Raw genomic sequence first — 57,402 nt, forward strand, 5'->3', positions numbered from 1 at the left:
GGGCAGATCACCCGACCAGACTTCATGGCCAATCGCGCCGATGATGCCGTCGCGATCCGCGCCGATGCGGATACGCTGGATGGTCGCGGCGCGATGGGTCGTATTGTTCGGGATTTGCGGGCGGGCCAGCGCCACCTTGACGGGTCGGCCCGCCGCGCGCGCGCCCAGGGCGGCGAGCAGGGCATCTGCCCGCAGGAACAGCTTTCCACCAAAGCCGCCGCCGATATAGGGGGTGACGACACGGATCTTGTCCTTGGGGATCTTTAGCGTGGCCGCCATGTCTTCTACTGCCCAGGCCACCATCTGATTGGATGTCCACAAGGTCAGGCGGTCACCATCCCAGGCCGCCGTCGTGGCATGCGGCTCCATCATCGCATGGCTCTGGTCTGGCGTCGTGTAGCTTTGGTCCACCTTCACCGCGGCCCTTGCGAAGCCCGCTTCGAAGTTTCCGGCGGCTGTGTCGGCAGGGCCGCCAAAGCCTTCCTTGGGAACGGTGGCATGGCCGCGTTCGGCGGCAAGGTCGTAGCGGCCCTTCTCCGGGCTGTAATCGATCCGCAAAAGGCGCGCCGCGTCTCGCGCATTTTCGAAACTGTCCGCGATCACCAGCGCGACCGCCTGATCATAATGTTCGATGATCGGGCCGCCCAGCAGATGGGCGGTGTTCCTGGCGCCCTTGCCCAGCGGTCCTGCATTCTGATGCGTGACGATGGCAAGCACCCCCGGCGCGGATTGCGCCGCTCGCAGGTCCATGGCGTCGATCTTACCCTTGGCGATCGCCGATCCGACGATCCAGCCATAGGCGGCCTGAGGCGCGGCGTCATGGCGCTCATAGGCGTAGGGCGCAGTTCCGGCGACCTTGGCAGGCCCGTCGATCCGGTCGTGCGCCACGCCGACAACCCGGCCGCGATCGATCGGGTTGGTGGTCGCAGGCGTGTCGAACTTCATGGCCGCGCCTCCTTTTGCCGGAAGAGAGATGTAAGGGTGCCGGCAACAAGCTGTTGCTTGAAGGCGTTTTGCGCCGTCGGCCGGGCATCGGCCAGCGCCGCCTGCGCGACCTCTCCCGGCCCTGCCGCGGCAGCTGCATCAGCCGCCGCAACCCGCCATGGCTTGGGCGCGATGCCGCCGAAGGCGAAGCGGGAGCCGCCCTGCGCGTCAAACACTGCCGCAACCGAGACGAGGGCGAAGGCATAGGAACTGCGATCCCGCACCTTGCGATAGACATGGGTCCCGTCAAGGGGCTTCGGTAAGGTCACCGACGTGATGAGCTCGCCCGGCTTCAGCTGGTTTTCAATGTGCGGCGTATCACCCGGCAGCAGGTGGAAGTCGGCAATGGGTATGGAACGACGCGTACCGTCCGCCGCCACCGTATCCACCGCTGCATCCAGCACCCGCATCGCCACGGCCATGTCGGACGGATGCTGCGCGATACAGGCGTCGCTCGTGCCGACGATCGCCAGGCTGCGGCTGACCCCCTTCAGCGCTCCGCACCCGCTGCCGGGCTTCCTCTTGTTGCAGGGCATGCGCGTGTCATAGAAATAGGGGCAACGGGTGCGCTGAAGCAGATTTCCCGCGGTCGTCGCCTTGTTGCGCAGCTGACCCGACGCTCCGGCAAGCAGCGCCCGGCTGAGCACCGCATAGTCGCGCCGGACATCCGGGTGCGCGGCCAGCGCGGTGTTGCGGACCATGGCGCCGATCCGCAAGCCGCCTTCGGGTGTGCGCTCGATCCGGTCCAGCCCCAGGTGGTTGACATCGATAAGGTGCGAAGGCGTTTCGATCTGGAGCTTCATAAGGTCCAGCAAATTGGTCCCGCCCGCGATGAAGCGCCCGCCGGAAGAAGCGGCAGCCACGGCATCCTCGACGCTGGCGGCGCGGCTGTAGGTGAAGGGCTTCATGCCTCGTCCCCCGTTGCGACGTCGCGGATCGCCGCGATGATGTTGGGATAGGCGGCGCAGCGGCAGATATTCCCGCTCATCCTTTCGCGCAATTCCGCGTCGGACAGGACGACTTGCTCCAGATCCTCCGTCGCGTGGCTGGGAATGCCTGCCTCGATCTCCCCCAGGACAGCGACAGCCGAACAGATCTGGCCGGGCGTGCAATAACCGCATTGATAGCCATCATGCGTGACGAAGGCTCGCTGCATCGGATGCAGCTTTTCCGGCGTTCCCAGCCCTTCTATCGTGGTAACGGAGTCGCCTTCATGCATGACGGCCAGCGTCAGGCAGCTGTTGATCCGCTGGCCCTCGACAAGGACCGTGCAAGCGCCGCATTGGCCGTGATCGCACCCCTTCTTCGTACCTGTGAGTTGCAGATGCTCACGCAGGGCGTCCAGCAATGTGGTGCGCGGATCCAGCTGGAGCTGAACGCGATCGCCGTTCACGGTGAACTCGACGGTGGACATGTCTTTTTCCCTGTTCGATTCCGGGGACAGCATTGCCCCCGTTTCAGCGCCCGCTACGCCCGGCAACGCCATGGCCGCTCCCCCGCCCTGCAAAACCGCACGGCGAGTCACATGATCTGGCGCCATAAGGTTGTTCCTCCTGCCATGCCCAATACGAAGCAGGATCATGGACGATCCCGCTGCGGACCAGAAAAGGTGCGGCAGCAGAGATAGGGCGAGAGCTTGCCCCAGCCAAGCCGCATTCCGGCGGCAGGGCCGCGCGCGGCCGCTGGCGGGATAAATTTCAGCCAAGGTCAAATTCTCCCTTGCCGACCTCCCCAACCGCTGCTAGTTGCCCGCCTCACCCGCCGAGAGGGACTTCCTCCGGCCGCCAGAGCGGGCGTAGCTCAGGGGTAGAGCACAACCTTGCCAAGGTTGGGGTCGAGGGTTCGAATCCCTTCGCCCGCTCCAGTTTTCTCAGATAAATTAAGGCGTTTACGACGGACCGCCTTGGGCGGACTTTTCGTTTTCGGCTTTCTGAGGCCGAATTGGGGTGCAGACTTCAGGATTGATGATTTGCCCTCCGCCGTCTCCGCACCCGTTGGGCGACGTCCGCTAGCTGGCGTACTCGCCACAAGCGACAGGCTGGGGTCGTCGCGAGCGTCTCCACAATTGCCTCTTCGATCGCGTCCAGCGCCGCGACGATGTCGGGAGACGGGCCGCCGATCTGGTCGGCCGCATCATCATCGTCGATCCTTCCGCCTCTCAGATCATCGGCATTCTGAGTCGGCAGGACGTGCTGAAGGTTCGCCATGTCCACCTGGGCTCTGAGCAGCTTAGGCACTGACCACGATCCTTGATGACGTTCGGCCTCTCAGGTCCGTTTTCCCAATCAGACCTGTTCTGCTTCATCGTTACTCGCCGTCCATTCGGCGATACTGTCCTGCTGGCCGATAAGCGCCAGGCCATGGGCGATGGAGGTCAACTCATCGCCGCTCGCAATATGGCTGGTGGGGAAGCGCGCCTCGAACAAGCGACGCACGGCAGGGATCAACGAAGAGCCGCCGGTCAGAAAGACATGATCTATCGCGTTCGCCCTGATCCCAGCCCGATCCAGCGCCACGTCCACCGTCGTCGCGATGCGTGCGAGGTCGGGGGCGATCCAGCTTTCGAAATCGGCGCGACTGACATCCGCCTCGACTTGCACCCCGGCGCTGTCGAAATGGAAATGCGCGTGCTCGTCGGTCGAAAGCGCCCGCTTCAACCGGCCGACCGCGTCATAGAGCGGATAGCCAAGCTCATTTTCCACCACGGCGATCATCCGGCCAATTGCCGCAGGATCGCCCGCCGCCCGCTTCAGCTTCTCCAGCTCGGCCAGGGTGCGCCGGTTGTGCATCAGCGCCAGCCGGGCCCAGTCGCCGAAATCGGCGAAATGGCCCGCCGGTATCTCCAGCACCTTGCCCATGGACGTATAGGTGCCGCCCTTGCCCAGCATCGGCAGGACCAGCTTATCCATGATGCGATAATCGAAGCGATCACCCGCTATGCCGATACCTGCGGAACCAAGCGGCGTGCAGCGTCGCGCGGCCCCCGGCGCTTCGATCCGCACGACGGAAAAATCGCTGGTGCCGCCGCCAAAATCAGCGACCAACAGGGTGGCGGGCTCGTCCAGCCGCGCGGCGAAACTGAAGGCGGCACCTAGGGGCTCATAGACATAATGGACTTCCCGTTCGAGGGCGGCGAACATGAGGTCGTATCGCTGGCGGGCAAGCGCGCGGTCCGGGCGCTGCCCCGCATAGCGCACCGGGCGGCCCACGACGACGCGCGACGGCAGATCCTTCAATGCGTCGGCGGCATGCGCCCGCAAGCGATCAAGAAACACATGACCCAGTTCCTCGAAACGCAGCCGCTTTTCAAAGATGGTGGCATGTTCGAACGCCTTGCTCGCCGCGACGGATTTGAAGGATTGCAGGAAGCGGCTGCCTTGGGGAAATTCCAGGAATTCGGCGATGGCCCACGGCCCGGCTTCCTTTGCGACGCCACCGGCCGCAGCATCATCCTCCCAGAAGCACAGGGCGGAGCGGAAGATGGAGCCGCTGTTGCCAGGCGCCGGATAGCCCACCATGGTCGCCTCGCCATCCACACCGCCCAGTGCAACGACCGAATTGGTGGTGCCGAAATCGATACCGGCCGACCGAGCGAGCGAAATCATGATTGCTGTCCATGTGATAGTAGGGATGAAGGCGGGCGGGCGGCTATTGCAGGCATGGGCGCGCGGCGCAACCAGCCGTCTGCACAGGCGCCTTCATCGGGCAGGATCATGTAGGCTCGGCAAAGTTTCAGACATTGTCGAAGGCTCTCCCCTTTTCAGACGATCGCCTCTACATCCGCTGGATGCCCCAAATCCTCATTGATGCTGATGCTTGTCCGGTAAAGGATGAGACCTACAAAGTCGCATGGCGATACGACGTGCCTGTCATCGTCGTCAGCAACAGTCCCATTCGCATACCGGCACATCCACTCATCTTGCGCGTGGTGGTGAGCGACGGATTTGATGCAGCGGACGATTGGATCGTGGAGCACGTGGATGCAGGCTCTGTCGTGATAACCGCAGACATATTGCTGGCCGACCGATGTCTGAAGGCCGGATGCGGGGCGGTGGTCGCGCCAACAGGAAGGCAATTCACCAGCGCTTCCATCGGCAATGCCGTTGCGACCCGGGCCATCATGGCGGATTTACGCGCGGGAGCGATGGGTGATGGTCTTGGTGGACCAGCGCCGTTCGCGAAGGCGGATCGGTCTCGCTTTCTCTCCATCCTGGATCAGACGGTGGTCCGGCTCAAGCGGTGAACCTAGGCGCTGACCAACAATTTATCGAACGCGAGCCGCGCACATCCATCGCGCTGGTTCACAGAGTTTGAACAAGTTCTACAGAGACGATCAGTTTCCGCTAGGCCAAGACGGAGGCGCGCTGAAGGTCGCCGAAAGCAACGGAGCGGTCGTGAATGAACAAGGCAAGAAAATTCCGGGCCTGTATGCCGCGGGCCGAACGGCTGTGGGCGTCTGTTCCAACATATGTCAGCGGATGTCGGTTGCAGACTGTTTCTGTTCCGGAAGGTACGCCGCGCGATCGATTGTTCAACTCGCGCGGCGCGCCAGCACCAAGATCTTCTTCGTCAGTTTTAGTTTAGCTACTGCTGCATCGCGTACGAGCGACGATCTGACGGCACACATCCCCTGGGGTAACCTCGTCGAGCCATTCCTGCAGCATGTTCTCGATCCAGACCACCGCACTATAAAAGCCGCTTTCCAGCAGGCGAGGATCAGTTCGGCATTCAAGTGATGCCAAATATTCCTCGGGAAAATAGTCCAGTGCATCCGAAAGGATGGTGACGAACATGAAAATAGCCGTTGAAAAAATCGACGCCTTATATTGAAAATATAGTTCTTCTTTGTCGATCGGCGGGCACCCTTGGGCGGCGCATTCCTCTATGAAGATTTCGATCACGCGCTTGACCAAGCCGAGATGCTTGTCAGGCTCTGGCATCATGAGCATGCCGCTCAGCGCTTGAGCGATGCTCGCCTGCCCTGCCCCGCCCCAATCGAGTATTCCTGCTTGAAGCAGGCCGTTCTCATCGCGCCAAAACCAAGCGTTATCGATGTTCAGGTTGATGTGACATAGACCGGTATAGTCGGGATTGGACAGCATATAGGCGAGCAGCTTGTCCTTATGCTCCAGTCCAAACAGCACGTCTTCGCGCCACTTCTTAAGGAATTCCGGCTGTGTCACCGCCGGTGAAAAGATCTGGGGGGCAACGCGTCCGATAAAGTCGATCAGTCGATCAAGCTGCGGTTCGGGATTCTCGATGCGCTGGAAATCCGGCGCGGCCTTGCCGAAGGGAAAGATGGCCTCGATATCATATCCCAGGCCGCCTCGTTTATGTGCGGCGACCAGACGGGCGAGGTTGCGCGTCAGAACTTCATAATGTTCCTCCACGCTGGGCACCTCATGGTCATACCCCTTGCGATAGGCGGGCTCCACAGGATCGATCCCGAAGGGAACCCGCTCGGTTATCAGAATATAGTTGCCGGTGTAGGAGCTGTAGTCGCCGAAATAATAACGGGTAACAGTAACGGGGAGCTGCCGTTCCCGGGAAAGGCGTCCTAATTCGATTTCGCCATTGGACAGCCGAAGCAATCCATATTTATGATGCACGTCACTTGGGGGAAATTTCACGAATAGTTCGGTCTGCAAGCCCGGCTCGTCGCGCGCATAGGACACGGTCAGGAGGCCGTTTTCCGAGGCGCCACGAATATCCAACTTGTCGAGAGCGACGATAGCGGTGACCTGATTGTCCCGCGACAAGACTTCGGCAGCGTGGAACGCGGCAGTCAGAAAAGCGGGGCCAGCCTTGCGCAGTCCCGCTAGATCAATGGGGAATTCCAAGCCATAATGGTCACCCGGCGTGATGCACAGATGCCGTTCAAGAAAGTCATCATAACTTAAGGCTGTCTTCGAAAAAGGCACGGCGGCACCAAGCGCCTCGGCATCCACCCAACCATTGGGGCTGGCGATGCGGACCCGCTCCCGTCCGCTATCATCTCTCGACTTCTCCGCGCAGACAACCATCGTTCCATGAGGCAGATGATGAAGCTGGGCGCTGTCATGCGCTGCATGTGCTGTGACTACTGCGCCGCCATTGGCCACGATCGGGCATCGCGCGCCAATCGACACTGCAATCTCGTCAACAGTCGGCACACTTCTCTCCAAGCTTCGTCCGCAGCCACCATGCGATGCTCACACAAGCCGCCATATTACAGTAAACCGTGCATTTAAGCAAAGTAGCCGATAAGGCAGATCAATTGCCCCCGCCGAGGCGCTCACCTTTGGCCACGAGAAATTGGCAATCACGACCTGACAAAACCCCTGAAGCCGTACGCGGTCGCTTCCTTGTTGAGCCAGGCGAACCGGGGAAGCCGCCCTCAGGCGGCTTCGTCCATGGCGTCAGCTGGGATGTTGGTAGGGCCGCCAATGTCATAGACGCGGGCGAGCAGGCCTACGAAGCTGTTGTCGTTCATCGGATCGGTCGGCACCTCGAACTGGACGCCACGCTTCTTCATGTCGTCCATCAGCATGTTGATCGCCAGTTCATGCGTGATGTCGTCACGATGATCATAGGTCAGCCGGAAATCATCCATGTCCTTGAACAGGCGTGCGCCCCAATGGACCAGGAAGCGCATTTCCTGCTCAGGCACCTTCTGGTTGACCTCTCCAAAGGTTTCGATCTGCCAGCCGGTCGGGTCCTGCGGATCGGCGCCAAAGGTCGAGCTGATGTCCATGCCTTGCGGCTTGCGCAGTGCGACGGGGCCCGTAGCCTGACCGTGGTGGAACATCATTTCGTTCTCCACGACCACCGCGCGGCCCCACATCGGCGCGTTGATCTGGAACGGCTCGCCGCTCGGACCATTGGGCCAGCAGTTGAAGCCGCCGCCAATCTTGCCATTATAATACCAGGCGATGACCTGGCCTTTCTTCGAACGCCAGCGATCGAACAGGCAGGACTTCGCCATGGTCAGCAGCAGCCACAGCGGGGTATTCTCCATCGTCAGGCCACGGAAAACCGTGCCGTCCAGATGCGGAGGGCCGCCGATTGGGGTCGGACCCTGAATATTGAAGAGGAAAGTTTCCGGCTCCGCATACTGGCAGTCCCAATAGTTGCGGACCAGCTCAAGGAAGCGGGAATTATAGTAGCAATCCTCGATCTCCGGGTAGAAACAAGTGCCGCCCTTGGCCAGATAGCCGCGAAATACCGGATTGAGGCCGATCATGTCCCAGGTCAGCTTGACACCTTCGGGAATGGTGCCGGATGTCGTCGCGATCACCTCTTCTGGCGTCTTGAAATTTTCGGCCATGATCAGCGGCCAGGGACCATTATCCCGCACGACCTGCAAAAGTCTTGCGTGCTGATCGTTGCTATAGGCGTCGTCGATCAGCTGGGGCGGAGCGACCGGACGGAAGTTTTCGGCGAGATGGCGAAGCATAATCTGTGTCTCCAATTTCTTGCAACTGTCATCGCATAGGAATGAGGGTGGCCGGCCTGTAGGCACCAAAGCCACCCTAAGCGGATCAAATCGTCAGCGTTTCCATTTCACGCTGTGTGGCCGGAGCGTCGCCGTCCTTGCGCGTCACGTTGAAATCCTCTTCACGTGGGCTACGCAGATCGTGCCAGATGCGCGAGTTATGGCGTGGGATCGCGAGGATGACCTTCTTTTGCCCGTCACCGCCCTTGTCCCGATAATAGCCATGGGCGCTGCCACATTGCACCCAAGCGGTTTTCGCCAAGTTCGTATCGACATCGTCTATGAAGGCGTCCGTTGCCTGCTGAGAAACGTCAAAGGACGACAGATGATCGTCCACCATCCATTGCAGCAGTTCGACGATGTAATGGACCTGCTGTTCACTGACGACCGCATGGTTGGCGACCAGATAGCTGTAGGGAGCGCCCATGAAGACGAAATTGGGAAAACCGGTGATCAACATGCCTTCATAGGAGAAGGGATGCGGATCGAACGCGTCCTTCAACGTCTTCCCGCCAGCGCCGCGAATGTCGAACTGCCGCCCGAAATGCAGGTTGTAGCCGGTCGAGAGCAGCAGCACGTCGCATTCGATCCGCGTACCATCCGCCAGGATGACCGCGTTCGCATCGGCCTCCGCCAATTCGCCGCGCACGATCGACACATTGGGCTTCTTCAGCGTATCGTAGAAGCCGCAATCGAGGATCGGACGCTTGGCGAAGACCGGGAAGTTGGGCGTCAGCAGTTCCACCATTTCCGGATCGTCGGGGAAATGGCTCTTCAGATAGCCTTCGCACATCATCCGCATGCCATCGTTGATCGGACCGAAGCCGCCGGTCTTCGCGGCATAGTCCTCGTCCTTCATGATCATGCCATGCATGTCGCGCATCTGACTGTGCAGGCTCTGCAACCGCTTCCACTGCGCCAGGAAGGGCACATGCTCCATGGCCCAGCGCTCCAGTTCCGCCACCGGCGCATGCGCCTGCGGATTAGGGATGATGTGTTCGGGCTGGCGCTGGACGATGATCAGCTCGCCGACCTTGTCGGCGATCGCGGTCGCCACCTGCACGCCGGAACAGCCGGTGCCGACCAGCACGACCTTCTTGCCGGCAAGGTCGACGCTATGATCCCAGGCGGCCGAATGGATCACGGGACCTTTGAACGAGTCCAGATTCTTGACCTTGGGATAGTTGGGATTGTTGTTCGGCCCCACCGCCATGATGAGGACGTTGCACTCATAAGTTTCGGGCTTGCCGTTCCGTACCGCCTTCACGGTCCAGATCTTGCGTGCCTCGTCCCACTCCGCGCCTTCGACCCAGGTTCCGAACTGGATACGATCACGCAGATTATATTTGTCGGTGACGCGGTCGAGGTAAGATAGGAATTCGGGGCCGCGCGGATAGAATTGGGTCCAGGACGCATTGGGTTCGAAGGAAAAGGAATAGATGCGGCTCGGTGTATCGACCGCAGCGCCCGGATAGGTGTTGGTCAACCAGTTGCCGCCAACCGTGTCCATCGCTTCCAGCACCGTGAAGTCGAAACCTGCCTGCTGCAGCTTGATCGCGGCGTTGATACCCATCATTCCCGCGCCGACCACGATCACCTTGAAATCGGCAGGCGGCACGTCCGCCGCCTTGCGCACGCGCGTGTCGGTGGTGAAGCCGGCATGCTGGAAAGCAACATCCACGGACATTTCCGGCAGGTCCTGACCCAGCAGCAGACGGCTCATCCGCTTGAACATCGGCCGGTCCAGCTGCGGCATGACCGGCGGCTTGCCCGACTTCACCGCGAGGCGCAGGCGATCGCGAATTTCGGCGGCGATCGCCGGATCAATGGTCGGCCGCTCTTCATGCGCGTGGATATCCACGAACGTCTCGATCAGCTCTTCCTGTCGTCCGTCGATCGCATCCCAATAATGATGCAGCAACGTACGGTCGCCGGTGATCTGGATCAGCGCCATCAGCGCCATGGTGGGGTCAAGCGCGTCGATCGCGGCATGTATCCGAGAATCATTATTAGTGGCCGGGGCGTGCATCCTGTCTCTCCTGAATGTCCTCGTTCGCAGAACTCAATTTAAATTGAATTACACTTCCATGTGTAAATCGTCAATGGTGGCAGGCTTGCTATTTGCGCCTTTGCTGCGCAACGAGGCTGGATATGGACGGACAGAGCATCAAGAGGCGGGCAGGCCGCCCAACGCCAGAGGTGGCCGAACAGAAGCGCAACAACCTGATCCTGGTTGCGCTCAATGAATTTGCACGGACTGGATTTCATGCTGCGTCGCTGCGCGACATTGCCGAAAAGGCTCAGGTGTCGAGCCGCACGCTCTACAATCACTTCCCTGACAAGCTCGCCCTGTTCGAAGCCTGCCTCGAACATTCTGGTGCGCAGATCCGGCCGGAACTCCCCGATCTGAAGGGCGACCTCCACACGCAGCTCATCACCTACGCCACCGAAATGCAGCGGCAGCTATTTTCGACGCAAAGCACTCAAATGGCACGGCTGATTTACCGGGAGAGCAGCGAATTCGACGAACTGCGCAAGATCGCTCGCCTGCAGTTTGAACGGCATCAGGTCAGCCCTGTCGCTCGACTCCTGGAGGCGGAAGGCGTCGATCCGGCAGAGAGCCACCCTTTGGCCAAGCAATTCGTCGTCATGGCTCTTGGCGAGTGGCAGAGGCGATTGCTGTTCGGGGGAGAGTTGATGACGGATGAAGAAATGGCTGGGCACGCAAAGCTCGTAACCAACATATTCTTAAACGGTATCACAAGTCGCATCTCGTAATTGGCTGGCGTCCGGCCTAGGCAGGCTTGGGAAAATTGACTGCTTCCGCTTCTATGCAGGCGCTGAACAAGCCAAGCTTATCTGTAAAATGATTATAGAGCGTCCCGACTTGTTGATATCGCCGCGGTCTTCCACTTCCTTGTTCTTGGTCGGTTGCATCTCCCCAAGCTGGTAATGGCGGACACATTCAAGGCACTGGCGCAGCGCCGATAGCGGCTTCAACAGAGCGAGATTTGCATTTTGAAGCGCCGCAATCTAACGCTCCTTGCCATAAAGAAACTCAAGACCGCCTTTTAGACGGTTTGCTGGCGTTTCAGGGCATTAGGAACAAATGGTGCCCGGGGACGGAGTCGAACCGCCGACACTGCGATTTTCAGCAGCTATATATCCTCCATAGCCTGTTGATTTAGAAATGCAATTTAAAAGTCGTGCTAATACCGTGCTAATACACCAATTCACACGATCTTCGATGCATTGCGCAGCTCGCGAACTCGCTCGACCAGACGTTCCAGTTCCTGCTCGATTTCAGACAGGTCCAGGGCAACCGCCAGATGATCGTGCCCTGCCATACCGAGCAGTGCCGTCATGACCGCACGCGATCTTGAGGCGAGCAACACGAGATGGCAGGAGCTGGGACAGGATTCCCCGTTGATCCACGCTCGCGCCGATCGGTCGCTAACATGAGCCCATTTCATTACCGTCTTGGTTGCCCTGCGTGAACCGCCGAGTTCGGCGACAAGCGCGCGGCTGATGATGGCAGCAATCTCCGCATCTGAATATGGGAGCCTTTTCGGAACCCGACTTCCGCTTTTAGGAACCATGCTGCGCGCCCTTCCATAGTAAGTCGGCAAGATGGCGCACCAGGCGCTCAGCGCGAGACTGGTATGGTTATCAACTGGAACCAACCCGGCGATACGAACGCCAACGATGATCAGTCGCGTATTCCAGCGGCAGAATATGTCCGCATGTCGACCGAGCATCAGAAATACTCAACAGACAACCAGGCGCGAGCCATCAGGGAATATGCCGAGCGACGTGGCTATGAAATCATAAAGACCTATGCCGACGAAGGGAAAAGCGGGCTGAACATCGAAGGACGACCGGGCCTCCAACGATTGCTGGATGACATCGAAACAGGCACCGCAGAGTACAAAGCCCTAATTGTGTATGACGTAGGACGCTTAGGCCGGTTCCAGGATACCGACGAGGCCGCCGTGTATGAGTTGCGCTGTAGGCGCGCTGGTATCTCGGTTCATTACTGTGCAGAACAGTTCGAAAATGACGGAAGCATCGGTTCGTCCATTATAAAAACCGTCAAACGCGCAATGGCTGGCGAATATAGTAGGGAACTGTCGGTCAAGGTTTTCGCGGGCCAAGCGAACCTGATCCGCCTCGGCTTTCGTCAGGGCGGCTCGGCAGGTTTTGGCTTACGCCGAGTACTAGTCGATCAGGAAGGCCGGATAAAAAATGAACTGGCGCGGGGCGAACATAAAAGCATCGCAACAGACCGGGTCATCCTTGTGCCGGGGCCGGCGAACGAGGTCGAGATCGTCCGCGAAGTCTACAGGCTCTTTGTCGAAAGTGGCCGGACGGAAGGGGAAATTGCTTCCTTATTAAACGATCGTGGTATTCCCACCGACCTGGGACGTCGCTGGACGAGGGGCGCGGTCCATCAACTTCTAATCAACGAGAAATATATCGGGAACAACGTCTGGGGCCGGACTTCCTTCAAGTTGAAGCAGGAGCATGTTCGGAACGTACCTGAGCAATGGATCAGGTCGGACGGCGCATTCGACGCGATAGTCGAGGAAGCCATGTTCAAAACGGCGCGGGCCATCATCGACGCGCGCTCCGAACGCCTTTCGGATGACGATATGCTCGTGACGCTCCGAGAAATTTATCGGCGCAACGGCCGCCTGTCCGGTATAATCATCGACGAGACGGAGGGTGCTCCCTCCAGCAGCGCTTTTCGAACTCGGTTTAGCAGCCTGCTTCGGGCTTACACCCTGGTCGGCTTCTCGCCGGATCACGATTATCGCTACCTCGAAACAAACAGGAAGCTCCGCCTCCTTTACCCCTCGGTCATGGCCGACGTTGTAGCAGGGATTAGAGCGATCGGGGGGTCGGTAGCCGTTGACGACGACACGGATCTTCTGACGATCAATCGTGAATTCACGGCATCCATCGTCATCGTTCGATGCTTCCATACTGGCGGAGGCTCACTCCGCTGGAAAGTTCGATTGGATACGGCATTAAAGCCCGACATTACAATTGCCGCCAGAATGGGCGCTGACAACGACGCCCCCAAAGATTTCTACCTGTTACCTCGCCTGGACATGCGAACGGCTCTGCTCCGTCTGGCAGAGTATAACGGCCTATCGCTCGACGCTTATCGCTTCGATGATCTTACAGCATTTTATCAAATGGCCGCGCGCCGATCATTGAGGAATGCAGCATGACCAAAGCTCTTCCTGCTCAACGAGTTGAACTCATTCCCATCGACCGGATTACCGTGGTAAACCCGCGCATCCGCAACAAGCGGGTTTTCAAGGAAATTGTGGACAACATTGCCAAGGTAGGCCTCAAGCGACCAATTACCGTCAGCAGGCGCGCTGAGGCCGGTGGCCCATATTACGATCTGGTTTGTGGTCAAGGGCGCTTGGAGGCTTATCGCACGCTAGGTCAGGTACAGGTTCCGGCGCTCGTTGTCACCGCAGATCCCGAAGACTGCCTTGTTGCCAGCCTTGTAGAGAACTGTGCCCGGCGCCAGCACAAAGCGATAGACTTGCTTCAAGACATAGGCGGGATGCGGCAGCGCGGGCATTCTGTTCCCGACATTGCGCGGCGCACGGGTCTGACAAGCGAGTATGTTGGCTGGGTCGCGCACCTGATCGAAACAGGGGAACAACGTCTTCTCCAGTCTGTCGAAAGCGGCACTATTCCGATCAACGTGGCGATTGAGATCGCCGATACGCCTGATCAAGATGTGCAGGCGGCTTTAGCCAGCGCCTATGAGCAGGGCCTGCTCAAGGGAAAAAAGCTTCTTGCAGCTAAGAGGCTAATAGAGATTCGGCGACGGCGCGGGAAAGGACTCGATTGGGGCAGAGAGAGAATACGGCCACAGGTATCGGCCGATGCGCTGGTGAAGGCCTACCAGGAGGAGACGGACCGCAAACGGGTGATGATCCGCCGAACCGAGATTACTCGCAGCCGCCTGGTCTTCATCACGGAAGCCCTTCGCAAGCTTAGCCGTGATGAGCAGTTTGTCGCGCTGGTCGAGGATGAGGATCTCGCGATGATGCCAGAGAACATAGCGTCTCGGCTTGGAATGCAGGGCGGCACACAATGACCCGGCCGCGGCTTCCCATCTGCCAAGCGTTCGAAGAAGCAACCCTTCGCATCAACATCTCGGGCATCCTGCCCTTGCGCGAAGTGTCGGCCCAAGTGAAAAAGTCCGTGAAATACGGACAGATCGCCGCTTCAATCAAGGAGGTGGGGATAATCGAACCGCCCGTGGTGATCCGTGACCGCAACGCGCCAGATCAGTACCACCTGCTCGATGGCCATCTCCGTATCGAAATCTTACGCGAGCAAGGAGTTGCGGAAGTCGTCTGCCTTATCGCCACAGAGGATGAGGCATTCACCTACAACAAACGCGTGAGCCGCATAGCTATCATCCAGGAACATAAGATGATACTCAACGCGGTACAAAAAGGCGTACCAGAAGAGCGCCTAGCACGCGCCTTGAACGTCAACATTTCCAACATCCGGGCGAAGCGGAATCTACTATCTGGCATATGTCCAGAAGCAGCAGACCTCCTTCGTGACAAGCATGTTCCGCTCGCCGCCTTCACAGAACTTCGGAAAATGAAGCCTCTGCGTCAGATTGAGGCCGCGGAGTTAATGATCGCGATGAACCGCTACTCTACAGGGTATGCTAAATCTCTCGTTGCAGCCACGCCCGAAGATCAACTGATTGCCGGGCGCCGGAAAATTATAAAAGGACTGACGACAGAGCAGATCGCACTGATGGAACGAGAATCGGCGAGCTTAGACCGGGAGTTTAAGGTGGTTGAGCAGACTTATGGTGCCGATCACCTCGACCTTGTTTTGGCGACCGGATACGTGAACCGGCTCCTGAGCAATGCGCGGGTGGTCCGATATCTTGCTCAGCGCCATCCGGAAATTTTAGAAGAATTTCAGAGGATCGTTGATATCCCAAAGGCCGCATAGTGTGGCTTCTAAATTAGGGGCGAGACAGTAGGAGGTAGATGTTCAGTCAATGTTTTGAGTAGGGTAAGATGGGAAACGTATTGCACCAACTGGCATCCGCAGCCAGCATGCTGGCGGGTGCTGTGTCAGCGTACTTATGGTGGCGGTCTGCGGCTGTTAAAATTCCGGGGCAGAACACCGACCCAGCCCCTTCGTCCGGAGACATGATGCGGCTGTTTCCAGTTCTGCGAGAAGCTGCCGCTCTAAATTCCAGGGCAGCGCTATTCACCGCTGTGTCGGTGCTCTTCAACATCATGTCGCAGGTCGTATGAGTTTCAGATGTAATGCGCGGCTAATCGGTCCAGCCATATTTCGCTTTGGCCTATGCGGCGGATCGGGTGTCAAAGGGACATAACCATCCCGGCCCGATGCGAGAAACACAAGAGCAGTGCGCACAAAGTTGCTTGGCTTGAATTGCGCCGGTATGTAAATCGGGACAATGCAGTTCAGGCTCCTTTCGGCGATCATGGTGTTTCTAGGGTCATATCTGCCGCTTGCTGTAATCCTGTTTTCTCAGAACATCGATTATAGCGCCTGGCGTAATTCGTTCTGCTGGCCGCTTGACCCGGGCTGGTGTGAAATTCCGGTGCATGATGCCGGATATTCCATAGGTCTGCTATTGGTTACACTCGCTTGTTTTTGCCTAACTGTATTCTCGCTGGCGCTCATTCACCCGGCTCAAGAAATTAATGTCTGTGAGGCTGAGTATGTGCCCACGGACCTAATGAACTATACCCTCCCCTATGTCGTATCGTTCATGGGGATCAATTATCATGAGACCGACAAGTTCGTGGGCTTCTGTGTTTTCCTGGCTTGGATGTTCTGGATTACGCATAAGTCGGGGCAAGTTTTCCTCAACCCCATTCTGATCGCGCTCAACTGGCGGCTCTACAACATCACCTACAACTTTGCGGGCAGTTCCGACATATTCAAAGGCCGCGCTCTGGTGAAGGGGCATTTGGAGCTGGGACGCTATCGCCAATCATCGGTCCAAGACATTCAAATCATTAAGCCGTAGGGTTCACGATGCCAATTCCAGCAGCTCTCAGTGACTTCGATATCCAGAATGCCGCCCTGACGGTGTGGCTTTTCAAAAAGTCAGGGGGGATTGCTGGAGCCGCTCCAACCTATGCGGGACGCTGGATCACTACAGACGATGACCTCAATGCAACGTTGAAGGCTTCTGTAATCGAGGCTCGGAGCCGGATTGAGGAGGTACACGAATATGGACTTCTGGCGCAGAACAATGAGGCGAGTGCCCTCATCATTGATACCGTCGAAACTCACGCTGGCCTGATCGTTGCTCAGTCAGCGAATGCTGCGCCGCAAAAGAAGGTAAGCGCCGAAGCCCACATCACAAATACAAGCTTTTTCGTTGTCCGGCTTACCAATGGGGACAGCGTCCTGCATGCCGTGCGGCGGACTGATAGCTCGTGGCGAACGAAAAAGCGCAGAGCGTTGATCGATATGGTTTACAGGGACAATGCGTTAGAACTCGATCAGTCTCCCAGCTTTTCCCTGTCCAAAAATGTCGATTTCTTCATTGCCGATGACAAGATCGTTATACCGCACAAGGCAAATTTCGAGTCCGTTCTTCATTACAGGCAGGCTCACGCAGACGAATTCGCAACGATGCAGGCAGAAGAAGATTTTTCTCAGCTTTTCTCGGCTCTAGGACCGCTGGTGGACTACGTTGGCACCAACAAAATTCAACTGCGTCGCATGTGTTCTATAAGGCAGAAGGGGCATTATAGAGATGCAAACTTCATGCAAAAACTGCGACAGCATCATGCAGCGCACGGCCTGACCCTCACCTTTGATCCGAACGGATTAATCGTTCCTACGGCGGAAACTTGCCGCGATATTATCACTGCGCTGTTGGATCACCGCCTCGCTTCTGCATTTTCCGAAAACATCTATGATGTGCCAGACGCGACCCGGGTGACTTAGAAGATAGCGGGCTAAACTAAATTCTTACCTTTCACCGCGATGGGCGGAAAGTTCCGTAACGGAACTTTGAAGCTTCGCTGAAAGGGAAAACATGGCCAAAGCGCCTGTCGTCAAGATTAGCACGTCACCGCGCCCGCCGCTCAGCGCGGGCATGGAAGCTCAATTCGAAAACTGCAAAAAGCTTGCTGCCTCGGTGGATCGGGCCGACGAGGGATCGCGCAAGGCGCTGCGGACGGCGCTGGCGGAGCTTTATGCCTTTGGCGAGACGCTGCGAACATCGCCGGATGACCTGGAAGCATTCATCCGTGGCGAGGGACGGAAATGGAACAAGCCAACCCGCGACAATCCATATACGGCGCTGACGCACATTATCTTTCCCAAACGCGCCAAGAGCCGACTTTCGACTTATGCGAAAGCTTTGGGCGCGGCCCACAAGCTGGGCCATGACGCGAAGATTTTATCCGCGTATATTGGGCCTAAGGGCCCCGGCGTGGAGAAGCTCGCTCGCTTTGCTGCTCAAACGGAAAAGGATCAGCGCGCACGCGCGTTGCGCGACGCCTTGCCATCGACAAAGGCACGCCTGGCCACATGGCCGGATTTGCGCGACGATCCTGCATTTAAGGGTATAGACGGCTTTGCCGAGGTGCTGGTCCATGTTGATGCAATGGGCGCGTTCAAGATCATCGACGTGGTGGCAAAGGATCAGGCGATGAACAGCCGCCTTCTGCAATACGCCAGGCCGATGAGCGGACCATTTCATGCATTATCCGAGGCGATGCAATTCATCCGACTTGTTCCGTCGAAGAACAGCGCGCCCCGGATCGTCAGCCTTCATTCCAAAGACGGGCGGATTGAACTGCGCGCCCAGGGCCATGGTGGCGTCCTTACGGTCGCACACTTCTCAGCTATCGACGGATTGCCGGACGGGCAATGGATGCATTTCACGGATGGGAAGGCCGATCTTGTTGCCTTTGTTGCAGATGCCGACGACGATGCCACATTGTCCGCCACGGACATGATCGATGCGAATGGCCGTCCTGTCGTCGAGCTGGCGCTAACGGCGGGTAGCAGTGTCACGAAGATTGTAACCGACGCGCATGAAGCAATTGCGCCCAGCGTTAGGACGCTCAAGCCCGAGGACGACCTTGGCATAGCCTTCGCACTCAATCTCACTTCGTCAATGCGGCGGGACGTCCTCCATCTTGGGGAGACGTTGTTGAGCGCGGGGCGCAGGATCGGGCTTGGGGACGGCAGACAGCTAAGTGAAAAGCGCAATGCCAGGATCACTTTCGATGCCGATGGCGACAGTCTCAGCCTGGATCTTGTGACAGTGGGTGGCAAGGCGATTTCCTATAGCATCCCGTTCAATGTGGTCGATGGCGTCGCCTTCGAACCACTCACACTGCCCGCAGCTCCTTTCTTTCAAGCACTCAAGCTGTTTGACCAGTTCGCGGGCAACACAAATATATTCATCCGGGGCGGAAGCACGCTCGTCGAACTGGCGGCGGACGTGGACGGTGTCGATGTATCGCTGGTCATACCTAATTCGCTAGAATTGCAGCGCGATACAACGCCTTTCACCAGGCTCTTTGTTGAGGCCGAGAATTCGCGCCAGCTGGAGGCGGCCGAATGAGCGGCCCAATACCACCGACCATGCATTATCCCGATCATTTTGCGCGCTTTCTGCCTGCAATATCGAATATGTATGCCGATGAATTGGAATCCACCACTCGCCGTCGCGTACCGGTATCGTTGACCGATCTCGATTTTCTCAATCCGGCTAGCGGCCTCTTCCATATAGACGCCGCCCTGTTCAGCGCAGGGCAGGCGGCCAAAACGAACGCCATCGCCAGACAGACTAATTTCGTAACCAAGCGCGGATCAGGTTGCACGATGGTCGGTGACAGCGGGGGCTATCAAATTCAGACCGGTAAAATCACATGGGAGGGAGACAAGACACGCAAGCGGCTGCTCGAATGGATGGAAGCCCATTGCGACTGGTCAATGGTGCTGGACGTGCCCACGGGCAGTATCGGTACCAGATCCATTGCGCAACATCGCGAGCGCATTGAGCGGCAGGGCAAATATTTCGATCAACTGACCATCGGCGGCGTCGACTATACGCTGAACGATCTGCATCGAGAAAACGGGCTTGGTCCCGACTTCAACGCCTGCCTCTACCAGACGCTCTATAATAATGACTGGTTCGTCCAACACCGCAGGGCTGGCGCGACCAAGCTCATCAACGTCCTGCAAGGGCGCGACGAACGGGAAAGCAAGGAATGGTATAATCGGGTCAAACATTATCCGTTCGAAGGCTGGTCTTTCGCAGGTGCGGGCCGCTTGCAATATGACATCGTGCTGCGGCGGCTGATCGACATGCGCGACGATGATCTACTCGATCGCGACTGGTGCCACTTTCTTGGCGTTGGCGGCCTGGAGCATGGCTGCATCCTGACCTCAATTCAGCAGGCGGTCAGAACCGTCAATCCACGCTTCCGCGTGTCGTTCGACGTGTCCAGTCCTTTCCTTACGGCCGGTTACGGTTCCATACTCGTAAGCTGCACGCTCAGTCCAGCGCGCTGGTCAACCCAGCATGTGCGAATTTCCGACCCGGCGCACGTAGGTTCCACTCTTTTGCTGAACGAAGCGCTGGAGAAGGCTTGGAAAGCAAAGTTGTTCGAGGGTGACGTGCAAGGGGGGATTCTGGATGGAGGCCTGTTTGAAGGCATGGGCTGGCCCGAACCGCGCAAGTTCATCGGCAGCCAAATTGGTCAACGGGTAAAACTGGGGGACATCATGCTTCCGCCTACTGACAAGCCCGATCGGGCAAGTTGGGACACCACATCTTATCTGGTCGTCATGAACCACAATGTGGAAATTTTTCTGCGTACGATGCTAACCGGCTTGGACGCTTATGAAGTCGGGGACAGAATGCACGTTCCGGCGCGGCTGCTGGAACTCAAGGGATTGATCCCCGAGATATTCGCTTCCGATAGGCCAGACGAGTTGATCCGCACAAACCGGACCTTGCTCAACGGCTTGGCCTGATCGGCTCGTGTTGGATCAGCCCACTAGCCGTCGCGGCACAGGCCGTAATAAGAATGGCATGTGGAAGATGTGATGGATGTTGGGGTTATTTCGACGGTTCTTCTTACGAATATCTGGCACTATCATCTCCCCAATTTTTCAATGAAAATTCCCATCACATCCATCACATCTACCACAGCCAAAAAAACCCGCGCAGAACTGCGGATAACGACACAGCCAGGCCGTGGTGGACCCGCGAAAGACGCGGTGGATAGGCCCTATAATGTGACGGAATAACGATTAATATTGCGATCTGAAGGGCAGCGGCTGCATAATTAAATACGAAGCGCAGGCTGGTAGCTGTCGCTTCGGCAGCAGGCCTGCGCTCCTTGTCCAACGTGATGATAGCCGACCCGCTGCGTGTACCAGTCCGCGCAGCGGGCTTATCATTTACGAAGGAAAAAATATGAAAAAACAAGAAGGCGTGAAGCCTCAACTATCGCTCGTGCCCCACGAAATCCCGGCGGCCGAAATCTCCTATCCCGAACAGCTCATCGCCATCGTGAACAAGTTAGCGGCGCAAAAGGTCAGAGGCGACCGGATCAACATGGGCGAGGTGATAGCCCTGCTTGATCCCTTGGAGAACAATGCAATCGTTAGGGATTGGGTATCCGACAACGGCGTGATGCCAAAATCGCAGTTCGATAAGGCCATTGCCAAGGCAGCGCGCGACCTGCGCATCGAAGCCGCGTTGGGATTCCTACCGACAAGTGCGGCGGACTTCGTCCGATTATACACAGAACAGCACCGCATCGCGGTTTCACCGAGAGGCATAATCAAGCGCACACGTTCCTTTCGATGGGGTAACGCGGTGATTGACGATGACAATGCCATTCAGTGCGATCAAACCAGGCAAATCCATGAGCTGGCGAACGCCGATGGTAACGATATTGGTGACTTGGCCCGCGAACTGCGGATTGCGAACGATGACCTGCATCTTGGTTATAGGGACAGTTCCATCGGCGATGCTATCGCCGAATGGAAAAAGGAAATGGCTCGCATCCGCAAAGTCGAAGCGTTTATCGATATCGCGTATGAGAAGGGCCGCGCTACCGGACCTTGCGGTGAACAGATGTGGAAAGACATGGAAGCGGCCTGCTTCGATGTCGCGGCCACCTGCCCTGGCTTCGCTATCTCTGTCATTCGCAAGTTCATGTGGCAGGTGAAGCGGAAGGCGCACAATCTTCCCGTAACCAATCATCTAATGCCAGTCATTACAGGTGCGCAGGGGAAGGGCAAAACTCAGTTTGTCGAGCGCATGACCGCCCCGCTAGAAGACTTCAAGAGCGGCACCGATTTCGGGGTTATCACAGATAACAAGACCATTGATATTTGGAGTTCCTATATCCTGTTCCTGGACGAGATGGGTCTGCTGGCTAGGGCTGACGTATCCCATGTGAAGAATTTGATTACCCGAGAATATGCGCCGATCCGGTTGATGAAGCAAAATGACACCGCACAAGTACGCAACTGCGCAACCTTCATCGGATGCTCGAACAAGAGCCTGGGGCAGTTGGTGTATGACGACACCGGCGTGCGCCGCTTTGCAGAACTGCAATTCACTCCGAATCCGGACTACGACGCGATCAATGCCATCGATTGGATCATGCTGTGGAAAAGCGTTGATGAACGCGCATTCGATCCGATGGTCGCCATGAATATGATGCATCTGCTGCGCGCCCAGCAAGAGGAAAACCGCACCCAGCATCCAGTCGAAGTATGGGTCCGTCATTATGGACAGAATTATCGAAGCTGGACCAGCGCATCGACCCTTCATTCCGCTTACCGCGTGTGGGAAGCGGAAGCCTATCCCCGAGACCAGACAAGCCTGGGGGCGTTCGGGCGAGTGCTGACAAACATCCCCGTGGCAGCTCCCGACCTGAATGTGGAGAAGAAATCTGACCGAAACGGCGCACAGTATCGCATCCTGTGAGCCGGGCGACATAACAGGCGGTATGCCGTCTAAATCGACTATAGCCTGCCAAGACATCGTTCCGCCTGCGGAAAGGCGTCTTGGCAGGCTTGCTCTTCCGTCCAAAAGACACAATCGCAGCAGGGTCTTGAACCGCCCAAAGGAGGAGCCATGCTTGTCGGCTATGCCCGCGTATCGACCACCCACCAATCGCTCGACGTGCAGATGGAGCAGCTTGCTGCCCACGCCGCCGAGAAAATCTTTCAGGAGCAGGTCAGCGGTAAATCGGCATCGAACCGGCCGCAGCTACAGGCCGCACTCGATTTCTGCCGGGAGGGCGACACGTTCCTCGTAACCCGGCTCGACCGCTTCGCCCGGTCGGCGCAAGACCTACATAATATAGTATCGGCCCTGACGGCCAAGGGCGTGGGTTTCCGCTGTCTGCAACAAGGCGGCCTCGATACCACAACCAGCCACGGGAAGCTCATGCTGGGCATATTGGCCGCTGTCGCGGAATTTGAACTCGACATCAGGCAGGAGCGCCAGCGCGAAGGGATCGAGAAAGCCAAGGCGCGTGGCGTATATCAGGGCGGCAAGCAACGCTTCGACCCCGTGGTTGTTCAGAAGCTGCGCGACGATGGTATGAAACCCCGCGCAATTGCCCGTGAACTTAAATGCAGCCCGGCGACGGTTTATCGCTTGCTTGGGTGATTCGGGCGGCAGCGGCGAATAACATAGGCGAAGGCGCGCTTACCCAGGCCGGAGGCGCGGCGGTTTTGATCTGGTGTCAGATCGCTGTCCAATGCCATGTCCAGCAGCGTCAGAGCGAGGCGCAGGACCGCCCGAACATTGGGCTGGGCGCGAGAACAGCGCAGATAATCATAATAGCGCCGACTATGACCCATATGTTGGACCGAGAACTGAGCATGGGAGCTGGTCGCACCGACTGCTCGAAAAAATGTGTAGATGTCGTCCACGATCATAGCAAAAAATCCTCGAAATACGATTCTGCTCGTATTTATGGCTGCGCGGCCGCGCGATCCTTGATCGTGGCGGATGAATTATTTTCTATTATTTTTCTGATCGTTAAGGCCAATCTTCGGTCGCTCTCATGAACGACGACGTTACGGCTCGCCTTGTCCGAAACGAACAAGGAGATGCCGATGTCGATCCTCAAGTCCCTCAAGCTTACCGCTGCCAGCCCGGTCAATCCCGGCTCCTCGCAGCATGGTTTCCGGGCGAAGCTGCTGCGCTATCTGGAAGAGCAGAAGGCGCTGGCCGAAGCCGAGATCGCCGGAACGACCTTCAGCGCGACCAAGAAGGTCACGCGCACCAATATGGAGGGCGAGAAAATCCGGGTCGATGCCCCTCGCACCGTCCGAAAGGGCTGGTTCACCGACGCCAGCGGTAAGCTGTTCTTCCAGCTGCGCTACGGCAGCAAGCCGCTGGAATTCGCCAAGGGCATGAACGCGGTCGCTGTCGAAAATCTGGCGGAAATGCCCGGCATTATCGCATCGATCATCGAAGCGATCAACTCGGGCGAGCTCGATCCACAGCTGACCACCGCCATTGCGGAGCGCAAGGCCAACTTCAAGCCCAAGGCCAAGAAGGCAGGCGCGTGACCCAGGACGCCGAGAGGCGGGCGACTATTGCCCGCCTCAATGAACACTTCCGGTTCACGGTAATGACCATCATGCTGGCGGATGAATATTGATGCGACGTTACAATGTCAGCGACATAACGGAACAACATTACCGGACGCTTCGCCTACTGCTCCAACTCAACCTGGCTGAAGCGCACATTGTGGTTCGGAGCCAGCGCCCTTGGCCGCCTTCCATCTTATTTTCTTCCCAACAACGGGCAGCCGTAATCAGCGGGGATGCGATCAACTGAGATTTTCGTCCAGCGCGCCATGGAGCGCCACTAGAATGCCAGTTCAGTTTGCACCATCGCGCCTGCGCGTTCGTGCGGAGGATAGATAACGCTGACGATCAGCCACTGGTCCGGGAAACGGTGGATCGTACCCATCAAAAACATGAGGTCTTTACTGGGCAGACTTTGTTCGACCTTCTCGCGGAAGGGGCTCTCCCAAGCGTCGCCGTAACGCTGATGACAGTTCCAGTAGAGTGCGCCTATCTCCCAATCGGCAATTTTGTGGCGATAGTTCCGCATTTTTCCTTCAATTTCGCATTCATAGCGGTAGTGAAATGCAAAGGGCAGTTTGCGTAAAGTCCGAATGGCACCGGCATCTTTTTCGTCAAACAATCCGGCCTGCTGCTCGTGCTGCAAGAGCTTCTTGAGTTCCTCGTCCGTCCAATTTGGGTCATCAACGGGAGTGATATCAAGACCCAAAACGTTGGTTGGCCGTAGTAAGCCGAGCGTTATCCCCTCAGCCTCTCGCGCATAATCAAGTTCGCGAAAATCCGTGAACAGCTGGAGCTTGCTAAGCTCGCGCCGACGTGCATCCCAGGCATTGTTACTCGAAATTGGCGCGCCATCCACATTGATGGTGTCCACATAGATTTTATAGCTCTCAGGTCGCCGGTCGTCGTTCGCTTTGTAAATTTGAGCCGAAATCCACTGCCATTTCTTGAACTGCTGCTCATCTCGGATGAGCCGAAAAGGCACTGGAAAAAGTCTTATGAGCGCGCCATCGGTAGTCATACCCGCGACACAGGACGTCTCAGCATGCTTTCCGCTGGGCGACGGATAGGTCTTGCAGAGTATCAATATACGTTCGCGCCGTACACCCGCCAAACTATCGTCTCCTGCCGTTGCATATGCTCCAGCGGAAAATAACATTACAATGAAACGGCGGCCATACCTTTCAAGTTTGCGCTCATATGATTCCCCCGCTGATTTTCTTTGTTCACGCCCAAGTTGCGTACATCGAACTCGACGTATTTGCACATCTCAATCGCCACAATGGTACGATGGCATTCCTTCGGGCTCCGCTCGAAGCAAAGTAGCGCCGAACTTTGGCGGCTAGCCAGTTCAATTGCTTCCTTCAGAGCGCGCTGCCCCGTTTCTAACGCGAGATGCGCATTGTAGATTTTCGAGAATGCCTCATAGTCACCACGGCGCATGGCATCGCGTCCTGCTTTGGGATCGCCCAGCGGCTTAAAATGAGAATAGCTGATGCCTTGTTTTTCAAGCGCCGCGCAGAGTGCCCGTTTTGAGAACCCAGGCTTTCGGGACACCGGTACATCACGGATATCGATTACACGCTGGATACCACAATCCCGCAAAGTCTCCAAAAAGTGCGAGATTTCCGCGCCCTCATAGCCAATAGTATATAAATTTCGGCGCATTGTGTCTCCTTGGTTTGCTGCCCGATACAATAAAATCGAGTCTAGAGTGAGGCAGATTTGCCGGGTGGCGAAAGACGGGACTTGGCCTTCTGAGAAGGCCCAGGTGCAGCCAGGGCAATACAACGCTCGATAGCGAAGTGCCCGATCCTAATCGGATGGCTCGCGGCATCGAAACCGCCTTCATGTGCTCGCTTGCCCGCCCCTTCAGAGTGCAGTAGCTAACCATTCGGGGGAAAGATATGACTTTCGTTGATTTAGCAGTGGCTTATCAGGCAGCTGTGCATGCGGCAGCAACCGCATCGGTTGATGGCGAAGAAGAGGCGCAGCTTACTACTCCCGTTAGCAATTTATTTTCCGGGGTGGCGGCGGAAGCCGGGTTGGGCGCGCTTACATTGATCCGGGAGACACGTCTCGACAGGACTCGTCCTGATTTCGCTGCGGTACTTACGCAAGGCGGTACAAGCCGCCAGAAGGGTTTTGTGGAACTCAAAGCCCCTAACGTCTCCGTCGATGTTTCACAGTGGAGAGGACGCAACGCTACGCAATGGGAGCGGATGCGTTCTGAAGCTGAAATTTTAGTGATTTGTAATGGTATCGAGGCCCAACTCTATAGAGACGGCGAACCAATCGGAGACCCCGCCCGACTTCCTTACACTGAAGCTGCCACCTGGGATGAAACACCATTGGTTCGGCTGCTTGGACGTTTCTTCGAGCTTACTCCGACTCCAATAACCGATGTAGCTGCGCTTTCGCGTCGTCTCGCTGTACGTACCGCTGATCTCCGGGATCGCTTGCTCTGGCTTCTCGACCAACCTGGAGATGCCGGCACCCTCGCACAAGGCAGTCTGCGCGCCTGGCAGCAACACGTGTATGCCCATGCCAGTCCGAAAGACTTTGCTGACGGAATATCGCAAGTAATAGCTTACGGCATGGTGTTGGCGGTATTGACCGTGCCCACAGCCGATGCTGATCACGACGGCTTTATAACCGTGGGTGAAGCCCGAGCGGCAATTCGACAATCCAGCCCAGTTCTCGCTGCGGCGTTCGCTCCTTTGATCGATCGCGCGCCTTTGGCAGAGGCGGTGCGTGTCGAGCTGGGAGCGTTGGAAACGTTAATCAGTGCAGTCAATCCGGCTCGGGTAAATGCGAGCGGCGATCGGCGGGGCGATCCATGGCTGTACTTCTATGAAGATTTTCTCGCCACCTACGATCCAGTGGAACGCCGCCAGGCGGGAGTTTATTATACGCCGATCGCCATCGTTCAGGCGATGACCTCAATGACTGAAAGCCTGCTCATAGAACGTTTTGGTCGAAGGTTGGGTTTCGCTGATAATCAGGTTGTCACACTTGATCCCGCCACTGGCACCGGCACGTTCCCATTGACGGTAATCGACAGAGCGGTTCAACGCGCAATACTCGTCAGAGGCGCAGCCGGTGAAAGGCAGGCCGCGGCCGTTTTGGCCGAGAATCTGTATGCCTTTGAATTGCTACCTGGGCCGTACTCCGTAGCGCACCTGCGGCTCACGCAACGGTTGTCTCACCTTTCGGAGGGGCGCGTCGGCACTGCACGTGTAATCCTAACTGACACTCTCGAGTCACCCCTCACGGCAGGGGACCAATATGCCCTTTTCGGCGATGCGGAAACGCTGGCTGCGGAACAAGATCGTGCTCGCCAAATCAAACTGGCTCAACGCGTAACCGTCGTGATCGGAAATCCACCATATCGAAGAGTTGAACGTGCAGCGGAGGGGCGCGGTTCAGGAGGATGGATTATTGATGGGAGAGTTCCTGATCGAAACGATACAGGAAGTCTTTTTGATGATATTTACAATGTAGCGAACGAGAACACAAACTTTGCTCATATAGCTAACCTATACAACCTATATGTTTATTTCTGGCGCTGGAGTATTTGGAAGGCGTTTGAAGCCCATGGAGACGGGCCTGGAGTAGTGGCACTCATTACGGGGGCTAGTTGGCTAACGGGTCCTGGCTTTATGGGTTTAAGGCAACTTGTCCGCGAAATATGCGATGAAGTATGGGTTATTGACTTGGGAGGCGACAATCGTGGCGCTAATCCCGAGGAAAACGTATTCGCGATAGAAACGCCCGTCGCGATTGTAGTTTTGGTCAGGGACGGTGCAACCGACCGTACCCAGCCTGCCACTGTTAACTACCGAAGGATACGGGGGACTGCCGAGCAAAAGCTCGCGGCCATGAGGGTAATGGCTGAGCTTGGCACTCCCTTTCAAGGCGAATGGCTTGAAGGTCCTACCGGCTGGCGTGACCCGCTTGTTCCTTCCACGGGCGGAGCAGAATGGGCAGAAATACCTCTAATCACTCAAATTTTCCCTTGGCAGCAGCCTGGCTGTAAATTCGGTAGAACTTGGCCTATTGCTCCAACACCGCAGGTACTCGAACGTCGTTGGCAACGCTTCGCTTCGGCATCCCGTGAAGAAAAACCGCAGCTGTTCATGACTGCAAGCTCTGGCCGTACCGTCGAGACGAGGGTGTCGGGGCTTCAACCGTTGGCAACGGTAAACGTAGACACTCCTCATGAGCCAATTACCCGTTACGGTTATCGTAGCTTTGACCGTCAATGGGCATTCAATGACGCGAGAATGGCTAAAACCGAAAGCCCTTCCCTATGGCAAAGTGCATCAAATTCGCAGATTTATTTGGCGTCCTTACTTACCGGCCACATATCCAGCGGACCCAGCCTGACGGTCACTGCTCACGTACCGGACCTGCACTTTTTTCGCGGTAGCTATGGCGGCAAGGATATAATTCCGCTCTATCGAGATGCCGCCGCACGCGAGCCGAACATTACTGCCGGTTTTCGTCAAACGATCGCGAACCGATTGCTAATCGACCTCCCCTCGCCGGAAGAGGTTGCTGCCTATGTCTATGCTATTTTGAGTGCTAACGGTTATCAGCAACGATTTGAAGAAGAGCTTCGTACACCAGGATTACGTGTACCTCTTACTGCCGATCAAACGCTTTGGCATGAGTGCGTCGCAGCAGGCCGAGAGTTGCTATGGCTCCATACGTATGCTGAACGTTTTCAGAATCTTGAGGCCGACCGAGGTCAGCACGTTCCCTTCGTCGAGGGGGTCGGGTGGATTGAACCGGTTAACAACATCCCGGTCGACAGCTCTGCCATTCGGTATGATGAGGCGACCGAAATATTGAGGATAGGAGATGGCCAAATATCGGGCGTCAGACCCGCCGTTTGGGCATATCAAGTGAGTGGAATGCCCGTCATTTCGAAATGGCTGGGTTATCGCACAGCACGAGCACCAGGACGGGCAGCTTCATCCTCCACTCCTCTCGATCAAATCCGGCCCACAGAATGGCCGGACGAGTGGAATGACGAGTTGCTGGACTTGGTCCGGGTTCTCACAATAACATGTGATCGGCAGGAACAGCTAACCAATCTGCTCGAACGCGTCTGTGAAGGCCCACAGATATCTTCGGGAGACCTTCCTGTCCCTACACAGGAAGAGACTCAGCCTCCGGCTACCATCCGGGCACCTACATTTGATTTCGGTTAAACTCCCCTCCGGTGCGCCTCAGACGCCTCCTCGACTTGTGGACAAGTCAACGTAGCCCCACGTTGCTCCGATGCCCACAAGCCCTTCATAGAGCAAATAGAGGGGCTATGCGATCCAATCGGGGCGCAGGGCGTCCTTGAACTGCTCGACGCTGACCTGGCCATAAAATTTGTCGATCATGTCGGGGCTGGTGCCGGTGTTGCGCGCCAGCACGAATACATCGACGCCCGCGCGAAGCTGCTGGGATATGTAGAAATGCCGGAAGCTGTAGGCATCGCGCTTCTTACCGCGATGATCTTCCTTTAGCCCAGCCGCCTCCAACAGCGAATTCAGACTGTTGTTGAGTGAGGTCAGCCGCCGGCCATCCGGTGCCGCGAATATCGGGTCTTGATCTGTAGGCCACTTGCCATCGTGATTGGCTTCCCACATGCGCCAGAGCCGGTCGAACTCGCCCAAAGCAAATTCGAGCGGTATGAATTCGCGAGATTTGCCCTTCCCTCGCGCCCTGATCCGGATGTCCCGGTCGCCCAGACGTTTGTTGAAGCCTTCGCGATAACCGAGCAGATCACCCCAGTTGAGGTTTCGCAATTCGGTCGGCCGCATCCCGGTGCAGCAGGCGATGGTGATATAGGCATAGAGAATCGTCCGGTCGCGTCGGACTTCCTCGTTCACCTTCTTGTCCTCCATCCGCTTCAGGGCAAGCCTTTGCAGCTTGGTCATCTCCCCCGTCGAATAGCTGGGCCTGGGTGACGGTGGCACGCGCGGCGTATCAACGTCCGGTATCTGGCTCTGATTGATGTAGCCCCATTTCGCCGCCTGCCGGAAAAGTTGCCGCAACACGACAGCTTCGCCGCGCTGGCTGCTCAGGCTGGGGACGCGGCGCATTTCCGTTGCTGGCCGTCTCACCCGCTTCCCAGCCCGGATATATTCGATATGGGTTTGATCCTTGCCTGGGCCGCTCGTCCAATAGGATTTGCGCCATTCGTGATAACGGGTCACATCCGCGTCGGTGATCGCGTCGATGGGCTTCTTGTCGAAGAAGGGGATGAAGTAGCGTTCGACCAGCGGCCTGATTCGGTCGCCGCGATCATGCCGGACCTCGCCCCTCTCGGAGAGCCGATCCATATGATCGCAAAATTCCTCGGCCACCACCCGGAATGACCGCTGGACGGCGCGCAGGCCGTTCTCCTTCCGGTACTGCGCTTCGTGCCAGAGCTTTGCGGCCTGACGCCGTGCGTCGGCCTCGTCCGACGTTCCCAGCGATTTCCTGATCTGGCCTTCGCCCCGGATGCTGAACCGCACCCACCAGACCACGCTGCCTGGTCGTTGAAATATCGAATAAGGCTCTTTCCCGGCTGCCCGGCTCATTTCCATGCGTAACATGCCCCAAAATCATAGCACCGGCCGGTTTGCGGACTGTGCTGGCTGTGCTTGAAATGTGCTAGATCAGCCCCTCGCAGCATAAGCCGCAGAAGGTTAACGCCATGATATTGCTGAAAGGGTGAAAAGCCGCGTGCTAGCACTGTGCTAGCTTAGCCCCAGCCCGATCAAAGAGCGAGACTTTAGGTAAGCTACTGTTTTTATTAGGAAATAGTGGTGCCCGGGGACGGAGTCGAACCGCCGACACTGCGATTTTCAGTCGCATGCTCTACCAACTGAGCTACCCGGGCACGGGCGCCGGGGAGAACCACCGGCGACGTTGAGAGGCGTGCCTATAGGCATCAATCCAGGGGGTTGTCCACCCCATCATCGTCGCTTTTTTTCATCTCGTCGGCGGCGGGGGTTCCGGGGACCCGATAGCCTTCGCCCAGCCATTGCAAAAGGTCACGATCGCGACATGGCTTTCCGCAGAAAGGCCGCGTGTCCGGATGTGAAGCCTGGCCGCAGATCGGGCAGGAGGATGATTTAGGCGACATGGCCGGCCGATATGGCAAGCGCGGGGTCCGCCTTCAAGCTGACGGCCCCGCCACGGCGGCGAGCGAGTTGCTCCAGCCAGTCGGTGGCTTTGTAAAGGCGGTCGATGATGGCGGGCGCGGCGGTGATCGTCACCGGTCCGCCATTGCCCTCTCGCTCGGCACGGCGGAGCAATGCGAGGGAGGCGGTTTCGATCGGATCAGCCCGCAGCAACTCCATGAGGTTCATCCGCTCCCGGCGTCGGATGATCTGGACGAACCCGAAGCCGTTCACCGCAGTGCGTTCGAAAGGAAGGGGCAGATATTTGTCGATCTGCGCTGAGGCGACAGCGCGCTCATCCTTGTTGTTCATGGTGGGCAAATCGATGCCGATCGATCCGGTCAGGCCCATGCGGCGGATCGCCTGTGCGGCGAGCTTCGCACCTTTTGGACCGAGCTTGGCGGGCGGCAGCGATCCGTCCACGTCGATCAGGATCATGGCAGGCGTAGGGAAGATGCGGAGCGCCGCTTCCTCGGTGCCGATCTCGCCGGACATCGCCTCTTCCATGAGCTCGCTCCAGCCATGGGCTTCCAAGCGATCCTCCTCATGCGCGGGGCACGGGATGACCGGAATGCCGGTTGCACGCAGACGCTGCAGCAGGCTGGGGGCGGGATGCACCTTGGAGCCCGGCTGCGCGATGCGCGCCTTGGCGAGCTTGGAGCGGCCTTCCTCGGGAATGGCTTCGCGCAGAATTTCGAGGAGGACGGTCGCTCCCTCCGCAGTTTTTGGCGGGATGGGCTCGACCAGCACTTCCTCGCCCGAGATCAGGCGGGCGATGCCGCGCTTCTTGGGAATGATCGTCCGGACGAGCTTGCCCTGCATCACCGCGCCGGCGCGGGCGCCATCGCCCTCACGCTCGATCTCCGCTTCGACCAGACGGCCCTTTTCGATCAGCGCGGCGCGGGCCTCGCCAATCCCTTCTTCATAGAGCCATTCGGCCATCACTATATTCCTGCTGGTCGGGACCGCGGAGCCGGAAATGTACAATTCCCCTGGCCATCCCTCTAGTCCAATGGATAGCCCGCTGCCTTCAGCAGCGCGCGGGTTTCGTAAAGGGGCAGACCCATGATCGCGCTATGGCTGCCATGTATCGCGCGGATCAGCCCGGCGGCACGACCCTGGATCGCATAGCCCCCTGCCTTGCCATGCCATTCTTCGCTGACGATATAGGCGTCGATTTCGGCCTGCTCCAGACGCTTGAACGTCACGATGTTGGTCGAGAGGCGATGCCTTGCCCTCCCCTCGCCATCGATGAGCGTGATGGCGCTCAGCACACGGTGGCGGCGGCCGGAGAGCAACGAAAGACAGGCGCGCGCCTCATCCTCCGCCTCTGCCTTGGGCAAAATGCGGCGGCCTGCTGCGACCACCGTATCGCCCGAAAGCACGAGCGCGCCGGGATGGCGGGCAGCGACAAGCGCCGCTTTCTCAGCCGCCACGCGCGTAGCGTATGGGCCAGGAAGTTCGCCTTTCAACGGGGTTTCATCGACGTCGGCGGGGTCCACCATATCAGGACGCACGCCGATCTGACCCAGAAGTTCACACCGTCTAGGCGAAGCCGAAGCAAGGATGAGCCGCATCGAAAAAGCGGCTTATTTGAAGCGGTAAGTGATCCGACCCTTGGTCAGGTCGTAGGGGGTCAGTTCGACCAGCACTTCGTCGCCCACCAGCACACGGATGCGGTTTTTCCGCATCTTGCCAGCCGTGTGGCCAAGGATCTCGTGATCATTTTCAAGCCGGACGCGAAACATGGCGTTGGGGAGAAGCTCCACAACCTGTCCGCGCATTTCAAGCAGTTCTTCTTTTGCCATAATATCCTGGGGAAACCGAAAATCGGGCCGCCATAACGACAAAATGCGGAAAATGGAAGTCAGGCTGACGCGCCGAACGCATCACCCGCTGCGGAGAGGGCTGCAAAGATGTGATCCAGCTGATCCACATCAGTGCAATAGGGCGGCATCAGATAGATGCTGTTGCCCAATGGACGCAGCAAAATGCCCCGATCAAGGAAGAAGGTGCGCAGGCGTGGGGCAAGGTCGGACAGATAGCCTGCATCCTGCGCGATCAGGTCGATCGCGACGATCGTGCCAAGCTGCCGGGCGTTCGTGAAGGCAGGATGAAGCGCCAGCCTTCCGAGTCGCTGCGACATATTCTTTTCGAGCGCAGCAATGCGGCCGAGCACATCCTCCTCCCGCCAGATGGCGAGGTTGGCGGCCGCGGCGGCGCAGGAGATGGCGTTGGCCGTATAGCTGGACGAATGGTAGAAGAGCCGCGCCCGATCCTGCGACTTGTGCGCGTCAAAAATGCGCGCCGTGGCGAGCGTCGCCGCGAGCGGAACGGAGCCACCAGTGATTCCCTTTGCGACGGCCATGATGTCGGGCACGACGCCCGCCTGTTCGCAAGCAAAGATTGTTCCAGTGCGGCCCCATCCGGTCATCACTTCGTCAGCGATGAAAAGGACATCGTGCCGTGCGCAGATTTCCGCCATCTGCCGCAATATCTCCGGCGAGTAGATCAGCATCCCGCCCGCGCCCAACACCAGCGGTTCGACGATGAACGCCGCCGGATGCTCCTTGCAGGCGGCCTCCAGCGCGTCGAGCGTCTGCTGCTCGGCCCCTGGTGCCGGAAACGCTATGGTGCCGACATCGAACAGCAAAGGCGTCCATGCCGCATTATACACGCCGCGCTCGCCGACCGACATCGTGCCGATCGTGTCGCCATGATAGCCATGTTCGAGGACGAGGATGCGATGCCGGGGCGCGGACAGTCCGTCCAGCGCGCGATTGTGCCAGTAGCCGAGCGCCATCTTCAACGCGACCTCAACGGAGGTCGACCCGCTGTCGGAAAAGAAGACATGGGCGAGCGGATCGCGCCCTTCCGCGCGCGGCGCCAGTTCGATCAGGCCGCGTGCTACCTCTTCAGCGGGTTCATGCGTGTAACTGGCAAAGATGAGCTGGTCGAGCTGCCCGGCCTGCTGCGCAATCGCCTGAGCGATGCGGGGATGACAGTGGCCGTGCGTCGTCACCCACCAACTGGAAATGGCGTCGATCAACGTGCCTCCATCTACCAGATGTAATGACGCGCCGTCGGCACGCACGACATGCGGGATGGTTTCGTTGAGGCCGTGCTGGGTGAAGGGGTGCCATATAGGGGAGGTCATGGCGAGACGCTTAGAATAGCCAAAGCGTCAGGCCAAGCTCCCTCCCCCGAAACATGCCGTTACCGATTACTTGGCTGGATTAGCCGGAGTAGCGGGCGAAGCTGGCGTAGCGGGGCTGGCCGGAGCAGCCGGTGCTGCTGGAGCGGCCGCCTGGATACGCTGCTGCAATGCCGGGTCGGCAGCTGCGGCCTGGCCGATTTCATTGAACTTTTCAGGCGCAATGCCCGATGCCTGCAGCGCGGCGAGCATCTTGGGCTGCTTTTCCGCGTCGGCAATGCTGGTGTCGGACTGAATCTTGGTCACTTCGACCGCTGCTGCAGCAAACAGCTTGATGTCGGCATCGCTATATTTGCCTGCTGCAGCCGAAGGTGCTGCCGGAGTGGCTGGGGTCGCGGGCGTCGCCGGAGCGGCCGCGCCCTGAGCCAGAACGGGTGCCGCTGCCAACAGAGCCACCGATGCCATAGCCGTCTTCAAAACCAGTGATGAACGAAAACCCGTCAACATGCTTCTCCTTGCAATTTGATGGCTTAAAGCTGTGGAAGAGCGCACAAGGTTTAAAGAGTGTTCCGGCGAAACGTGAGATTTGAGGGGTGACGGTCGGGCGCCGTTCAACTCATCCCCCGCATCGTCACGGCTCGCCGCAGCCGGAACGTTGCCTGTCCTCATTTTTTCACCAGATTCTCACGCGCTCCTGTGGAGCAAGATAGAGCTTGCTGCCGGGCGCAGGCTTGAAGGCGGCGTACCATTGATCGAAGTTCCGCACCGTGTCCGCCCGATATTGCGAGGGCGAATGCGGGTCGGTGACGAGCCGCTGGCGCAAGTTCGGTTCGCGATAATTGCGCCGCCATACCTGTGCCCAACTCAGGAAGAAGCGTTGATCCCCGGTGGTGCCATCGATCACCGGCGCAGGCTTGCCGCCGAGCGAGGCATGATAGGCGTCGAGCGCCACAGCGACGCCTGCGAGATCCCCGATATTCTCACCCAGCGTGAAATCCCCCTTCACATGCGCTCCGGGAAAGGGTTCATAGGCGTCATATTGCTTCACCAGCTTGCCGGTCAGCTGTTTGAAGGCCGCGACATCGGCATCGCTCCACCACTGGTTGAGCTTGCCGCTTTCATCATATTTGGCGCCTTGGTCGTCGAAATGATGGCTGAGTTCATGGCCGATCACCGCTCCGATGCCGCCATAATTCACTGCCGGATCCGCATGGGCATCGAAGAAGGGCGGCTGGAGGATCGCGGCCGGGAAGACGATTTCCACCATGGAGAAGTCTGCATAAGCGTTGATCTCCATCGGCGTCATCTGCCATTCCCAACGGTAAATGGGCTTGCCTAGCTTGCCCATCTGATAATCGAATTCGTATTGGTTCGACCGCAGCGCATTGCCGAACAGATCGCCCGCCCCCATGTCGAGCCCACCATAATCCCGCCATTTGTCGGGGTGGCCGATCTTTGGCGTGAAGGCCGCCAGCTTCTTGTGCGCCCTCTCCTTCGCGCCATCGCTCATCCAGCTGAGGCCATCGATGCGGCGACCCATGGCGGCGATCACATTCTTGACGAGTTGATCCATCGCCGCCTTGGTTTCCGGCGGAAAATAGCGGGCGACATAGATTTTGCCGACTTCCTCGCCCATCGCATCCTTGACGAAGCCGACCGCGCGCTTCCACCGTTCTTCGCGCTGAGGCGTGCCCGACAAGGTGGTGCCGTAGAAAGCGAAGTCCGCGTCGGCAATGCGATCGGGCAGGTAAGTGGCATAGCTATGGAGGCTACGCAGCAGAAGGGCGTCCTTGAGCACTTCGACCGGGGTTCGCCCGATCAGTGCTGCTTCGCCGGTGATCGCCGTGGGCTGCGCGACAATCAGCGCCTCTGGTTTCAGTCCGTTGGCGGCGAAATAGGCGGCGAAGTCGAAACCGGGCGCGGCCTCCTGCAATTCGGCAAGGGTCATCCGGTTATAGGTCTTGTCCGCGTCCCTGCTGTCGATCTGGGTCCAGTGCAGCTTGGCGACTTCCGTTTCGAACGACATCAGGGCGGCAGCGCGGGCCTTTGCGTTGCTCGCGCCCGCCAGCGTCAGCATCTGTTCCAGATGCGCGGCATAGGCGGTCCGGATGGCCGCCATCTTCTGGTCGGGCTGGAGATAAAAGTCACGGTCGGGTAGACCCAGACCCGACTGGCGCAGGTTCAGGATATAAGTGTCAGGCGCCTTGTCATCCTGCCCCACATAGAAGGTGAAGGGCCCTGCTATGCCGGCCCGGGCAGCCTCCGCCGCCAAGCGGGCGTAACCAGCCTTGTCCTTCACCGCCTCGATCTTCGCGAACCAGGGCTTGATGGGCGTCAGCCCTTTCGCTTCCACGGTCGGCGCGTCGAGATAACTGGCATAGGCGATGCCGATCCGGCTGGCGGGGTCTTTCCTCGCCTCCTCCAATATGCCCCGGGTGCGCTCTCGCGACAGGTCATCAAGCACGTTGAACGCGCCATAATTGGATTTGTCTGCGGGGATCGGCGTGGCCTTGGCCCAGCCGCCATTGGCGTGAAGGTAGAAATCATCGCCCGGCTTGACGGACGGGTCCATGCCCTTGCTGTCGAAGCCGTAGCTGCCATAGGTCGGCTTGGCCGGTGGCGCCTGATCCGCCTGCGCGGCGTTGGCGGCGAGCAGGAGAACGCCAACAGCGGCGCTCATCAGAAGATTTTTCATCGAAGCATCCCTTGCTTGATCCGATCATGGCAGTTGACCCGGCGCAGCGTGACAAGTCCATGTCAATTATCGAAAATCACGCAAAAGCGGCTGCCGCCCGGTTCAGGGCAGGCGGATATTCTCGGCAAAAGCAGCCTTCAGGCTGATAGCATCCAGCGGGTCCAGGCGGGGGAGACGGCCGAGGCTGGGCACCTTGGCAAGCTGCGGGATGATCCGCTCATTCTCCTCATGTGGATCGCCGATGAAGGCAATGCCTGCCAGCGGCACGCCCCGGCTGCGCAGCGCCTCGATGCTGAGCAGGCTGTGATTGATGGTGCCAAGCGCGGTGCGCGCGCAAAGAATCACCGGCAGCTGCCAATATGCAAAGAGATCGGCCATCAGCAGCGTTTCGCTGACCGGCACCAGCACGCCGCCTGCACCTTCCACAACCAGCGGCCCTTCCACTTGTAGCAGGGTGAGCTTGTCGAGACACACTTCCACCCCGTCGATACGCGCCGCCAGATGAGGCGAAGCGGGCGTCCTGAGCCGGTAGGCCTCGGGAAGGATATGGGTTTTGGGAATGCCGCCGAGCCGGGCGACCGTTTCCTTGTCGCCTTCTGGATCGACCCCGGCCTGAACCGGCTTCCAATAATATGCGCCAAGTGCGCCCGCCAAGCCTGCGGCGAAGACCGTCTTGCCGATATCCGTGTCCGTTCCGGTGACCAGGAAGCGCGTCATCCCAAGACCCTCTGCAATTCTTCACCAAGCGCCGCCACATCGGCTCGGCCGACATTCAATGTCAGGGAAATGCGCAGGCGGCTGGTGCCCGGCGGGACGGTAGGTGGCCGAATGCCGCGCACGTCGAAGCCTGCCTCCTGAAGCGCGGCGGCGGCAGCCATGGCGCGCCGGTCCTCGCCGAGCAGGATCGGCACGATCTGGCTACGTGGCGCAGGCAGGCCCAAGGGTGCGCAGATCACTTCGGCGGCATCGATGCACAGCGTCTTCAGCCGCGCGCGCAGGTCGTCCGCCTGCTCGATCCGATCGAGTGCGGCCGAAGCCGCCACCGCCATCAGAGGCGAGGGCGCGGTGGAGAAAATGAAGGCTCGTGCGCGGTTGATCAAATAGTCAATGATGATCTGCGGCCCGCAAATCAGTGCGCCTTCCACGCCCATGGCTTTGCCGCAGGTATGGAGCGTCACGACATTGTGCAGCCCGTCGAACCCGGCGGACAAGCCCCGGCCGCTCGGGCCGGACACGCCCGTGCCATGCGCTTCGTCGAGGATCAGCATCGCGTCATGCTGCGCCGCCAGTTTGGCAAGATCAGCGAGCGGAGCCGTATCGCCGTCCATCGAATAAAGCGTTTCGACCGCTATCCAGATGCGGCCCTTGCCGCCTTCCACCCGCCAGGCGGTGATCAGGTCGGCGAAGCTCTGCACATCATTATGCCGGGCAAAGACAGTGGCGGCCTTGGACAGGCGAATGCCGTCGTGAACGCTGGCATGGATCAGTTCATCCGCAACGATCAGGTCACCCCGCTGCGGCAATGTCGAAAACAGCGCGCTATTGGCTGCGAAGCCATTGGCGAGGAACAAGGCTGCCTGCGTGCGGAAGAAGGCCGCAGCCTTCGCCTCCAGCCCCTCATGCTCGGGCGCGTTGCCGCGCAGCAGGCGGGAGCCACCCGATCCCACGGGCACGCCCCGCGCCACAGCATCCGCCACCGCCTGGCCGATCATCGGATCGGACGCCAAGCCCAAATAGTCGTTGGAGGCGAAATCGCGCCCGGCGCGCGGCACCAGGCGGCGCAGGCGGCCGCGACTTTCAAGAGCCGCCAGTTGCGAGCGGAAGGGTTCGCTTGTCATGGCGGGCCCTATAGGCCCGCGACAGGCACAGGGGCAAGCTGGAGGGCCTGGCGTTCATCCGTCGAGCAAGGAGAGGCACCCTCCTCCCCCGTTCAAATTCGAATGATCAGAAGGAGAAGCTCAGCGCGAAGGAGGCCACATTGTCATTGGCATCTTCCGCATTGGGCCGGAAGCCATGCTGATGCAGATAGCCGATTTCCGCATTCACATTCTTCGTGATTGGGGTGGTGATGGCAATCAGGTTGCGCATCCGCTCCTCCCCCTCGACCCGCTGGAAATTGGTGGTGTTGAGGTCGATGAAGCTTTCATGGCTCAGCACCAGGGCGGTCTTGCCGCCTTCCTTGAAAGGCAGCACATATTTGACATAGGGGCGGAAGCGCCACGCGGTGCCATCGACACCTTCGCGCCAGCGCTCTTCCAGGCGAAGGCGCGCGCTCAACTGGCCAGGACCGATCTTCACGATATTGTCGAACGTTACCTGCTGGCGGCCGCGATGCTCCATCACGGCGAATTCGCCGGCATTGTAGTTGGGATCGTGGGTGTAGCCCGCCCAGACCGTCACATTCTTCGTCACCTTGTAGCCGAGGAGCGAATTCATCTCGACCTCGTAAAGGCCGTCACGGTCTTCGCTGAACCGGGCGATGACTTCCTGAGAGAAGCGCCATTTGTCGCTCAGCTTCACCGTGGCGCTGACGCCGGTCCAAAGCTGATCATCCTCAGTCGCATGTGCCAGAGATGGCACAGCCAAGGCCAGCGAGGCCGTCAACAGCTTCAAAGTCGGTCGCATCATGATCTCCCATCGCCTTGTGGCGCGGGGGCCGACTATGACCTTTATGTGACCATGTCATTTCCATTTTATGTAGTTTTTGTGACAATTGTTTCTGAAGTTATCATGTGCCATGGCCGATCCAGATCGCACCAGATAAAATGGCCCCGTCCGACGCCGGACAGGGCCATCTTCGTCTTCGAAAATTTACGCCGTCAGACGCCGTGCGCCAAGGCTGCGAGCAGCAGCAAGGCAACGATGTTCGTGATCTTTATCATCGGATTGACGGCCGGTCCGGCGGTGTCCTTATAAGGATCACCCACCGTATCGCCGGTCACCGCCGCCTTGTGCGCGTCCGATCCCTTGCCGCCATGGTTGCCGTCCTCGATATATTTTTTGGCATTGTCCCAGGCGCCCCCGCCCGAGGTCATCGAGAGCGCGACGAACAGGCCCGACACGATGACGCCCAGCAGCAAAGCGCCAAGCGCCGCAAAGCCGTTCGGCGTCCCGGCTACGGCGGAAATGGCGAAATAGACGATGATCGGCGCCAGCACCGGCAGCAGGCTGGGTATGATCATCTCCTTGATCGCCGCGCGGGTGACGAGATCGACCGTGCGGGCATAGTCGGGGCGCGACGTGCCTTCCATGATGCCGCTGTTGGTGGCGAACTGATCGCGAACGTCCTTCACAACGTCGCCCGCCGCGCGGCCGACAGCCGTCATGCCCATCGCGCCGAACAGATAGGGCAGCAGTGCGCCCAGCAGCAGACCGACGATGACGTAAGGATTGGACAGGCTGAAATCGACCGGCTCAGTCAGGCCGAGGGCCGAGTTGTAGAATTTAAGGTCTTCCGTGTAGGCGCCGAACAGCACAAGCGCTGCGAGCCCTGCCGAGCCGATGGCATAGCCCTTCGTCACTGCCTTGGTGGTGTTGCCCACGGCATCAAGCGCGTCGGTCTTGGCCCGCACGCTGTCGTCGAGATGCGACATCTCCGCGATGCCACCCGCATTGTCCGTCACAGGGCCATAGGCGTCCAGTGCCACGACCATGCCCGCGAGCGCCAGCATCGCGGTTGCTGCAAAGGCGATGCCGATCAGCCCCGCCAACTGATGCGCGACGATGATCCCCGCGACGATCACAAGCGTCGGAAGCGCGGTCGCTTCCAGGCTGACGGCCAGGCCCTGGATCACGTTGGTGCCGTGGCCGGTTTCAGACGCACGGGCGATGCTGCGCACCGGGCGATAATTGGTGCCGGTATAATATTCGGTGATCCAGACGATGAGGCCAGTGACGGCAAGCCCGACCATCATCGCCCAGAACAAGGCCATGCCGGTATAGCCGCCTGCGCCATCCAAATCCGTGCCGAAGCGTGCATTCAAGTCTCCCAGCGTGAAGCTGGTTGCAAAATAGAGCGCCGGAATCGAAAGGATCGCGGTGGTCCAGAATCCCTTGTAGAGCGCTCCCATGATGGACTGGCTGGAACCGAGACGCACCATATAGGTGCCGATGATCGAGGTGATGATGCACACGCCGCCAACGATCAGCGGCAGGGACATGAGCCGTTGCAGAAAGGCGTTGTCGACACCGCTCACCAGCAAGGCGGTCAGGACCATGGTCGCGCCGACCGTCACGACATAGGTTTCGAACAAATCGGCCGCCATGCCCGCGCAGTCACCGACATTGTCGCCGACATTGTCCGCAATCACGGCGGGGTTGCGTGGGTCGTCTTCCGGAATGCCCGCTTCCACCTTGCCTACAAGATCAGCGCCGACGTCTGCCGCCTTGGTGAAGATGCCGCCGCCCAACCGCGCGAAGATCGAGATGAGGCTGGCGCCGAATGCAAGCGCTACCAGGGAGTCGATCACCAGACGGTCATCGGGAGCATGGCCTGCCGGCCCCGTCAGATACCAGAAGAAGACGCTGATCGCGAGCAGCGCCAGCCCTGCCACCAGCATGCCCGTGATCGCACCCGCGCGGAAAGCCACCGTAAGCCCGCTCTGCAATGTCGTGCGTGCCGCTTCGGCGGTACGGACATTGGCGCGCACGGAAATGTTCATGCCGATGAAGCCTGCCGCCCCTGACAGGATCGCGCCGATCAGAAATCCGATTGCGGAGGTCCCGCCCAGGAAGAAGAAGACCAGGGCCGCCACCACGACTCCGACCATGCCGATCGTCATATATTGGCGGCTGAGATAGGCCTTTGCCCCTTCCTGGATCGCGCCCGCTATGGATTGCATGGTTTCATTGCCGGCAGACGCTGCCAGCACCTGACGACTGGTGAACAAGCCGTAGAGCACGGCCAGCAGGCCGCACCCTATGGCGATATAGACAATCTGCATGGATGTTCCTCTCCCCCTTGTTTTCCTGTCATCGGCCGCTCCGCAGGGAAAGACGGGCGGACGAAAGGCATGAAGGCGGGCGGCCGGAATTCACGCATCCGGCATCAGGCACCGCATCAATCAGCGTCAAGGTCACGGACATGATGGCGTCCAACCGGGCTGAGAAAAGGATGGCGCGAAGCTACAGGCAGGATGAGCGGCGTCAAGTCGTTACGAAACGCACCTGAATCAAGCTGTTGCGCGCTTGGCTTTCAACCATGTTCCCAGCCGAGCCGGTCCGGCAGCGGCACTGACGCCCCGTCGATCATCAGCGTGAGGCCTGACCCGGGAGAGAAGCTGCCCACTGGAATGGCCTTCACCGGCGGCTTGGCGGAGGACGGCATGGCGAACAGCAGTTCATAATCATCGCCTGCGCGCGCGGCGGCGATCTGCGCAGCAGTGCCGCCGCCGCTCACCAGTTCCAGCGCTGGGGACAGCGGCACATGGTCGATGGTGACGGATAGCCCGCTGGCCTGCGCCATGCGCATAGCGTCGATCAGGAGCCCGTCCGAGACGTCCATCATCGAATGCACATGGTCCGCGAGCAGCGCGCCTTCGGCAAGACGGGGCCTGGGACGCCGATAGGCCTCGACCAGCGGCCCTGACGCGGCCGGGTTCGATCGGAGCAAGTCCAGACCCGCTCCTGCGTCGCCCACTGGCCCGGTGAGGTAGAGGCGATCACCCGCCTGCGCGCCGCTCCTGGCAGGGACAGGCCCGCTTGCCTCGCCAATCGCGGTCAGGCTGTAGCTGCGCGCGCTGCCTTGCGGCATCTTCACCGTGTCTCCACCCAGAAGTGTCATGGCATGACGGCCGAGTGCCTCCCCCAATCCTTCGAGAAAGGCGGCGTCCCAGGCGTCATCGCCTGACAGCGCATAGTTTAGCAAACAGCCGACCGGCCGTGCGCCTTTGGCGGCGAGGTCGGACAGATTGACCGCCGCCAGCTTCCAGCCGATGTCGGCGGGAGGATCGCTGGCAAGATGATGCACCCCTTCCACCATCGTGTCGCTGGTGAGGATCAGCCGCGAGCCGCCCACGTCCAGAACGGCGGCATCGTCCTGCAGTCCGCGCGCGGCGGGATCATTGGCCAGCAGGCGGAGGAGGGTCAGGAAGCGGGATTCAGCGGACATGAAAATGACCTCCGTTCGCCCTTGGCCCTAACAGAAGTGGTTCGTTACTTCCGCACATCCTTTGCGACGCCGTCCAGCAGGCCGTTCACGAAACCCGCCTCGCGCTTGTCGTAAAAGGCATGAGCCACGTCGACATATTCGCTGATCACGGTTCCGGTCGGCACGTCGCGGCGCGCGATGAGCTCATAGGCGCCCGCACGCAGGATCTGCCGCATGGGCCTGTCCAGACGTTCGAGGCTCCAGCCCTTCGAAAGGCGGGCGGTGATCAGTCCGTCAATTTCGCCGCGCCGCTTGTTAACGCCAGTCACGATATCGTCGAAGAAGATTTCCTCCGCTTCGGCATAGGTCACATCCTCGATCGTCGCGCCGAGCCGGTGCTGATGGAATTCATGCAGCAGGACGCTAAGCGGCGTGCTTTCCATTTCCAGCTGGTACAGCGCCTGCACCGCGGCAAGGCGGGCGGCGGAGCGGGATTTGGAGCGTTCGTTCATAAAGGTCTTCTATTCCGATCAATTGGAGCCTGTCGAGAACCCTGCGCATCCGGTTCTCGACAGGCTCGAACCGAACGAAAATGATCAGCTCAGCCGCACCGCCACGGAGGCGGCGTGCGCGGGCAGTCCTTCCGCCTCCGCCAGCGCAACCGCCGCGGGGCCGATCGCATCGATCGCGGCCTGATCAAGGCTGAGGAAGCTGGTGCGTTTCATGAAGTCGAGCACGGACAGCCCCGAGGAGAAACGCGCGCGCCGCCCGGTGGGCAGGACGTGGTTCGGCCCCGCGACATAATCGCCCACCGCTTCGGGGGTCATACGGCCCAGGAACACCGATCCGGCATGACGAACCTGCTCAAACAGGATTTCGGGATCTTCCACAGCCAGTTCCAGATGCTCAGCCGCCAGGCGGTTGACGAGCGGCATGGCCTCTTCAAGATCGCGCACGAGGATGATGGCGCCATTTGCAGCCCAACTGGTCGTGGCGACCGCCTGCGTCGACAAGAGCGGCAAGCGCCTTTCCACCGCCGCTGCAACCGCGTCGGCGAAAACCGCATCGTCCGTGAACAGGATCGACTGACTGGTCGGATCATGCTCCGATTGGCTCAGCAGATCGGCGGCGATCCAGTCCGGATCGTTTTTCCCGTCGGCGACGACAACGATCTCCGATGGGCCAGCGACCATGTCGATGCCGACCACGCCATATAATTGCCGCTTGGCTTCAGCGACCCAGGCATTGCCGGGCCCGGTGACGACATCCACAGGCTTGATCCGATCCGTGCCATAGGCAAGCGCTGCCACGGCCTGAGCGCCGCCGATGCGCCAGATTTCCTCGATACCGACGATGCTGGCAGCGGCGAGGACGAGCGGGTTGATCACGCCATTGGGCGTCGGGGTCACCATGGCGATGCGCGACACGCCAGCCACCTTGGCGGGAATGACGTTCATCAGCAGTGAGCTGGGATAGGCCGCCCGGCCGCCCGGTACATAAAGCCCGGCCGCATCGACCGGCCGCCAGCGTGCGCCCAGCCGCACGCCAGCGTTGTCGGTGCCATCGCTGTCCTGCGGCTTCTGCTTTTCATGATAGGCGGTGATACGTGCCGCCGCGAGTTCGAGGGCGTCGCGCAATTCGGACGATATGCCGTCGAGCGCCGCGCGGCACTCGGCGCGGGTGACCGCCCAGCCGCTTGCTTCCAGATCGTGCCGGTCGAACCGGCTGGTATAATCGGCGAGCGCTGCATCGCCCTCCGCACGGACGCGCTTCAGAATCGCCGCGACATCGCGGGACACATCTTCATCCGCCTCGCGCCGGGCATCGACCAGCGCCGTGAAGGCGGCGGCGAAGTCGGCGTCACGGCTGTCGAGCCTAAGCGGCATCCCTGCCTCCTACGGCCTTGCGGAAACCTTCCACCAATGGCGCCAGTTCGGCCGAACGCATCTTGTAGGCGGCGCGATTGACGACCAGCCGCGCCGAGACCTGCATGATGACATGGGTTTCGACCAACCCGTTCGCCTTGAGTGTCGCTCCCGACGACACGAGATCGACGATCCGCCGCGACAGGCCGAGCGAGGGCGCGAGTTCCATCGCTCCGTTCAGCTTCACGCACTCCGCCTGAATCCCACGCGCCTCATAGTAGCGGCGGGTCAGATAGGGATATTTGGTGGCGACTCGCACATGGCTCATCGCCGCCTCATCCTCCCCAGCAAGATCGACCGGTTCGGCGACCGACAAGCGGCAATGACCGATGTCGAGGTCGACCGGCGCATAAAGCTCGGAATAGTCGAACTCATCCACCACGTCGGAACCTACTATCCCGATCTGCGCCGCGCCATGGGCGACGAAGGTCGCCACGTCGAAGGCGCGCACGCGGATGATCGAAATGTCAGGGCGATTGGTGGCGAAGCGCAGCGCCCGGCTCTTCTTGTCATGAAACTCCGCCTCCGGCTCTATGCCGACGCGCGCGAGCATCGGCAGCGCCTCATCGAGGATGCGGCCTTTCGGGATGGCAAGGGTGAGCGGACGAGTCATGACCGGCGGGCCTTAGCGGCGCGCGCCATAAAGGACAATATTCATGCAGCGTGCGCCAGCGCCGCTTCGGTGGCCTCGATCCAGCCGCCCCCCAGCACCCGGTCGCCCGCATAGAGCACCGCCGCCTGCCCCGGCGCGACGCCATATTCGGGCGCGTCGAAAGCCAGGCGATCACCCTCCAGCCGGGCCGGGACGGGCTTGGCCATGGAGCGCACCTTGGCCGTCAGGGGGCCTGTGAAGGCGCCGCCAAGCCAGTTGATGTCACTCAGCCGCGCCGCAGACACCGCCAGCGCGGCCTTGGGTCCGACAATTACCCGCCGCCCGTCAGCATCGAGGCGGACGACATAAAGCGGCTCGGCCTGTCCGCCAATCTCCAGCCCCTTGCGCTGGCCAACGGTGTAGTGGATCAGCCCCTTATGCGTGCCGAGGACGCGACCATCGACATGGACGATGTCGCCGCCCTCGTCGGCATCCGGGCGCAGCTTGCGCACCACCCCTGCATAATCGCCATCGGGCACGAAGCAGATGTCCTGGCTGTCGGGCTTCAGCGCCACGGAGAGGCCGAGTTCCGCCGCGATTTCGCGCACCTGCGGCTTGGGTAGGCCACCCAGCGGAAAGCGCAGATAATCGAGCTGGGCCTGCGTCGTGGCGAAAAGGAAATAGCTCTGGTCGCGCGCCGGGTCCGCAGCCCGGTGCAGTTCAGCACCTTGCGCGCCTTCGACGCGGCGAACATAATGGCCGGTCGCCAGACAGTCGGCGCCCAGGTCTCGCGCTATCTGAAACAGATCGGTAAACTTCACCCCCATATTGCATTTGACGCAGGGGATAGGCGTCCGTCCCGACATATATTCATCGGCGAAGTCCGCGATCACTGAATCGCGAAAGCGGCTCTCATAGTCAAAGACATAATGGGCAATACCGATCCGATCGGCGACAGCGCGCGCGTCGCGTATGTCCTGCCCCGCGCAGCAACTGCCGGTGCGGCCAACCGCCGCGCCATGATCATAAAGCTGGAGCGTCACGCCAATGGTTTCGGCGCCCGTACGTGCAGCAAGAGCGGCAACGACGCTGGAATCCACGCCACCTGACATGGCAACGACGATTCGCCGCTTCGCAAGCGGTTCGGGCAACTGAAATTCGGGCTGCATAGGCGGCCATATAATCGCCAGCTGCGATGCATTCCAGCCGGATTCGGTCCTTTCGCCTCCAAAGTATCGTTTCGGTCGCGCGAGTTTACCGGACTTTATCCTTTCTCCCCTACTTATCCTTCCCATGGATTTCGGTTTCCTTCGGGCAGGCGGGCTTAAACCCGCCAATGCCAGACCTGTCAGCCGGCCGCACGCGCCGGTCTGGCCGCTGCTGCGCGCCGCTTCCGCGGCGGAGCAGGCGGCCAGCCCGACCGCTCAGGCGGTTGCCGGGGTCCTGCGGGGGCAGGATGAACCAGGAGACTGGATCCAGGATTTGGCCGAAGTGTTCGCGCCACGTCCAAGCGGCATGATCGAAGCCGCGCGTCCGACGGGAAGCTTCAACCCGTTGATCGCACAGCATTTAAGAGTGGGACAAGGATGATGAAGGGGGCGTTTACCGTGGCGCTTTAGCTGATCTTCAGGGCTGACGCGCATAACGGTTGCCGCTGCTGAATTCGGCAACGCCAGTGCCGCTTTTTGAGGGTGAGAATGATAGAAAATCAAAAAATCCGACCTGCTCAGGTCGTCGGGCCGCTCGGGGAACCCTTGACTCTGGAGAGCCTGCCGCCTGCCAACACGACGCGCTGGGTCGTCCGCCGCAAGGCTGAGGTCGTCGCAGCCGTCAATGGAGGCCTGCTTACGGTCGATGAAGCCTGCGCGCGTTACTCGCTGACGCTGGAGGAATTTGCAGGATGGCAGCGCGCCGTGGACCGTTCAGGCATGCATGGCCTGCGCGTGACGCGGATTCAATATTATAAATCGCTCTACGAGCGGCAGCAGAAATACTGACGATCCGCCAGTCCGGCACATGCTGGACGCGTTTCGGGCAAGCGCCGCCGAATGCAGATTCGGCGGCGCTTTCTGTTGGTGGGCCATCCGATTCACCAGCCATTGTCAACCCAGAAACATTTCTCAGGGAACGCGAAGCCGAGTTCGCCGTTGAATAGATCAGCCAACCCGCTGGGGGCGCTGGTCCAAGGAGAGTGTGAAATGGGTATCATTTTGTGGCTTGTTGTCGGTGGTATCATTGGCTGGCTTGCCAGCATGGTCATGCGCACCGATGCGCAGCAGGGCATTTTGCTGAACATCGTCGTCGGCATCGTCGGCGCGTTCATTGGTGGCCTGATCTTTAGCGGCGGTTCGATCAATGATGGCCTGACGCTCTATAGCTTCCTCGTTTCCCTGGTAGGCGCCATCGTGCTGCTTGCCATCGTTAATCTGGTCCGTCGCGGATCGGTGCGTTAAAACCACCCAAAGCATCGCTGGCGGGTATGAAGGGCTGCGTTTCGGCGCAGCCCTTTTCGTCATGTGGTCAACCGCGCCGCGCGAACCACCGGTAGATTGCCAGCACGGCGATGGCCCCGAGAACCGCAGCAAGGAAGCTCGCCTGCTGCCCGGGCTCATAGATGCCGAGCAGACGCCCGACATAAGCGGCGAACAGCGCACCCGCTATCCCCAGCAATATAGTCACGACGCATCCACTTGGATCGCGGCCAGGCATCACCAGACGAGCGATCGCTCCAGCGAGCAGGCCTACGATGATCCACCCCAGTAATTCCATCCTAGCCTCCTCCGGCCACATCCCCCATAGCGCCACAGGTGCGCCGATTTGGCAAGCGCGCGGGCCAGTGCCGCCGTTGCCCCGCTGGTGCGCACAGTGTATTTAGGGTTGAGCAGGGTGATGTATTTATATAACACAGCACCTGCCGGGCCCGCCGCCCGTTGATGGAACCAGGATGAACTACGAAACTCAGGTTGCCGGCGACGCTCCGGCGCGCATCTTTGGCGAAGAACCGCGCTCTTCCAAGCGGCGGGCGCTGACGATTGGCGCTGTGATCGCCATCATCCTGATTGCTGCCGCCGCCTGGATCAGCATGCATGGCAAGGGCGAGGATGCGGCCGCCACGGTGGAAGAGGCGCCGGTCGTCACCGTGCTGGTTCCCGGGCAATCCATCGTCCCCCGCACCGTTAGCGGCACCGGATCGCTCGCCGCTCGGGTCGACATGCCGGTCGGCGTGGTGGGCGAAGGCGGACAGGTCACGCGCGTGCTGGTGCAACCGGGCGACTGGGTGCGCGCCGGACAGGTGCTGGCAGTGATCGAACGATCGGTGCAGACCGAGCAGATACGTTCGCTCGCCGCACAGCTGGAGGTCAATCGGGCCGATGCGAAGCTGGCGCAGGCGCAGCTCGACCGGGCACAGGCTCTTGTGAAGCGCGGTTTCATCAGCCGGGCCGACATCGATCAGCGTACCGCCACGCGCGACGCCGCCAACGCTCGGGTCAATGTCGCCGTGGCGCAGCTTGCCGAACAGCGCGCCCGCACCGGGCGGCTCGATATTCGCGCGCCTGCCGCGGGCCTCGTCCTGACGCGAGAGGTGGAGCCGGGACAGATTGTGGGTTCGGGCAGCGGCGTGCTGTTCCGCATGGCCAAGGGTGGCGAGATGGAGCTTTTGACCCAGCTGAGCGAAGGCGATCTTGCGACGCTGCGGCCGGGCAACAGCGCAACGGTCACGCCTGTCGGCAGTCAGACCGAATTTTCAGGCCGCGTCTGGCAGGTATCGCCGGTCGTCGATCCGCAGACGCGGCAGGGCATTGTCCGCATCGCCATTCCCTATAACAAGGAAATCAGGCCAGGCGGCTTTGCTGCCGCCAAGATCGTGAGCGGCACCGCTACGGCACCGCTGCTGCCGGAGTCCGCCATTCAGACGGATGCCAAGGGGCATTTCGTCTATGTCATCAACGGAAGGAATGAGGCTGAACGGCGCGGCGTCGAGGTCGGGCAGGTCTCTCCGAAGGGTGTTCCGGTGACGCGCGGCCTCAATGGCGGCGAACGCATTGTCGCATCCGCAGGCGCATTCCTGCGGCCGGGGCAGAAGGTGCGGCCACAAGTTCAAAAGGCCGGGTAAGCCCGCGCAGGCGAGGAAGCCGTCATGAGTTTTCGCAATATCTCTGCCTGGGCCATCCGCAACCCAGTGTCCCCGCTCGTGCTGTTCGTAGCCCTGCTGCTGGCCGGCATGGTCAGCTTCGGCCGCATGGACGTCAACCAGCAGCCGGACGTCACCTTTCCCGTTGCTCAAGTGGTCGTTTTACAGCCGGGCGCCGCACCGCCTGAACTGGAAACCCAGGTAACCCAGCGCGTCGAAGCGGCGGTGCGTGGCATCAGCGGCGTGGACGAGATCACCTCGACAGTCTCTGAGGGTCAGTCGACGACGATCGTCCAGTTCCAGATCGGAACTCCGATCGACCGGGGCGTCAATGACGTCAAGAATGCGGTCGACCAAATCCGCAGCGACCTGCCCGAAGGCATATTGGAACCGCAGGTGACGCGCCTGGATGCCGATCGCCCGATCGCCTATTTCAGCGCCGAAGCCACCGACATGACCCTCGAACAATTGTCATGGTATGTCGACAATACCGTCGCCAAGCGGCTGCTCGCGGTGCCGGGTATGGCAGCAGTCCGGCGCGGTGGCGGCGTCACCCGCGAGATACGCGTCATTCTCGACCCGGCAAAGTTGCAGTCCCATGGGGTCACCGCCGCGCAGGTCAATCAACAGTTGCAGCAGGTTAACCTGAACGCTGCGGGCGGACGCACCGAAATCGCCGGAGCCGAACAGGCCATCCGCGTGCTCGGCAACGCACAGGATGCCTATGCGCTTGGCCAGACACAGATAGCCATCCCAGGGGGCCGCACCGTAAAGCTGTCCGATCTAGCCGATGTTCGCGACATGTTTGCCGAACAGCGATCGCTTTCGCTGATGAACGGCATGCAGGTGACGAGCTTCAGCCTGGAAAAGGCGAAGGGATCATCCGACGTCACCGTATTCGACGATGCGATGAAGGTGATGGAGCAGCTGAAGAAGGAAAATCCGAAGGTCCGTTACAGGGAGCTGTTCAACAGCGTCGATTACACCAAGAGCCAGTACCACGCGGCGATGCAGTCGATGATCGAAGGCGCCGTGCTGGCGGTCGTCGTGGTGTTCCTGTTCCTGCGCGACTGGCGCGCGACGATCATCGCTGCGCTGGCCATTCCGCTGTCGGCCATTCCGACCTTCTGGTTCATGGATATGATGGGCTTCACGCTCAACGTCACCTCGCTCCTGGCCTTGAGTCTGGTTGCGGGCGTGCTGGTCGACGATGCCATCGTGGAAATCGAGAATATCGTCCGCCATATGCGCATGGGAAAGACGGCCTACCAGGCCTCGATCGACGCGGCGGACGAAATCGGACTGGCCGTGCTGGCTACGACCATGGCGATCGTTGCCGTGTTCCTGCCGGTCGGATTGATGCCGGGCATTTCAGGCCAGTTCTTCATCCAGTTCGGCATGACCGTCGTAGTGGCGGTGCTGCTCAGCCTGGCCGTCGCGCGCCTGATCACGCCGATGATCGCCGCCTATTTCCTGAAGGCGCATGGGCAGGAAAGCCATGGCGAAGGCTGGCTGATGGACGTCTATATGCGGGTGCTCCACTGGTCGCTGGATGAAAGCCGGGCCAATGCGCATCGCGCGCGGGGAGCAAGGCCGCGCTTTGCCGCATGGCTGCGCGATCACCGGATCTGGACGGTGGGCATAGGGGGGCTCGCATTTCTGGCGACGCTGCTTGCCTTCGGCACCCTGCCAATGGCGTTCCAGCCGTCGATGAACACCGATTACAGTCAGGTGAAGATCGAAACCGTGCCAGGCAGCACGCTTGCGCAGACTACTCAGGTTGCGCGCCGCGTGGCGGACATGCTGACGGCGGACAAGCAATTTGTCGACGCGGCTTTCGCGGACATCCAACCGACCAGCGCAAACATCTATCTGACGCTCAAGAAGGACCGGCCTGCGTCCTCCGTGGAATGGGAACGCAGCATGGCGCCCAAATTCCAGCAAATCGCAGATGCGCGCGTGAACTTCCAGTCGCAGGCAGGTGGCGGCATGGGCCGCGACGTTACCATAATGCTGGGCAGCGACAATGCCGAACTGCTTGACCAAACTGCAAACAAGCTGGTCGGCGAGATGCTGAGCGTGAAGGAAATCAGGGCGCCTCGCGTCCAGGGCGACATGAACAGGCCCGAGATCATCATCAAGCCGCGCTTCGACTTGGCCGCCAGCCTTGGCGTCACGACGGCCGCGCTCAGCCAGACGATCCGAGTGGCGACGATCGGCGACATAGATCAGAATACCGCGAAATTCTCGCTCTCGGATCGGCAGATCCCGATCCGCGTGGCGGTGGAGGAGAATAGCCGAAGCGATATCACGACCATCGAGAACATGCCCGTGCCGACGGTCAACGGCGGTTCGGTTCCGCTGAAAGTCGTTGCTGACGTCGAATTTGGCGCCGGGCCGACGCAAATCCGCCGATATAATCAGATACGCCGGATCGTGGTCGATGCCGACTTTGCCCCAGGCATCGTCAGCAGTCAGGCGATGAAGAAGATCAACGCCCTGCCCACGATGAAGGAGATCAACGAAGGCCGCATCACCGGCATTCAGAAGATCAATACCGGGGAGTCCAAATGGCAGGCGGAAATGCTGAAGAACTTCGCCGTCGCGGTGATTTCCGGGATACTGCTGGTGCTCGCGGTGCTGACGCTGCTGTACAAGCGGTTGATGCCGCCCTTCGTCAATCTCGGCTCGCTGCTGCTGGCCCCGCTCGGCGGAGCCTTGGCACTGCATCTTACCGGCAATCCCATTTCCATGCCGGTCATGATCGGCGTCTTGATGCTGTTGGGCATCGTCGCGAAAAACTCGATCCTGGTGATCGACTTCGCGCTCGAGGAAATCCAGAAGGGTGTTCCTCGTTTCGACGCGATCATCGATGCCGGGCACAAGCGCGCGCAGCCGATCGTCATGACCACGGTCGCAATGGTGGCGGGCATGGTGCCGACCGCAGTTTCGCTTGGCGGGGACAGCGCGTGGCGCGCGCCGATGGGTATTACGGTGATCGGCGGGCTGCTTCTGTCCACGCTCCTCACGCTCGTCATCGTGCCTGCGACATTCAGTTTGGCGTTGCAGCTGGAAGGATGGGCGGGACCGCGCCTTGGCCGACGCCTGCTTACTTATAAGGCGGGAGACGACGCAAAGCATGAAGGAACTGCACAACCGGCGGAGTGAAGCCAATTGGCTGATCAGCGTGAAAGACGCGTGCGGCTGAACGAAACGGCGGCGTAACCGTTGGACGGACGATGAAGCAGCTTCCCGTGTCCCTGCCCGCCGCGCATGCCCCTGCCCGGACCCCGCGCGACATGCGGCTGGTGGCGACGGGCATGTTGATCGCGATGGCGCTGCTGTTCCTCGCCGCGCGATCCACGGTCCACCTGCACCCCGCGATCGGCTTCGTTCAGGCTTTTGCGGAAGCTGCCATGGTGGGCGGTCTGGCGGACTGGTTCGCGGTGACGGCGCTGTTCCGGCATCCGCTGGGACTGCCGATCCCGCATACGGCGATCATCCCGCGCAACAAGGACCGGATTGGCGACACGCTTGCGCTGTTCCTGAGAGACAATTTCCTGACCCCCGCCGTGGTCGCGCGCCGGATGCAGCGGCTGGATGTCGCAGCGGCCGCCGGGCGCTTCCTCGCCAGCCCCGCAGGCGGGGACGGCCGCTTGCGCGAAGGCGCATCGCGGCTGGCGGCAGACATGCTGGAGGCACTAGACCAGGAGCGGCTTGGCGGCATGGTCAAGGGCGCCATCGCCCAGCGGCTGCGGGGCATGAACGTAGCGCCGCTGATCGGGCAGGCCATCGAGGCGGCGATGCGCAACGGCCGCCATGCGCCGGTGATGGACGGCATCATCCATTGGGCCGACCGCACATTGGAGGCCAATGACCATCTTATCCGCCAGATGGTGCATGACCGGGCGGGCAAGATATTGCGATGGACAGGATTGGACGAAAACCTGTCCAACGCGATCATCGACGGGCTGCGGCGGCTGCTGGCGGAAATGGCCGCTGACCCGCAACATAGCCTGCGCCTCAAGGCCGAAGAAGGCATGGCAAAGCTGGCAAGCGACCTGCAATTCGATCCCGCGATGCAGGAGCGCGTCGCGCGCATCCGTGACGAGATCGTGGACAATCCGGCGATGCAGCGTTGGATAGACGGCCTGTGGGAGCAAGCCCGTTCCGGATTGTTGCGCGCGGTGCGTGACCCCGGCAAGGCGATGGCCGGGCGGCTCGGCGAAGCATTGCAGCAACTGGGAACGACATTGCAGGAGGATTCGCGCCTGCGCCTGCTGATCAACCGCTTTGTGCGCCGGGCTGCGGTCGGCGGGACCGCCGCCTATGGCGATTCCATCGTGACGCTGGTCAGCGAGACGGTGCGCGGCTGGGATGCGGGCACGGTGACCAGCCGACTGGAGAGCGCCGTCGGGCGCGACCTGCAATATATCCGCATCAATGGGACGTTGGTCGGTGGACTCGTCGGCCTGGCCATTCACACGGTCGACACGCTGTTTTGACATTTTGCGGCGCGCGGCCTTGAAAGCCTGAATTTGGCTCCCTAACTGGCGTCAACGAGCATTTCAGTTGCAAATAGCAACTTTGATAAGGGGATTTTCATGATCAGCCTCTTCGATCCCGTTCAACTAGGCGCCGTCAAGGCGCGCAATCGGATATTGATGGCGCCGCTGACCCGCGCCCGCGCGACCCGCGACCATGTGCCGACGCCGATCATGGCCGATTATTATCGCCAGCGCGCCACGGCGGGCCTGATCATCAGCGAAGGCATCGGCGTGTCTCAGCAAGGCCTAGGTTGGCCATTCGCGCCGGGCATCTGGTCGGCTGAGCAGGTGGAGGCCTGGAAGCCGATCACCCAGGCCGTGCATGATGCGGGCGGCCGCATCTTTGCGCAGCTCTGGCACATGGGCCGCCTGGTCCATTCCAGCGTCAGCGGGCAGCAGCCCGTATCGTCCAGCCCGATCACCGCGCCCGGCCATGCCCATAGCTATGACGGCAACAAGCCCTATGAGCAGCCGCGCGCGCTGGAAGCGGACGAAATCCCGGGCCTGATCGCTAGCTATGTCACCGCTGCGCGCAACGCGCGTGAAGCCGGGTTCGATGGCGTCCAGATCCACGCCGCGAACGGCTATCTGATAGACGAATTCCTGCGCGATGGCGTCAACCAGCGGCAGGACGAGTATGGCGGCAGCCCGGAAAAGCGCGTCCGGCTGCTGCGCGAAATCACCCAGGCCGTCGCGGATGCCATCGGCGCTGACAGGACGGCGGTGCGCATCTCCATCAACGGCGCGTCGCAAGGCACGGACGATAGCGATCCCGCCAGCCTTGCTATCGCCATCGCCAAGGCGCTGGACCCGATCGGGATCGCCTTCCTCGAGATGCGCGAATTGCGTCCGGAGGGCACACGGGGAGCGAGCGACGTTCCGCGCCAGTCCCCCCTGATCCGCCGTCATTTCAACGGGCCGCTCGTCCTGAACAGCGATTATGACGCGGCCCGGGCGCAGGAGGATCTGGACAGCGGCCTTGCCCAGGCGATCAGCTTCGGACGCCCGTTCATCGCCAATCCGGACCTGCCGGATCGCCTGTCGCTAGGCGCTCCGCTCAATCCCTTGAGCACCGACACGCTCTACACGCAGGGCCGCGAGGGCTATGTCGATTATCCGGTTCTCGCCAAGGCAGGCTGAACCCTTGATGGAAAAAGGGCCGCTCCGATCAAGGGCGGCCCTTTTTCTTGTGAGCAGCGGCGCAGGGATCAGGCGCCGAATTTCTCGCGCAACGCCAGCATGGCAATGGCGGCCTTTGCAGCTTCGCCGCCCTTGTCCTTTTCATCCGGCTTGGCGCGGGTGAGCGCCTGCGCCTCGTTCTCGACGGTCAGGATGCCGTTGCCAATGGCGATGCCATCCATGCTGAGCGCCATGAGGCCCCGCGCGCTTTCGTTCGACACCACTTCGAAATGATAGGTTTCGCCGCGGATCACCACGCCGATCGCCACGAAGCCGTCATAACGGCCGGACTCCGCCGCCAGCGCGACCGCGCCGGGGATTTCCAGCGCGCCCGGCACCGTCACGACGTCATATTTATGCCCTTCCGCCTCCAACGCGGCCACCGCGCCTTCGATCAGCAGATCATTGAGATGGTCGTAGAAGCGGGCTTCAACGATCAGGAATTTCGCCACGGCCGTTATCCTTCCTATAGCTCGATGGGCCGGTGCCCAACCACGGCAAGGTCATAGCCGTCAAGCGCGATGAGGCTGTGGCTGCTATTGGTGAGCAGCACCATGTCGTGGACGCCAAGCTCCGCAAGGATTTGCGCGCCCACGCCATAATCGCGCAGTTCATCCATGCCGCTGCCCGGCTGGCCCGCATGGTGACGCAGGATACGGGTAACAAAGTCCGACGGCGAATTGCTGGTCAGGACCACAATGATGCCCGCCCCTTCCTGGGAGATGATCTCCATCGATTTGCCCAAGATGCCACAGCGGGGACCGCTCGCTCCATAAACATCGTCGAGCAGGGATAATTGATGCACCCGGACCAGCGTGGGCTCATCAGGCGAAACATGCCCCTTCTGCAGCACGAGTTGGTCCGTCTGGGTGGCCTTGTTGTAGAAGCTGATCGCCTTCCAGTCGCCGCCCCACTTGCTGTTGAAGACGGTTTCGGCCCGCCGTTCGACCATATGATCATGACGGCGGCGATAGGCGATAAGGTCGCGGATCGTGCCGATCTTCATCTTGTGCTTCTGGGCGAAGGGGATGAGATCATCGAGGCGCGCCATGGTGCCGTCGTCCTTCATCACTTCGCAGATCACGCCCGACGGGTTGAGCCCGGCGAGACGCGCCACGTCGACGGCCGCCTCGGTATGGCCGGTGCGTACCAGAACGCCGCCATCCTTGGCGACAAGAGGGAAGACATGGCCGGGCGTCACGATGTCGTCACGGCCCTTTGACCCGTCGATCGCTACCGAGATGGTGCGCGCGCGGTCGGCGGCGCTGATCCCGGTCGTGACGCCTTCCCGCGCTTCGATGGACACCGTGAAGGCGGTTTCATGCCGCGTGCCGTTGTTGCGGCTCATAAGGTCGATGCCGAGATGATCGACCCGATCCTTGGTCAAGGCCAGGCAGATGAGGCCACGGCCATGGGTCGCCATGAAGTTGATCGCGTCCGGCGTCGCCATTTGCGCCGGGATCACCAGGTCGCCTTCATTTTCCCGGTCCTCATCATCGACCAGGATGAACATGCGGCCATTGCGGGCTTCGTTGATGATCTCTTCCGGCGAGGCGAGGGCGGTGCCGCCTTCGCGCCGGGCCAGATAGGTTTCCAGCTTGCCAAGCGTTTCGGCAGTGGGATTCCAGTCGGTTTCGCCCAGTCTGCGGAGAGAATTGGCATGAAGGCCCGCAGCGCGTGCCAGCCCCGAACGGGACATGCCCCCTTCATTCACCAGGGTGCGGACGGTATCGATAAGAGCTGAAGACATGAGCGACTCCTTGACCAACAGGGTCTTGGAGTGCGGTTATCACATCATGATGTGATTTTATCAAG

At 59.9% G+C, this 57,402-nt stretch carries 52 protein-coding genes and 2 tRNA genes (1 of these 54 cut by a window edge); 21 read left to right on the forward strand and 33 right to left on the reverse strand.

Going from position 1 to position 57,402, the window contains the following annotated elements; translation table 11 throughout:
* The 3 genes in view from paoC to paoA are tightly spaced (each overlapping or abutting the next) and all read right to left on the reverse strand, a layout consistent with a single transcriptional unit that may run on beyond the window.
* A protein-coding gene (gene paoC, locus MU848_RS02020; RefSeq protein ID WP_247229893.1) for an aldehyde oxidoreductase molybdenum-binding subunit PaoC crosses the window boundary here: on the reverse strand, window positions 1-945 show its 5' portion. Its footprint begins 1,272 nt before the window's first position; the window shows 945 of its 2,217 coding nt (coding positions 1-945); its start codon is at window positions 943-945; its stop codon lies beyond the left edge, outside the window.
* Window positions 942-1,892, reverse strand: coding sequence for an FAD binding domain-containing protein (locus MU848_RS02025; protein ID WP_247229895.1), 951 nt, complete (start codon window positions 1,890-1,892; stop codon window positions 942-944). The genes paoC and MU848_RS02025 overlap by 4 nt, the downstream gene beginning before the upstream one ends.
* Entirely contained in the window at window positions 1,889-2,524 is a 636-nt protein-coding gene (gene paoA, locus MU848_RS02030; protein ID WP_247229897.1) for an aldehyde dehydrogenase iron-sulfur subunit PaoA, read from the reverse strand. The genes MU848_RS02025 and paoA overlap by 4 nt, the downstream gene beginning before the upstream one ends.
* 249 nt (window positions 2,525-2,773) lie before the next feature.
* Here paoA and MU848_RS02035 point away from each other — a divergent pair.
* A tRNA-Gly gene (locus tag MU848_RS02035) sits at window positions 2,774-2,848 on the forward strand.
* 91 nt (window positions 2,849-2,939) lie between these two features.
* Here the strand turns inward: MU848_RS02035 and MU848_RS02040 are convergent.
* Together MU848_RS02040 and MU848_RS02045 are read right to left on the reverse strand one after the other, a co-directional pair.
* Window positions 2,940-3,221 carry a hypothetical protein gene (locus MU848_RS02040; RefSeq protein WP_201515825.1) on the reverse strand — a complete coding sequence of 94 codons (282 nt, stop codon included), beginning with the start codon at window positions 3,219-3,221 and terminating at the stop codon, window positions 2,940-2,942.
* Window positions 3,222-3,269: 48 nt separating this feature from the next.
* Window positions 3,270-4,589, reverse strand: a complete 1,320-nt coding sequence (locus MU848_RS02045; protein ID WP_247229898.1) for an Hsp70 family protein — start codon at window positions 4,587-4,589, stop codon at window positions 3,270-3,272.
* Between the two features lie 182 nt (window positions 4,590-4,771).
* Between MU848_RS02045 and MU848_RS02050 the strand changes: the two genes are divergently transcribed.
* Window positions 4,772-5,227, forward strand: a complete 456-nt coding sequence (locus MU848_RS02050; protein WP_247230094.1) for a YaiI/YqxD family protein — start codon at window positions 4,772-4,774, stop codon at window positions 5,225-5,227.
* A gap of 337 nt (window positions 5,228-5,564) precedes the next feature.
* On the opposite strand, the gene MU848_RS02055 is transcribed toward MU848_RS02050, so the two are convergent.
* The 3 genes from MU848_RS02055 to MU848_RS02065 all read right to left on the reverse strand — a co-directional run bounded on the left by MU848_RS02055 (window position 5,565) and on the right by MU848_RS02065 (window position 10,487).
* A complete protein-coding gene (locus tag MU848_RS02055; protein ID WP_247229900.1) occupies window positions 5,565-7,136 on the reverse strand; it encodes a hypothetical protein in 1,572 nt (523 codons plus the stop codon).
* A 224-nt stretch (window positions 7,137-7,360) separates the two neighbouring features.
* The gene (locus MU848_RS02060) at window positions 7,361-8,419 is read right to left on the reverse strand and encodes a hypothetical protein (RefSeq protein ID WP_247229902.1); all 1,059 of its coding nucleotides are present in this window, start codon (window positions 8,417-8,419) and stop codon (window positions 7,361-7,363) included.
* 85 nt (window positions 8,420-8,504) lie between these two features.
* Window positions 8,505-10,487: a flavin-containing monooxygenase gene (locus MU848_RS02065; protein ID WP_247229904.1), complete on the reverse strand. Its 1,983-nt coding sequence runs from the start codon at window positions 10,485-10,487 to the stop codon at window positions 8,505-8,507.
* Between the two features lie 122 nt (window positions 10,488-10,609).
* Between MU848_RS02065 and MU848_RS02070 the strand changes: the two genes are divergently transcribed.
* Window positions 10,610-11,236 carry a TetR/AcrR family transcriptional regulator gene (locus MU848_RS02070; protein ID WP_097092512.1) on the forward strand — a complete coding sequence of 209 codons (627 nt, stop codon included), beginning with the start codon at window positions 10,610-10,612 and terminating at the stop codon, window positions 11,234-11,236.
* A 455-nt stretch (window positions 11,237-11,691) separates the two neighbouring features.
* Here MU848_RS02070 and MU848_RS18950 read toward each other — a convergent pair whose 3' ends face one another.
* On the reverse strand, window positions 11,692-11,823 hold the full coding sequence (locus MU848_RS18950; protein ID WP_281494267.1) for a hypothetical protein: 132 nt from the start codon (window positions 11,821-11,823) through the stop codon (window positions 11,692-11,694).
* Window positions 11,824-12,120: 297 nt separating this feature from the next.
* Here MU848_RS18950 and MU848_RS02075 point away from each other — a divergent pair, with 297 nt between their 5' ends.
* The 9 genes from MU848_RS02075 to MU848_RS02115 all read left to right on the forward strand — a co-directional run bounded on the left by MU848_RS02075 (window position 12,121) and on the right by MU848_RS02115 (window position 23,171).
* Window positions 12,121-13,695, forward strand: coding sequence for a recombinase family protein (locus MU848_RS02075; RefSeq protein ID WP_247229906.1), 1,575 nt, complete (start codon window positions 12,121-12,123; stop codon window positions 13,693-13,695).
* Window positions 13,692-14,585, forward strand: coding sequence for a plasmid partitioning protein RepB C-terminal domain-containing protein (locus MU848_RS02080; RefSeq protein WP_247229908.1), 894 nt, complete (start codon window positions 13,692-13,694; stop codon window positions 14,583-14,585). The genes MU848_RS02075 and MU848_RS02080 overlap by 4 nt, the downstream gene beginning before the upstream one ends.
* Entirely contained in the window at window positions 14,582-15,469 is an 888-nt protein-coding gene (locus MU848_RS02085; protein WP_247229910.1) for a plasmid partitioning protein RepB C-terminal domain-containing protein, read from the forward strand. The genes MU848_RS02080 and MU848_RS02085 overlap by 4 nt, the downstream gene beginning before the upstream one ends.
* 478 nt (window positions 15,470-15,947) lie before the next feature.
* Window positions 15,948-16,526: a hypothetical protein gene (locus tag MU848_RS02090; RefSeq protein WP_247229912.1), complete on the forward strand. Its 579-nt coding sequence runs from the start codon at window positions 15,948-15,950 to the stop codon at window positions 16,524-16,526.
* Between the two features lie 8 nt (window positions 16,527-16,534).
* The gene (locus MU848_RS02095) at window positions 16,535-17,458 is read left to right on the forward strand and encodes a Kiwa anti-phage protein KwaB-like domain-containing protein (RefSeq protein WP_247229914.1); all 924 of its coding nucleotides are present in this window, start codon (window positions 16,535-16,537) and stop codon (window positions 17,456-17,458) included.
* A gap of 91 nt (window positions 17,459-17,549) precedes the next feature.
* Window positions 17,550-19,091: a hypothetical protein gene (locus tag MU848_RS02100; RefSeq protein WP_247229916.1), complete on the forward strand. Its 1,542-nt coding sequence runs from the start codon at window positions 17,550-17,552 to the stop codon at window positions 19,089-19,091.
* Entirely contained in the window at window positions 19,088-20,509 is a 1,422-nt protein-coding gene (locus tag MU848_RS02105; protein ID WP_247229918.1) for a hypothetical protein, read from the forward strand. Before MU848_RS02100 ends, MU848_RS02105 begins: the two co-directional genes overlap by 4 nt.
* A gap of 445 nt (window positions 20,510-20,954) precedes the next feature.
* On the forward strand, window positions 20,955-22,481 hold the full coding sequence (locus tag MU848_RS02110; protein WP_247229919.1) for a virulence-associated E family protein: 1,527 nt from the start codon (window positions 20,955-20,957) through the stop codon (window positions 22,479-22,481).
* 150 nt (window positions 22,482-22,631) lie between these two features.
* Window positions 22,632-23,171: a recombinase family protein gene (locus MU848_RS02115; RefSeq protein ID WP_247229921.1), complete on the forward strand. Its 540-nt coding sequence runs from the start codon at window positions 22,632-22,634 to the stop codon at window positions 23,169-23,171.
* Here MU848_RS02115 and MU848_RS19110 read toward each other — a convergent pair.
* A complete protein-coding gene (locus tag MU848_RS19110) occupies window positions 23,153-23,443 on the reverse strand; it encodes a DUF6626 family protein (RefSeq protein WP_380800030.1) in 291 nt (96 codons plus the stop codon). The genes MU848_RS02115 and MU848_RS19110 overlap by 19 nt on opposite strands.
* A 180-nt stretch (window positions 23,444-23,623) precedes the next feature.
* Between MU848_RS19110 and MU848_RS02125 the strand changes: the two genes are divergently transcribed.
* Window positions 23,624-24,082, forward strand: a complete 459-nt coding sequence (locus MU848_RS02125) for a hypothetical protein (RefSeq protein ID WP_247229925.1) — start codon at window positions 23,624-23,626, stop codon at window positions 24,080-24,082.
* Between the two features lie 301 nt (window positions 24,083-24,383).
* Here MU848_RS02125 and MU848_RS02130 read toward each other — a convergent pair whose 3' ends face one another.
* Both MU848_RS02130 and MU848_RS02135 read right to left on the reverse strand, forming a co-directional pair.
* Complete coding sequence (locus MU848_RS02130; protein ID WP_247229927.1) at window positions 24,384-25,217, reverse strand: hypothetical protein; 834 nt, start codon at window positions 25,215-25,217, stop codon at window positions 24,384-24,386.
* Window positions 25,218-25,261: 44 nt separating this feature from the next.
* A complete protein-coding gene (locus MU848_RS02135; protein ID WP_247229929.1) occupies window positions 25,262-25,771 on the reverse strand; it encodes a DUF488 domain-containing protein in 510 nt (169 codons plus the stop codon).
* Window positions 25,772-26,010: 239 nt separating this feature from the next.
* Here MU848_RS02135 and MU848_RS02140 point away from each other — a divergent pair, with 239 nt between their 5' ends.
* Entirely contained in the window at window positions 26,011-29,322 is a 3,312-nt protein-coding gene (locus MU848_RS02140) for a type ISP restriction/modification enzyme (RefSeq protein WP_247229931.1), read from the forward strand.
* Between the two features lie 105 nt (window positions 29,323-29,427).
* Here MU848_RS02140 and MU848_RS02145 read toward each other — a convergent pair whose 3' ends face one another.
* From MU848_RS02145 to mnmA, 18 genes are all read right to left on the reverse strand, one after another.
* Window positions 29,428-30,690, reverse strand: a complete 1,263-nt coding sequence (locus tag MU848_RS02145) for a tyrosine-type recombinase/integrase (protein WP_247229933.1) — start codon at window positions 30,688-30,690, stop codon at window positions 29,428-29,430.
* Window positions 30,691-30,916: 226 nt separating this feature from the next.
* Window positions 30,917-30,992 (reverse strand) — tRNA-Phe (locus MU848_RS02150).
* 51 nt (window positions 30,993-31,043) lie between these two features.
* Window positions 31,044-31,238 (reverse strand): DNA gyrase inhibitor YacG, encoded by a 195-nt coding sequence (locus MU848_RS02155; protein ID WP_097092527.1) that lies wholly within the window; start codon window positions 31,236-31,238, stop codon window positions 31,044-31,046.
* On the reverse strand, window positions 31,228-32,217 hold the full coding sequence (locus MU848_RS02160) for a ribonuclease (RefSeq protein ID WP_097092528.1): 990 nt from the start codon (window positions 32,215-32,217) through the stop codon (window positions 31,228-31,230). The genes MU848_RS02155 and MU848_RS02160 overlap by 11 nt, the downstream gene beginning before the upstream one ends.
* A 62-nt stretch (window positions 32,218-32,279) precedes the next feature.
* Window positions 32,280-32,852 carry a Maf family protein gene (locus MU848_RS02165; protein ID WP_247229935.1) on the reverse strand — a complete coding sequence of 191 codons (573 nt, stop codon included), beginning with the start codon at window positions 32,850-32,852 and terminating at the stop codon, window positions 32,280-32,282.
* Window positions 32,853-32,864: 12 nt separating this feature from the next.
* Window positions 32,865-33,083 (reverse strand): translation initiation factor IF-1, encoded by a 219-nt coding sequence (gene infA, locus MU848_RS02170; RefSeq protein WP_003049127.1) that lies wholly within the window; start codon window positions 33,081-33,083, stop codon window positions 32,865-32,867.
* 59 nt (window positions 33,084-33,142) lie between these two features.
* Complete coding sequence (locus tag MU848_RS02175) at window positions 33,143-34,432, reverse strand: adenosylmethionine--8-amino-7-oxononanoate transaminase (protein WP_097092530.1); 1,290 nt, start codon at window positions 34,430-34,432, stop codon at window positions 33,143-33,145.
* Between the two features lie 66 nt (window positions 34,433-34,498).
* The gene (locus tag MU848_RS02180) at window positions 34,499-34,933 is read right to left on the reverse strand and encodes a DUF4168 domain-containing protein (RefSeq protein ID WP_097092926.1); all 435 of its coding nucleotides are present in this window, start codon (window positions 34,931-34,933) and stop codon (window positions 34,499-34,501) included.
* 169 nt (window positions 34,934-35,102) lie between these two features.
* On the reverse strand, window positions 35,103-37,124 hold the full coding sequence (locus MU848_RS02185; RefSeq protein ID WP_247229937.1) for a M13 family metallopeptidase: 2,022 nt from the start codon (window positions 37,122-37,124) through the stop codon (window positions 35,103-35,105).
* A gap of 102 nt (window positions 37,125-37,226) precedes the next feature.
* Complete coding sequence (gene bioD / locus MU848_RS02190) at window positions 37,227-37,841, reverse strand: dethiobiotin synthase (RefSeq protein WP_247229939.1); 615 nt, start codon at window positions 37,839-37,841, stop codon at window positions 37,227-37,229.
* On the reverse strand, window positions 37,838-38,962 hold the full coding sequence (locus tag MU848_RS02195) for an 8-amino-7-oxononanoate synthase (RefSeq protein WP_247229941.1): 1,125 nt from the start codon (window positions 38,960-38,962) through the stop codon (window positions 37,838-37,840). The genes bioD and MU848_RS02195 overlap by 4 nt, the downstream gene beginning before the upstream one ends.
* 106 nt (window positions 38,963-39,068) lie before the next feature.
* On the reverse strand, window positions 39,069-39,749 hold the full coding sequence (locus MU848_RS02200; protein WP_201515838.1) for a DUF2490 domain-containing protein: 681 nt from the start codon (window positions 39,747-39,749) through the stop codon (window positions 39,069-39,071).
* A gap of 194 nt (window positions 39,750-39,943) precedes the next feature.
* On the reverse strand, window positions 39,944-42,067 hold the full coding sequence (locus MU848_RS02205) for a sodium-translocating pyrophosphatase (protein ID WP_247229943.1): 2,124 nt from the start codon (window positions 42,065-42,067) through the stop codon (window positions 39,944-39,946).
* A 251-nt stretch (window positions 42,068-42,318) separates the two neighbouring features.
* The gene (gene thiL, locus MU848_RS02210) at window positions 42,319-43,233 is read right to left on the reverse strand and encodes a thiamine-phosphate kinase (RefSeq protein WP_247229945.1); all 915 of its coding nucleotides are present in this window, start codon (window positions 43,231-43,233) and stop codon (window positions 42,319-42,321) included.
* 44 nt (window positions 43,234-43,277) lie between these two features.
* Window positions 43,278-43,724, reverse strand: a complete 447-nt coding sequence (gene nusB, locus MU848_RS02215) for a transcription antitermination factor NusB (RefSeq protein WP_247229947.1) — start codon at window positions 43,722-43,724, stop codon at window positions 43,278-43,280.
* Window positions 43,725-43,808: 84 nt separating this feature from the next.
* Window positions 43,809-45,098 (reverse strand): histidinol dehydrogenase, encoded by a 1,290-nt coding sequence (gene hisD / locus MU848_RS02220; protein ID WP_201515841.1) that lies wholly within the window; start codon window positions 45,096-45,098, stop codon window positions 43,809-43,811.
* Window positions 45,088-45,750, reverse strand: coding sequence for an ATP phosphoribosyltransferase (gene hisG / locus MU848_RS02225; RefSeq protein WP_097092539.1), 663 nt, complete (start codon window positions 45,748-45,750; stop codon window positions 45,088-45,090). The genes hisD and hisG overlap by 11 nt, the downstream gene beginning before the upstream one ends.
* 41 nt (window positions 45,751-45,791) lie before the next feature.
* The gene (gene mnmA, locus MU848_RS02230) at window positions 45,792-46,898 is read right to left on the reverse strand and encodes a tRNA 2-thiouridine(34) synthase MnmA (protein WP_247229949.1); all 1,107 of its coding nucleotides are present in this window, start codon (window positions 46,896-46,898) and stop codon (window positions 45,792-45,794) included.
* A gap of 124 nt (window positions 46,899-47,022) precedes the next feature.
* On the opposite strand from mnmA, the gene MU848_RS02235 reads away from it, so the two are divergent.
* The 3 genes from MU848_RS02235 (at window position 47,023) to MU848_RS02245 (ending at window position 48,182) form a co-directional block, all read left to right on the forward strand.
* Window positions 47,023-47,319, forward strand: coding sequence for a hypothetical protein (locus MU848_RS02235; protein WP_097092541.1), 297 nt, complete (start codon window positions 47,023-47,025; stop codon window positions 47,317-47,319).
* A gap of 107 nt (window positions 47,320-47,426) precedes the next feature.
* Window positions 47,427-47,726 (forward strand): CtrA inhibitor SciP, encoded by a 300-nt coding sequence (gene sciP, locus MU848_RS02240; protein WP_097092542.1) that lies wholly within the window; start codon window positions 47,427-47,429, stop codon window positions 47,724-47,726.
* Between the two features lie 201 nt (window positions 47,727-47,927).
* Complete coding sequence (locus MU848_RS02245; protein ID WP_022682486.1) at window positions 47,928-48,182, forward strand: GlsB/YeaQ/YmgE family stress response membrane protein; 255 nt, start codon at window positions 47,928-47,930, stop codon at window positions 48,180-48,182.
* A 67-nt stretch (window positions 48,183-48,249) separates the two neighbouring features.
* Here the strand turns inward: MU848_RS02245 and MU848_RS02250 are convergent, their stop codons facing one another.
* Complete coding sequence (locus MU848_RS02250) at window positions 48,250-48,498, reverse strand: GlsB/YeaQ/YmgE family stress response membrane protein (protein ID WP_247229951.1); 249 nt, start codon at window positions 48,496-48,498, stop codon at window positions 48,250-48,252.
* A 175-nt stretch (window positions 48,499-48,673) separates the two neighbouring features.
* On the opposite strand from MU848_RS02250, the gene MU848_RS02255 reads away from it, so the two are divergent.
* The 4 genes from MU848_RS02255 to MU848_RS02270 all read left to right on the forward strand — a co-directional run bounded on the left by MU848_RS02255 (window position 48,674) and on the right by MU848_RS02270 (window position 55,548).
* Window positions 48,674-49,843, forward strand: coding sequence for an efflux RND transporter periplasmic adaptor subunit (locus MU848_RS02255; protein ID WP_247229953.1), 1,170 nt, complete (start codon window positions 48,674-48,676; stop codon window positions 49,841-49,843).
* A 24-nt stretch (window positions 49,844-49,867) separates the two neighbouring features.
* Window positions 49,868-53,029 carry an efflux RND transporter permease subunit gene (locus tag MU848_RS02260; protein WP_247229955.1) on the forward strand — a complete coding sequence of 1,054 codons (3,162 nt, stop codon included), beginning with the start codon at window positions 49,868-49,870 and terminating at the stop codon, window positions 53,027-53,029.
* Window positions 53,030-53,100: 71 nt separating this feature from the next.
* Complete coding sequence (locus MU848_RS02265; RefSeq protein ID WP_247229957.1) at window positions 53,101-54,366, forward strand: DUF445 domain-containing protein; 1,266 nt, start codon at window positions 53,101-53,103, stop codon at window positions 54,364-54,366.
* Between the two features lie 99 nt (window positions 54,367-54,465).
* Window positions 54,466-55,548 carry an alkene reductase gene (locus tag MU848_RS02270; RefSeq protein ID WP_247229959.1) on the forward strand — a complete coding sequence of 361 codons (1,083 nt, stop codon included), beginning with the start codon at window positions 54,466-54,468 and terminating at the stop codon, window positions 55,546-55,548.
* 68 nt (window positions 55,549-55,616) lie between these two features.
* Here the strand turns inward: MU848_RS02270 and ribH are convergent, their stop codons facing one another.
* Together ribH and ribB are read right to left on the reverse strand one after the other, a co-directional pair.
* The gene (ribH, locus tag MU848_RS02275; protein ID WP_097092547.1) at window positions 55,617-56,039 is read right to left on the reverse strand and encodes a 6,7-dimethyl-8-ribityllumazine synthase; all 423 of its coding nucleotides are present in this window, start codon (window positions 56,037-56,039) and stop codon (window positions 55,617-55,619) included.
* A gap of 14 nt (window positions 56,040-56,053) precedes the next feature.
* The gene (gene ribB / locus MU848_RS02280) at window positions 56,054-57,337 is read right to left on the reverse strand and encodes a 3,4-dihydroxy-2-butanone-4-phosphate synthase (protein ID WP_247229961.1); all 1,284 of its coding nucleotides are present in this window, start codon (window positions 57,335-57,337) and stop codon (window positions 56,054-56,056) included.
* Between the last annotated feature and the right edge of the window lie 65 nt (window positions 57,338-57,402).

Source organism: Sphingobium agri (genome assembly GCF_023051225.1).
Taxonomy (GTDB): domain Bacteria; phylum Pseudomonadota; class Alphaproteobacteria; order Sphingomonadales; family Sphingomonadaceae; genus Sphingobium; species Sphingobium agri.

Bases quoted from the DNA above. Each gene is read 5' to 3' on its own strand.
- MU848_RS02115 (WP_247229921.1), top strand. From the start codon at position 22,632: ATGCTTGTCGGCTATGCCCGCGTATCGACCACCCACCAATCGCTCGAC.
- MU848_RS02085 (WP_247229910.1), top strand. From the start codon at position 14,582: ATGACCCGGCCGCGGCTTCCCATCTGCCAAGCGTTCGAAGAAGCAACC.
- infA (WP_003049127.1), bottom strand. From the start codon at position 33,083: ATGGCAAAAGAAGAACTGCTTGAAATGCGCGGACAGGTTGTGGAGCTT.
- ribB (WP_247229961.1), bottom strand. From the start codon at position 57,337: ATGTCTTCAGCTCTTATCGATACCGTCCGCACCCTGGTGAATGAAGGG.
- hisG (WP_097092539.1), bottom strand. From the start codon at position 45,750: ATGACTCGTCCGCTCACCCTTGCCATCCCGAAAGGCCGCATCCTCGAT.
- MU848_RS02070 (WP_097092512.1), top strand. From the start codon at position 10,610: ATGGACGGACAGAGCATCAAGAGGCGGGCAGGCCGCCCAACGCCAGAG.
- MU848_RS02165 (WP_247229935.1), bottom strand. From the start codon at position 32,852: ATGCGGCTCATCCTTGCTTCGGCTTCGCCTAGACGGTGTGAACTTCTG.
- MU848_RS02245 (WP_022682486.1), top strand. From the start codon at position 47,928: ATGGGTATCATTTTGTGGCTTGTTGTCGGTGGTATCATTGGCTGGCTT.
- MU848_RS02200 (WP_201515838.1), bottom strand. From the start codon at position 39,749: ATGCGACCGACTTTGAAGCTGTTGACGGCCTCGCTGGCCTTGGCTGTG.
- MU848_RS02195 (WP_247229941.1), bottom strand. From the start codon at position 38,962: ATGACAAGCGAACCCTTCCGCTCGCAACTGGCGGCTCTTGAAAGTCGC.
- MU848_RS02110 (WP_247229919.1), top strand. From the start codon at position 20,955: ATGAAAAAACAAGAAGGCGTGAAGCCTCAACTATCGCTCGTGCCCCAC.
- MU848_RS02140 (WP_247229931.1), top strand. From the start codon at position 26,011: ATGACTTTCGTTGATTTAGCAGTGGCTTATCAGGCAGCTGTGCATGCG.
- MU848_RS02145 (WP_247229933.1), bottom strand. From the start codon at position 30,690: ATGAGCCGGGCAGCCGGGAAAGAGCCTTATTCGATATTTCAACGACCA.
- sciP (WP_097092542.1), top strand. From the start codon at position 47,427: ATGATAGAAAATCAAAAAATCCGACCTGCTCAGGTCGTCGGGCCGCTC.
- MU848_RS02065 (WP_247229904.1), bottom strand. From the start codon at position 10,487: ATGCACGCCCCGGCCACTAATAATGATTCTCGGATACATGCCGCGATC.
- paoA (WP_247229897.1), bottom strand. From the start codon at position 2,524: ATGGCGCCAGATCATGTGACTCGCCGTGCGGTTTTGCAGGGCGGGGGA.
- MU848_RS18950 (WP_281494267.1), bottom strand. From the start codon at position 11,823: ATGACGGCACTGCTCGGTATGGCAGGGCACGATCATCTGGCGGTTGCC.
- hisD (WP_201515841.1), bottom strand. From the start codon at position 45,098: ATGCCGCTTAGGCTCGACAGCCGTGACGCCGACTTCGCCGCCGCCTTC.
- MU848_RS02050 (WP_247230094.1), top strand. From the start codon at position 4,772: ATGCCCCAAATCCTCATTGATGCTGATGCTTGTCCGGTAAAGGATGAG.
- MU848_RS02255 (WP_247229953.1), top strand. From the start codon at position 48,674: ATGAACTACGAAACTCAGGTTGCCGGCGACGCTCCGGCGCGCATCTTT.
- MU848_RS02205 (WP_247229943.1), bottom strand. From the start codon at position 42,067: ATGCAGATTGTCTATATCGCCATAGGGTGCGGCCTGCTGGCCGTGCTC.
- MU848_RS02265 (WP_247229957.1), top strand. From the start codon at position 53,101: ATGAAGCAGCTTCCCGTGTCCCTGCCCGCCGCGCATGCCCCTGCCCGG.
- MU848_RS02250 (WP_247229951.1), bottom strand. From the start codon at position 48,498: ATGGAATTACTGGGGTGGATCATCGTAGGCCTGCTCGCTGGAGCGATC.
- MU848_RS19110 (WP_380800030.1), bottom strand. From the start codon at position 23,443: ATGATCGTGGACGACATCTACACATTTTTTCGAGCAGTCGGTGCGACC.
- MU848_RS02075 (WP_247229906.1), top strand. From the start codon at position 12,121: ATGGTTATCAACTGGAACCAACCCGGCGATACGAACGCCAACGATGAT.
- MU848_RS02270 (WP_247229959.1), top strand. From the start codon at position 54,466: ATGATCAGCCTCTTCGATCCCGTTCAACTAGGCGCCGTCAAGGCGCGC.
- thiL (WP_247229945.1), bottom strand. From the start codon at position 43,233: ATGTCCGCTGAATCCCGCTTCCTGACCCTCCTCCGCCTGCTGGCCAAT.
- mnmA (WP_247229949.1), bottom strand. From the start codon at position 46,898: ATGCAGCCCGAATTTCAGTTGCCCGAACCGCTTGCGAAGCGGCGAATC.
- MU848_RS02025 (WP_247229895.1), bottom strand. From the start codon at position 1,892: ATGAAGCCCTTCACCTACAGCCGCGCCGCCAGCGTCGAGGATGCCGTG.
- MU848_RS02135 (WP_247229929.1), bottom strand. From the start codon at position 25,771: ATGCGCCGAAATTTATATACTATTGGCTATGAGGGCGCGGAAATCTCG.
- MU848_RS02090 (WP_247229912.1), top strand. From the start codon at position 15,948: ATGCAGTTCAGGCTCCTTTCGGCGATCATGGTGTTTCTAGGGTCATAT.
- MU848_RS02160 (WP_097092528.1), bottom strand. From the start codon at position 32,217: ATGGCCGAATGGCTCTATGAAGAAGGGATTGGCGAGGCCCGCGCCGCG.
- MU848_RS02155 (WP_097092527.1), bottom strand. From the start codon at position 31,238: ATGTCGCCTAAATCATCCTCCTGCCCGATCTGCGGCCAGGCTTCACAT.
- MU848_RS02175 (WP_097092530.1), bottom strand. From the start codon at position 34,432: ATGACCTCCCCTATATGGCACCCCTTCACCCAGCACGGCCTCAACGAA.
- MU848_RS02100 (WP_247229916.1), top strand. From the start codon at position 17,550: ATGGCCAAAGCGCCTGTCGTCAAGATTAGCACGTCACCGCGCCCGCCG.
- MU848_RS02080 (WP_247229908.1), top strand. From the start codon at position 13,692: ATGACCAAAGCTCTTCCTGCTCAACGAGTTGAACTCATTCCCATCGAC.
- MU848_RS02095 (WP_247229914.1), top strand. From the start codon at position 16,535: ATGCCAATTCCAGCAGCTCTCAGTGACTTCGATATCCAGAATGCCGCC.
- nusB (WP_247229947.1), bottom strand. From the start codon at position 43,724: ATGAACGAACGCTCCAAATCCCGCTCCGCCGCCCGCCTTGCCGCGGTG.
- MU848_RS02185 (WP_247229937.1), bottom strand. From the start codon at position 37,124: ATGAAAAATCTTCTGATGAGCGCCGCTGTTGGCGTTCTCCTGCTCGCC.
- MU848_RS02235 (WP_097092541.1), top strand. From the start codon at position 47,023: ATGGATTTCGGTTTCCTTCGGGCAGGCGGGCTTAAACCCGCCAATGCC.
- MU848_RS02260 (WP_247229955.1), top strand. From the start codon at position 49,868: ATGAGTTTTCGCAATATCTCTGCCTGGGCCATCCGCAACCCAGTGTCC.
- MU848_RS02125 (WP_247229925.1), top strand. From the start codon at position 23,624: ATGTCGATCCTCAAGTCCCTCAAGCTTACCGCTGCCAGCCCGGTCAAT.
- MU848_RS02045 (WP_247229898.1), bottom strand. From the start codon at position 4,589: ATGATTTCGCTCGCTCGGTCGGCCGGTATCGATTTCGGCACCACCAAT.
- bioD (WP_247229939.1), bottom strand. From the start codon at position 37,841: ATGACGCGCTTCCTGGTCACCGGAACGGACACGGATATCGGCAAGACG.
- MU848_RS02060 (WP_247229902.1), bottom strand. From the start codon at position 8,419: ATGCTTCGCCATCTCGCCGAAAACTTCCGTCCGGTCGCTCCGCCCCAG.
- MU848_RS02105 (WP_247229918.1), top strand. From the start codon at position 19,088: ATGAGCGGCCCAATACCACCGACCATGCATTATCCCGATCATTTTGCG.